Source organism: Streptomyces sp. NBC_00376 (genome assembly GCF_036077095.1).
Lineage (GTDB): Bacteria > Actinomycetota > Actinomycetes > Streptomycetales > Streptomycetaceae > Streptomyces.
This window is the reverse complement of the sequence record NZ_CP107960.1, coordinates 3,787,111-3,843,610: the sequence shown is the minus strand read 5'-3', so window position 1 is coordinate 3,843,610 and position 56,500 is coordinate 3,787,111. Positions and strand designations below refer to the sequence as shown.

Genomic DNA, 56,500 nt, shown 5'->3' with positions numbered 1-56,500 from the left:
CCGGCGCGGCAGCTGCTGGCGGGGTTCGCCGCCGCGGAGTACCGCCACGAGGTGGTGCTGCGGGTCCGGGCGACGGTCGCGCAGGTCCGCGCCCACCTGCCCGCGACCGTCGCCCGAGTGACGGAGCTCGCGCCCACGGCCGACGAGGGTGAGCAGTGGCTGCGGGTCGAGCTGCGGGCCGAGCGCCTCGACTGGCTGCCCCCGGTGCTCGCCGCGCTCGACCGGCCGTTCGTCATCGAGCGCCCGAGCGAACTCCGCGCCCTCGTCACCGCCTTCGCCGACCGCCTCGCCTCCCACGCCCTGCGAACCCGACGCACGCCGACTACCTGACGCACGCGCTGACCGCCGGGCTCCCCGCGTCCGTCGACTCGCCCTTCGGCTTCGTCCGCCGCCGCCTCCGCGACAAGCTCCCGCCCCGAATGCGGCGCCCCGGGCAGGCCCGAAGCGTTCCGCGACGGCCTCTGCCGCCCCTGCCGCGAACCCGACCCGGCCTGAGCGGCTGCTGCGGCACTACCCACCGAGCGGCGTGTCGAACACCCACCAAAGTGTCACGTTCGCAACGCAGGTAGGGGTGCCGCCGGGCCCTCGGGGGGGCGAAGACGTACGACATCCCCGGCGCGACCGGGCCCGGCATCGCGATCCGCGTCCACGAGCGTCCGTGCGCGCTGCCCGCGTCGGCGCGGCCGACACCGTACCCGCACGACCGGCAGCACTGAACTCCCGCTCGCGGCAGCGACAGCGCCCGCTGGGCGGGTGCCGGACAGCCCGTCCGCCACGCGGGCGGGGCTCAGTCGTCGGTGGTGTCCTGTCGCAGGATCTCGTGGACGAGGGCGGTGAGTGCCGGCAGCGCGGGATGCCCCGGGACGTCCCGCCGGGCGAGCAGGACGGGTACGGACGGGGCGTCGACCAGCGGGCGGTAGGCGACCCCGGAGTGCGGATGCATGCCGGCGGTGGACGCGGCGGAGACCCCGACCCCGCGCCCCGCCGCGATGGCGGTCAGCCAGTCGTCGGTGTTGGCGACGGTGAGAGTGGCGGTGGGCCGGCCGCCAGGCGGCCACAGGTCGACGGTGGTGGTGCCGGAGACGGTGTTGAGGACGACGGTCTCGTCCGCCAGATCGGCGAGCCGGAGCGTGGCGCGGTCCGCGAGCGGGCCGTCCGCCGCCACCGCCGCCACCCGGTCCTCGTCGAACAGCACCTCGGTGACGAGGCCGGGAGCCTCGACGGGCCCCCGCAGCAGCGCGGCATCGACCTCGCCCCGGGTCAGCCCGGCGGTGCGGTCGTCGATCCGCAGCAGTTCGAGCGAGGTCTGCGGGTACAGCTCCTGCCAGCGGCGCAGCAGCGGTGTGGTGTACGGGCCGAACGCCGACCAGGCGTGCCCGAGCCGCAGCGGCCAGTGGCGCAGCCCGCCGGGGTCGAGCGCCTCGTCGAAGGCGGCGACCGCGGCGGCGGCCTTGTCCCGGAAGGCGACGCCTTCGGGGGTGAGGACGAGATGGTGGGTGGACCGGTCGACGAGGCGGATGCCGAGATGCCGCTCAAGGGCGGCGAGGGTGCGGGAGACCGCGGGCTGTGTGAGGCGGAGCCTGTCGGCGGCGCGAGTGACGTTGCCCTCGTCGGCCACGGCCAGAAAGGCACGCAGATGCCGCACTTCGATGCCGCGACCAGCGCTTTGTCCGGAACGCCCCATGCTCATGCGCGGGGAGCATAACCGGAGCTCGGTCGACATTTCACGTGCCACGCGGAGGTACCTACCGTAAGAGGACGTACCGCACGGGCATTGCACACGGGCGCGGTGCAGTATCTTAGATCGAACGGTTCATTGTATTGAACTGTCGGATTCGGGAGGAACACCGCAGGTGAACGACCAGCGCAGTGCAGCAGGGGCCGCTGCGGCCATGGAGCGGGCCGCAGCCGTCGCCGTACCCGAGGCGGCCTCCGCCCTGGGCGACGCGGCGGGCCCCGCACGCCCCAAGGGCCGGGGCGCGGCGCTCGCCCCGGTCGCGCTGGTGGTCGGCGGCTGTCTCTCCGTCCAGTTCGGCTCCGCGGTCGCGGTGCTGCTGATGCCCCGGGCCGGCGCGCTCGGCGTCGTCACCCTGCGCCTGGCCGTGGCCGCGATCGTCCTCATGGCTGTCTGCCGCCCGAAGCTGCGCGGCCACTCGCGCGCGGACTGGGGCACGGTCCTCACCTTCGGGCTGGCCATGGGCGGCATGAACACGCTCTTCTACCAGGCTGCCGACCGCATCCCGCTTGGCGCGGCCGTCACCCTGGAGGTGCTGGGGCCGCTCGCCCTCTCGGTGTTCGCCTCCCGCCGCCTGATCAACTTGGTCTGGGCCGGGCTCGCGCTGGGCGGCGTCGTGCTGCTGAGCGGCGGAGGGCTCGACCGCCTCGACCCGGTCGGCGCCGCCTACGCCCTGGGCGCCGGTGCCATGTGGGCGACGTACATCGTCTTCAGCGCCCGCACCGGCCGCCGCTTCCCCCAGGCGGACGGGCTGGCCCTGGCCATGGTCGTCGCGGCGGTGCTCTCGCTGCCCCTCGGCATCATGGAGTCGGGCTCGAAACTGCTGGTCCCGTCCACGATCGGGCTGGGCGCGGCGGTGGCGCTGCTGAGCTCGGTGCTTCCGTACACCCTCGAACTCATGGCGCTGCGCCGCCTGCCCGCGCCCACCTTCGCGATCCTGATGAGCCTGGAACCGGCGATCGCGGCCGCGGCCGGCTTCCTGATCCTGGACCAGGCCCTGACGACCACCGACGCGCTGGCGATCGCCCTCGTCATCGGGGCGAGCATGGGGGCGGTACGAAGCCAGGTCCGGGGCGTGAAGAGCCGCAACCACACCTGACGGTCCCGCCAGGACGGATCACCGGTTCCCGGAGGGCTCCCCGGCCGGGCCGGCCGGGGCCGCGTACGCATGCATGCGGGCCGGACGCCCATCGGCCGTGGTCCAGTCGTCGGTGCGGCTGCCGACGTAACGCCACCCGGCGCGTTCGTAGAGGGCGATGGCGGCCGTCCCGCCGTCCTCGACCTCCAGGACGAGCCGCACGCCGTCGGCTGCTGCCGCCGCCGTCACCGCGTCGAGCAACGCGCCGGCCACCCCGCGCCGGCGGGCCCCGGCGCGCGCGAAGAGCCGGGCGACCGATGCCAGTTCTACCGCGGGCAGACCGGCCTTCTTCGCCAGGACATCCTCCGTACGTGTGAGCGCCACATGCCCCAGCACCGTCGGGCCGTCCACGGCCACCCAGGCATCGAGCAGCCCGTGCGGGGTGAGCCAGCTCCCCGGGTCGGCCGGCCACGCGGCCGGGTAACGGTCCGCCTCGTGCACGGTGGCCAGTGCGTCGATGCACGCCTTCATGTCGGCGCCGCGACGGCGGCGGATCTCTATCGCGTCCATTGCTCGATCCTCACACGACGCCGTGCCCGTCTCGCCGCTCCAAAAATAATGCAAGCATGCTTGCTTGTTTAAGGGGCCGCTGCCATGCTCCTGGGCACACCGCCTTGCCCCGAGGGGAGCGAACCGTGCCCGATGTCGCAGCCGTGATCGACGACTTGCGCGATGAGAGCCAGGAACTCGACGCACTCGTACGGGGGTTGAGCGCCGGGCAGTGGGCCGCTCCGACCCCCGCCCCCGGCTGGAGCATCGCGCATCAGATCGCCCATCTCACCTGGACCGACGAGGTCGCGCTGCTGGCCGCCACCGATGCCGAGGCCTTCGCGGGGGAGGTGGCCAGGGCCATGGAGGCGCCCGAGTCCTTCGTCGACCGGGGCGCCGAGGAGATCGCCGCCGCCCTGGCCCCGGAGGCATTGCTCGCGCGGTGGCGGACCGGGCGGGAGCGGCTGGAGGCGGTGTTGCGCAAGGCCCCGGCGGGCACCCGCATCCCCTGGTACGGGCCGCCGATGAGCGTCGCGTCCATGGCGACCGCCCGGATCATGGAGACCTGGGCGCACGGCCAGGACATCGCCGACGCCCTCGGGGTCACCAGGACCCCCACCGCCCGGCTGCGGCACGTCGCCCGGATCGGGGTGCGGGCCCGCGACTACGCCTATCTGGTACGGGGGATCAAGGCGCCCGAGGAGGAGTTCCGGGTAGAGCTCGAAGCCCCGGGCCACGGACCGGTCGTCTTCGGGCCCGAGGACGCGCCGCAGCGGGTCACCGGCCCGCTCGTCGACTTCTGCCTGCTCGTCACCCAGCGCGCGCACCGCGACGACCTCGCAGTCCGGGCGGTCGGCCCCGACGCCGACCAGTGGCTCGACATCGCCCAGGCGTTCGCCGGGCCCGCCGGACCGGGCCGCGCACCCCGGGGAGAAGGCAAGTGACCGCACCACTGCGGATAGGCAACGCCTCCGGCTTCTACGGCGACCGCTTCGACGCCATGCGCGAGATGCTCACCGGCGGCCCCCTCGACGTCCTCACCGGGGACTACCTTGCCGAGCTGACCATGCTCATCCTCGGCCGGAGCAGGCTCAAGGACCCCACGCGCGGCTACGCCACCACCTTCCTGCGCCAGCTCGAAGAGGGCCTCGGGCTCGCCCACGAACGCGGGGTGAAGATCGTCGCCAACGCGGGCGGACTCAACCCGGCCGGACTGGCCGACGCCGTACGGGAGTTGGCCCAGAAGGTCGGCGTCCCCGTGCGCGTCGCCCATGTGGAGGGCGACAGCCTCACCGTGCCCGAGGGGTTCCTCACCGCCAATGCCTACCTCGGCGGCGCCGGGATCGCCGCCTGCCTCGCCGCGGGCGCGGACATCGTCGTCACCGGGCGGGTCACCGACGCGGCCCTCGTCACCGGCCCCGCCGCCGCCCGCTTCGGCTGGGGCCCCGGCGACCTGGACGCGCTCGCCGGGGCCGTCGTCGCCGGGCACGTCCTGGAGTGCGGCACCCAGGCCACCGGGGGCAACTACTCGTTCTTCCGGGGCCACGACCTGCGCCGGCCCGGCTTCCCCGTCGCCGAGATCCACGCCGACGGCTCGTCCGTCATCACCAAGCACGACGGCACCGGCGGCGTCGTCGACCTCGGCACCGTCACCGCCCAACTGCTGTACGAGACCGGCGGCGCCCGGTACGCCGGACCGGACGTCACCGCCCGGCTCGACACCGTACGGCTGACCCAGGACGGACCCGACCGGGTCAGGATCTCCGGCGTACGCGGCGAGGCCCCGCCACCCACACTCAAGGTCGGGCTGAACCGGCTCGGCGGCTGGCGCAACGAGGTCGTCTTCGTGCTCACCGGCCTCGACATCGAGGCCAAGGCCCAGCTGGTACGCGAACAGTTCGCGGACTCGCTCGCCCGCTCCGGCGCCGAACCCGACGAGGTGCGGTGGGAGCTGTCCCGGACCGACCGGGCCGACGCCGCCACCGAGGAGACCGCGAGCGCCCTGCTCCGGCTCGTCGTCCGCGACCAGGACCAGGAGACCGTCGGGCGCGCGGTCTCCGGTGCCGCGATCGAGCTGGCGCTCGGCAGCTACCCCGGCTTCCACGTCACCGCCCCGCCCGGCAAGGGCGCACCGTACGGGGTGTTCGAGGCCCGGTACGTACCGGCAGGCGAGGTCCCGCACATCGCGGTGCTCCCCGACGGACGGCGGGAGAGCCTGGCACCTCCCGCGACGACACAGCCGCTCCGGGACGCCGCGGAACCGCCGCTGCCCGCACCCCTGCCGGACCCCGGGCCCACCCGGCCCGCCCCGCTCGGCCGGATCGCGGGCGCCCGCAGCGGCGACAAGGGCGGGGACGCCAACGTGGGCGTGTGGGCCGTCGACGACGACGCCTGGCGGTGGCTGGCCCACGAGCTGACCGTCGAGCGGTTCCGGGAACTGCTGCCGGATACCGCCGGACTCACCGTCGTACGCCACCTCCTGCCGAACCTGCGCGCCCTGAACTTCACCGTCCACGGGCTGCTCGGCGAGGGCGTCGCCGCCCAGCACCGGTTCGACCCGCAGGCCAAGGCGGTGGGGGAGTGGCTGCGCTCCCGGCACCTGCCCATCCCCGTATCGCTGCTGGAGACCGTCCACGCACCGGAGGCGCACGCATGACCGTCCACGTACCGGAGGCGCACGAATGACCGTCCACGTACCGGAGGCGCACGCATGACCGTCCTGCCCACCGCGCTCGACGCCGCGAGCCCCGAATACGCCGCCAACCGCACGGCCATGCTCGCCAAGCTCGACGAACTGGCCGGCGAGCACACCAAGGCGCAGGCGGGTGGCGGCGAGAAGTACGTGGCGCGGCACCGCTCGCGCGGCAAGCTGCCGGCCCGCGAGCGGATCGAGCTGCTGATCGACGAGGACACCCCGTTCCTGGAGCTGTCGCCGCTCGCGGCCTGGGGCAGTGATTATGCGGTCGGCGCCTCGCTCATCACCGGGATCGGGGTGATCGAGGGCGTGGAGTGCCTGATCACCGCCAACGACCCGACCGTACGCGGCGGCGCCTCCAACCCCTGGACACTGAAGAAGGCCCTGCGGGCCAACGAGATCGCCTTCGCCAACCGGCTGCCCTGCGTCAGCCTCGTCGAGTCGGGCGGTGCCGACCTTCCCTCGCAGAAGGAGATCTTCATCCCCGGCGGGGCGCTGTTCCGCGACATCACCCGGCTCTCCGCGGCCGGCATCCCGACCGTCGCCGTCGTCTTCGGCAACTCGACCGCGGGCGGGGCGTACGTCCCCGGCATGTCCGACCACACCGTCATGATCAAGGAACGGTCCAAGGTCTTCCTCGGCGGACCGCCCCTGGTGAAGATGGCGACCGGCGAGGAGAGCGACGACGAATCGCTCGGCGGCGCCGAGATGCACGCCCGCACCTCCGGGCTCGCCGACCACTTCGCCGTCGACGAACAGGACGCGCTGCGCCAGGCCCGCCGGATCGTCGCCCGCCTCAACTGGCGCAAGGCACACGCCGATCCGGGCCCCGCCGAGCCGCCCAAGTACGACGAGGACGAGCTGATCGGCATCGTGCCCGGCGACCTGAAGGTGCCCTTCGACCCCCGCGAGGTCATCGCCCGGCTCGTCGACGGCTCCGACTTCGACGCGTTCAAACCGCTGTACGGGACCAGCCTGGTCACCGGCTGGGCGAGGCTCCACGGCTACCCCGTCGGCATCCTTGCCAACGCGCAGGGCGTGCTGTTCAGCGAGGAGTCGCAGAAGGCCGCCCAGTTCATCCAGCTCGCCAACCAGCGCGACATCCCGCTGCTCTTCCTCCACAACACCACCGGCTACATGGTCGGCAAGGAGTACGAGCAGGGCGGCATCATCAAGCACGGCGCGATGATGATCAACGCGGTGTCGAACTCGAAGGTCCCGCACCTGTCCGTGCTGATGGGCGCCTCGTACGGGGCCGGGCACTACGGCATGTGCGGCAGGGCCTACGACCCGCGCTTCCTCTTCGCCTGGCCCAGCAGCAAGTCCGCCGTCATGGGCCCCCAGCAGCTCGCCGGGGTGCTCTCCATCGTCGCCCGCGCCTCCGCCGCCGCCAAGGGACAGCCATACGACGACAAGGCTGCCGAGGCCGACGCCGGACTGCGCGCCATGGTCGAGCAGCAGATCGAGTCCGAGTCACTGCCCATGTTCCTCTCCGGGCGGCTGTACGACGACGGCGTCATCGACCCGCGCGACACCAGGACCGTCCTCGGAATGTGCCTGTCCGCGATCCACACCGCCCCGGTCGAAGGCGCCCGCGGCGGCTTCGGCATCTTCCGGATGTGAGGAAGACATGATCAGCACCCTCCTCGTCGCCAACCGGGGCGAGATCGCCTGCCGGATCTTCCGCACCTGCCGGGCGCTCGGCATCGCCACCGTCGCGGTGTACTCCGACGCGGACGCCGACGCGCTCCACGTACGGGAGGCCGACACCGCCGTACGGCTGCCCGGCGCCGCCCCGGCCGACACCTACCTCCGCGGCGACCTCGTGGTGCGCGCCGCGCTCGCGGCCGGTGCCGACGCCGTCCACCCCGGCTACGGATTCCTCTCCGAGAACGCCGGATTCGCCCGCGCCGTGCAGGACGCCGGACTGCTCTGGGTGGGCCCGCCGGCCAAGGCCATCGAGCTGATGGCGTCCAAGACCCGGGCCAAGGGCCTGATGGCCGCCGCCGGGGTGCCGCTCCTCGCCCCCGTCGACCCGGAACGGGCCACCGCCGACGACCTGCCGCTGCTGCTCAAGGCGGCGGCGGGCGGCGGCGGACGCGGGATGCGGATCGTACGCGAACTCGCCGAACTGCCCGCTGAGTTGACGGCGGCAGCCGCGGAGGCGGCAGCCGCTTTCGGGGACGGCGAGGTCTTCGCCGAGCCGTACGTGGAACGCGGCCGGCACGTCGAGGTCCAGGTCATGGCCGACGGGCACGGCGGGGTCTGGGCGCTCGGCACCCGCGACTGCTCGCTCCAGCGACGCCACCAGAAGGTCATCGAGGAGGCCCCCGCCCCCGGACTCGACGACGCGCTGCAGGACCGGCTGCACGACGCCGCCGTGGCCGCCGCGCACGCCGTCGGCTACCAGGGAGCGGGCACCGTCGAGTTCCTGCTCGCCGCCGACGGACGCCCGTACTTCCTGGAGATGAACACCCGCCTCCAGGTCGAGCACCCCGTCACCGAAGAGGTCTTCGGCCTCGACCTCGTCGCCCTCCAGCTCCGCATCGCCGAAGGCGAACCACTGCCCACCACCGCACCCCCCGCACCGCACGGCCACGCCGTCGAGGCCCGCCTCTACGCCGAGGACCCCGCCCGCGACTGGCAGCCGCAGACCGGAGCACTGCACACCTTCCACGTACCCGACGAGCCAGGCCTCCGCCTCGACACCGGGTACACCGACGGCGACACCATCGGCGTCCACTACGACCCGATGCTCGCCAAGGTCGTCGCCCACGCCCCCACCCGCACCGAGGCCGTGCGCCTGCTCGCCCGCGCCCTGGAACGCGCCCGCATCCACGGCCCGGTCACCAACCGCGAGCTGCTCGTACGGTCCCTGCGCCACCCCGACTTCCTCGCCGCCCGCCTCGACACCGGGTTCTACGACCGCCACCTGGACGCCCTCGCCCCGGCCCCCGCCCCGGCCGATCCCGGACCCCGCCTCGCCGCCCTGGCCGCCGCCCTCGCCGACGCCGCCGCCCGGCAGCACGCAGCCGGCCCCGGACCGGCCCGCTTCGGCGCCTGGCGCAACATCTCCTCCCAGCCCCGGACCAAGCGCTACCGCGCCGAACCCGACGGCACCGAACACGAGGCCGCCTACCGCACCACCCGCACCGGCCCCGCCCCCGAGACCGGCGAACGCGTCGTCGCCACCGCCCCCGACCGCGTCACCCTCGAAACCGGCGACGGCCTCACCCGCCACTACGACATCGCCGTCCACGGCGACAAGGCGTACGTGGACACCGCCACCGGCTCGTACACCCTCACCGCCCTGCCCCGCTTCACCGACCCCACCGACCGCACCGAACCCGGCTCGCTGCTCGCCCCCATGCCCGGCACCGTCGTCCGCGTCGCGGACGGGCTCGCCGAAGGGGCGGCGGTCACGGCCGGACAGCCACTGATCTGGCTGGAGGCGATGAAGATGGAACACCGCATCCTCGCCCCCGCCTCCGGCACCCTCACCGCACTCCACGCCGCACCCGGCCTCCAGGTGGAGGTCGGCACCCTGCTCGCCGTCGTGCAAGACGTACAGGAGGAACCGAAGCGATGAGCACCGTCCTCGAAACCGAAGAGCACCAGGCGCTGCGCGCCGCCGTCGCCGCACTCGGAAAGCGCTACGGACGCGACTACATGACCTCCGTCGTACGCGACGGCGCCCACCCGCACGAACTGTGGACCGAAGCCGCCAAGCTCGGCTACCTCGGCGTGAACCTTCCCGAGGAGTACGGCGGCGGAGGCGGCGGCATGGCCGAACTCTCCATCGTCCTGGAGGAGTTGGGCGCGGCCGGCAGCCCGCTGCTGATGATGGTGGTCTCCCCGGCGATCTGCGGCACCGTCATCGCCCGCTTCGGCACCGAGGCCCAGAAGCAGCAGTGGCTCCCCGGCCTCGCCGACGGCAGCCTCACCATGGCCTTCGGCATCACCGAACCCGACGCCGGATCCAACTCCCACCGCATCACCACCACCGCCCGCAAGGACGGCGAGGACTGGCTGCTCACCGGCCGCAAGGTCTTCGTCTCCGGCGTCGACATCGCCGACGCCACCCTCATCGTCGGCCGCACCGAAGATGCCCGGTCCGGCCGGCTCAAGCCCTGCCTCTTCATCGTCCCCCGCGACGCCCCCGGCTTCGGGCGCTCACAGATCGACATGGAACTCCAGGCCCCGGAGAAGCAGTTCGAGCTGGTCCTCGACGACGTACGCCTCCCCGCCGACGCGCTCGTCGGCGACGAGGACGCCGGGCTCCTCCAGCTCTTCGCCGGGCTCAACCCCGAACGCGTCATGACCGCCGCGTTCGGCATCGGCATGGGCCGCTACGCACTCGCCCGCGCCGTCGACTACGCCAGGACCCGCCAGGTGTGGAAGGACCCCATCGGCTCCCACCAGGCCATCGCCCACCCGCTCGCCCAGGCCCACATCGAACTCGAACTGGCCCGGCTGATGATGCAGAAGGCCGCCCGGCTCTACGACGACGGCGACGACATCGGCGCCGGCGAGGCCGCCAACATGGCGAAGTACGCAGCGGGCGAAGCCTGCGTCAAGGCCGTCGACCAGGCCGTGCACACCCTCGGCGGCAACGGCCTCACCCGCGAATACGGCCTCGCGTCCCTGATCACGGCGGCCCGCGTCGCCCGGATCGCCCCCGTCAGCCGGGAAATGATCCTGAACTACGTCTCCCACCAGTCCCTGGGCCTGCCCAAGTCCTACTGAGCCACGGCAGTCCGTCCCCGACACCGCCGCTCCGGTCGCCCACACCGCCGCCCCGAAGGGACCCGCCATGGTGCACGTGTTCCACAGCGACTACCCCGCCGTACCGGTACTCGACCTGCCCATCCATGACGCGGTCCTGGGAGAGGCCACCGCCGCGTACGGCGACACCGTGGCCCTGATCGACGGGACGGACGACGGCTCCGCCCTCACCTACCGGCAACTCGACGCCTTCCACCGCAAGATCGCCGCGGCGCTCGCCGAGGCAGGGCTGCGCAAGGGCGACGTACTGGCCCTGCACAGCCCCAACACCATCGCCTACCCGGCCGTGTTCTTCGGCGCGACCCGGGCCGGCGCCACCGTCACCACCGTCCACCCGCTGGCCACGGCGGAGGAGTTCGCCAAACAGCTCCGCGACTCCTCCGCCCGCTGGATCGTCACCGTCTCCCCGCTCCTGGCGACGGCCCGCGAGGCCGCGGCACTCGTCGGCTCGATCGAGCAGATCCTCGTCTGCGACCGGGCCGAGGGACACACCTCCGTACTCGACATGCTCGCCACCACCGCCCCCGAACCCCGCGTCACCGTCGACCCCGGCGAGGACGTCGCCGCCCTGCCCTACTCCTCCGGCACCACCGGAACCCCCAAGGGCGTCATGCTCACCCACCGCTCCATGGGCACCAACCTGGAGCAGCTCCGCCCCTTCATCCCCATGGGCCCCGGCGCCCGCATCCTGGCCGTACTCCCCTTTTTCCACATATACGGGCTCACCGCCCTGATGAACGCCCCGCTGCGGATGGGCGCCACCGTCGTCGTACTGCCGCGCTTCGACCTGGACCAGTTCCTCGCCGCGATCGAGAAGCACCGGATCACCGGCCTGTACGTGGCCCCGCCGATCGTCCTCGCCCTCGCGAAACACCCCTCGGTCGAGCGGTACGACCTGTCCTCGCTGGAGTACGTCGTCAGCGCCGCCGCCCCGCTCGACGCCACGCTCGCCGCCGCCTGCTCCCAGCGCCTGGGACTGCCGCCCGTGCGCCAGGCGTACGGCATGACGGAACTCTCGCCCGGCACCCATGTCGTTCCGCTCGCCGCCGAGAACCCGCCCCCGGGGGCGGTCGGCAGGCTCCTGCCCAGCACCGAGATGCGGATCGCCCCGCTCGGCGGCGACGGCCCCGAGGACGCCCCGGCCGGCACCGACGGCGAGATCCTGATCCGCGGCCCGCAGGTGATGAAGGGCTACCTGGGCCGCCCCGAGGCCACCGCCGACATGATCGACGCCGACGGCTGGGTGCACACCGGCGACATAGGGCACGTCGACGCCGACGGCTGGCTGTTCGTCGTCGACCGGGTCAAGGAACTCATCAAGTACAAGGGCTACCAGGTCGCCCCCGCCGAACTCGAAGCACTGCTGCTCGGCCACGATTCGATCGCGGACGCCGCCGTCATCGGCGTGTACGGCACCGACGGCAACGAGGTCCCCAAGGCCTACGTCGTCCGCCGGCCGTCCGCACCGGACCTCACACCGGACGACGTCATGGCGTACATCGCCGAGCGCGTCACCCCGTACAAGAAGATCCGGCAGGCCGAATTCATCGACGCGATCCCGCGCGCCACCTCCGGCAAGATCCTCCGCCGCGAACTGCGCGACCGGGAGAAGTCCCGCAGGACCACCAACGGCCAGGGAGACCACCGACCATGACGGCGCTCGCCGACCCCACCCACGACCGGGGCATCACCACGCTCACCCTCGACTCGCCCGCCAACCGCAACGCACTCTCCGCGGCCCTGGTCGGCGAACTCACCGCCGCCCTGGACACCTGCGCGGCCGACGACGCCGTACGGGCCGTCGTCCTCACCCACACCGGCAACACCTTCTGCGCCGGTGCCGACCTGACCGCACCGCCCGGCCCGGCGGCCTTCGTCGCGCTGATGCGGCGGATCGTCGCCCTGCCCAAGCCCGTCGTCGCCCGGGTCACCGGCCACGTACGGGCGGGCGGCCTCGGCCTGCTCGGGGCCTGCGACATATCGGCGGCCGGCCCCGACGCCTCCTTCGCCCTCACCGAATCCCGCCTGGGCCTGGCCCCCGCCGTGATCTCGATGCCCCTGCTGCCCCGCGTCGACCCGCGCGCCGCCGCCCGCTACTACCTCACCGGCGAACGCTTCGACGCCACCGAAGCCGCCCGCATCGGCCTGATCACGCTGGCCACCGAAGAGGTGGACAAGGGCCTCGCCCCCGTCCTGGACGGCCTGCGCAAGGCGTCCCCCCAGGGGCTGGCGGCATCGAAGGAGCTGGTCACGGCTACTGTGCTGAGCAACTTCGACCAGCATGCCGAAGACCTCATCGCCCGCTCGGCGGCCCTCTTCGCCTCCGCCGAGGCCCGGGAAGGAATGACGGCCTTCCTCGAACGACGGGACCCCGAATGGGTGTTGTGACGCCTCCCACCGACCGGACCCCCAAGCAGGACCGCAGCCGGGCCACCCGCCGCCGGCTCCTCGAAGCCGCCGTCGCCTGCCTCGCCGAACACGGCTGGGCGGGCTCCACCGTCTCCGTCGTCGCCGAACGCGCGGGCGTCTCGCGCGGCGCCGCGCAGCACCACTTCCCCACCCGCGAGGACCTGTTCACCGCCGCCGTCGAGTACGTCGCCGAGGAACGCTCCGCCGCCCTGCGCGCCCTGCCCGTCCAGGGCCGCACGGACGTCGTCGCCGCCCTCGTCGACCTCTACACCGGCCCGCTCTTCCGCGCCGCGCTCCAACTCTGGGTGGCCGCCTCCAACGAGGCACAGCTCCGCCCCCGCGTCACCGAACTCGAAGCCCGCGTCGGCCGCGAGACCCACCGCATCGCCGTCGAACTCCTCGCCGCCGACGAGACGAAGCCCGGCGTACGCGAAACCGTCCAGGGCCTCCTCGACATGGCCCGCGGCCTGGGCCTGGCCAACGTACTCACCGACGACACGGCCCGGCGTCAGAGGGTCGTGGCACAGTGGGCACTGCTGCTGGACGACGTACTCGACTGACCGCGGGGGACCCGTGGGCGACTACTTCCAGACCATCGTCGACCTCGACGCCACCGAGCAGGACGCCGAACGGCTCGCCGCCGGGCTCCTGGACCGGCTGATCGCCGACGGGATCGTCGCGGCCGAGCGCACCGACTGCGTCCTCGGCGGGGACGGCCACGGCAACCCGCCCGGACCGCACTACGCCAGGGCCGTCGACGACCCGGAACCGGTCGAGCTCTGGAGCAACGGCCTCCACATCACGACCGGAAGAACCGTCTTCGACAGCGGCCAGGGCGAGCCCGGGGCCGCCACCTGCCCGCTGTGCGCCGCCGAGACCCGCCTGGTCGACGACACCTGGACCCCGGTCGACGGCGCCTGGGAACCCTTCGCGGGCCGGTTCGCGGACTGGGAGAAGGGCGGCGAAGGAGCCGTGGAATGCCCCTCCTGCCACCGGCCCTCCGGCATCGACCGATGGAGCTGGGAGGACGACTACTACGCCTGCGGGCAGCTCGGCCTCACCTTCTGGAACTGGGCCGAGCTGACCCACGACTTCGAGCAGGAGGTGCGGCGCCACCTCGGCGGACACCGCACCGTCACCCTCCGCGGCAAGCTGTAGGGTCCCCTCCGCCCGGAACCGGCGCTCAGTTCCCCAGATCCGCGAGCTGGTCGTACCCCTCGATCTCCCGCGGATCACGCGAGCCCGGACCCACGTAACGCGCCGAAGGACGTACCAGCCGGCCCGTCCGCTTCTGCTCCAGGATGTGCGCCGACCAGCCCGCCGTACGGGCACACGTGAACATCGACGTGAACATGTGCGCCGGAACCTCCGCGAAGTCCAGCATGATCGCCGCCCAGAACTCCACGTTCGTCGCCAGCACCCGGTCCGGGCGCCGCGCGTGCAGCTCCTCCAACGCGGCCTTCTCCAGCGCCTGCGCCACCTCGAAGCGCGGCGCGCCCAACTCCTCGGCCGTACGCCGCAGCACCCGCGCCCGCGGGTCCTCCGCCCGGTAGACCCGGTGCCCGAAGCCCATCAGCCGCTCGCCCTTGTCCAGGGCCTTCTTCACGTACGCGGTGGCATCGCCGGTCCGCTCGATCTCCTCGATCATGCCGAGCACCCGGGACGGCGCACCACCGTGCAGCGGACCCGACATGGCGCCCACCGCACCCGACAGCGCCGCCGCCACATCGGCGCCGGTCGACGCGATGACGCGGGCGGTGAACGTCGAGGCGTTCATGCCGTGCTCGGCGGCCGACGTCCAGTACGCGTCGACGGCCTTCACGTGCTTGGGGTCCGGCTCGCCCCGCCAGCGGATCATGAACCGCTCGACCACGGAGTTCGCCTTGTCGATCTCGCTCTGCGGGACCATCGGCAGCCCCTGCCCGCGCGCCGACTGGGCGACGTACGACAGCGCCATCACGGCGGCCCGCGCCAGATCGTTGCGGGCCGTCTGCTCGTCGATGTCGAGCAGCGGCTTCAGACCCCACACGGGGGCGAGCATCGCCAGCGCGGACTGCACATCGACCCGGATGTCCCCGGAGTGCACCGGGATCGGGAACGGCTCGGCCGGCGGCAGACCGGGGTTGAACGCCCCGTCGACCAACAGGCCCCAGACGTTGCCGAACGAGACATGGCCGACGAGATCCTCGATGTCGACACCCCGGTAACGGAGCGCACCGCCTTCCTTGTCCGGTTCGGCGATCTCCGTCTCGAACGCGACGACTCCCTCTAGTCCCGGTACGAAGTCGGACATGGCGGCTCCCTCGGTCGACGGCTCTGCGCGGGCCACAGCGGCCTGCCTCAGATACTGGCGGGTCACCCGGGACACGGGGAAGCGTGACATCCGGCACAGGACCTCGAATCGGCCCCGCTCCCGAGCCACCCTCCTTGCCGGGCCGGGCCCGCCGCTGCGGCAGGATGACCCCGTGCCCACCGCAGATTCACCCTCCGATTCCATCACCGATCCGGCCGCGATGCGCGAGCAGTACCGCTCCGAGGGCTTCACCGAGGACACGCTGGCCGCCGACCCGATGCAGCAGTTCGCCCACTGGTTCCGGCAGGTCGCCGTCGGCGGGCTGCTCCACGAGCCCAACGCCATGGTGGTCTCCACCGCCACCCCCGAGGGCCGGCCCTCCTCGCGCACCGTGCTGCTGAAGAAGTACGACGAGCGAGGCTTTGTCTTCTTCACCAACTACGAATCCCGCAAGGGCCGCGAGCTGACCGCCAACCCGTACGTCTCGCTGCTCTTCCCCTGGCACCCGATGGCCCGCCAGGTCGTCGTCACAGGCCGGGCGGACCGCGTCGGCCGCGACGAGACGGCCGCCTACTTCCGCACCCGCCCGCACGGCTCCCAGCTCGGCGCCTGGGCGAGCCCCCAGTCGACGGTGATCGGCTCCCGCGACGAGCTGCTCGCCCGCTACGAGGAGCTCGCGGCCCGCTACCCCGAGGGCGAGCAGATCCCCGCGCCCCCGAACTGGGGCGGTTTCCGCGTCGTCCCCGACACCATCGAGTTCTGGCAGGGCCACGAGAACCGGCTGCACGACCGGCTGCGGTACGTACGCGAGGAAGGCAGCGAGGACTGGCGCGTGGAGCGCCTCTGCCCCTAGGGCCCTTTGGACATGCAGAGACCCGCAGGCTCTGGTCCCTCCTTGCGGAGGAGCCGGCCGGACTTACCGGCGAGCCTGCGGGTCGGTGACTGCTTGGGATTGGCCGACGACCGGCCTGCACTGCAAAGAGCGCGACAACGGGCGTCAGCCCGCAGCCACCTCACGAGTCCGAGAAGAAATCACTTCCGGAACACCTCCTTTCTTCGCTGGCAGCAGCCTAGGAACGTCCCCGGCACCGCACAAGCGAATTAATGTGCCGGTCGATTTCCGGGAAGTCGGTGTGTGCTGGGTCACCTTCGAGTTCAATGGTCTGACGTGCGGAAATGCCGGATGCGTCCTGCGGGGGGTACGGGGTGAGTGCGTCGACAAGCAGTGGAACGGCCGAGGCGCTCGGGCCCGACGAGGGGCCGGGGGCGGGGCTCGGGGCCGAGTTGCTCGCGGCGTTGCTCGACGGGATGGACGCCGCGCTCTGCGCGTTCGACGCGGACGGCACGATCACCCACTGGAACCGCGAGGCCGAGCGGATCCTGGGCTGGTCCGCCCAGGAGGCCGTGGGGCGGCCCGGGTTCGCCGGATGGGCGGTGCGGCGGGCGGACGCGGTGGAGGTGCAGGGGCGGCTGATGGCGGCGATGGATGCGCCGGGGCGCCGGGTGCATGAGTTCGCGCTGCTGCGGAAGGACGGCGGGCGGGTGCTGGTGCGGACCCAGGCGGCCGGGGTCCGGGGCGCGGACGGCAGACCGGCCGGGGTGTACTGCGCGTTCAGCGAGGTGCATGCGCAGATCGATCTGGAGCGGTCGATCGCGCTGAGCGAGGCGCTGTTCGAGGACGCGTCCTGGGGTGTGGTGCTGGTCGACGCGGATCTGCGGCCGACGATCGTCAACGCGCACGCGGCGCGGGCGCTGGGCGGCGGCCGTACGACGCTGCTGGGGCGCCCGCTGGGCGAGCTGATCGCGCAGGGCGTCGAGGATCTGGAGGGCGCGTTGCAGCATGTGCTCGCCGAGGGCGCACCACCGGCGCCCGCCGAGCTGTGGGTGACGCTGCGGACGGCGGAGGGGCAGCGGCGGCGGTGCTGGCGCAGCGGTTTTCTGCGGCTGGCCTCGCCGCTCGCCGAGGAGCCGGTTCCGCTGGGGGTGGGCTGGCTGTTCCAGGACGTGACGGCGGAGAAGCTGGCGGGGCAGGAGGCGGACCGGATGCGGTTCCGGTCGAACCAGCTGCACCGGGCCTCGCGGTCGGCGTCCGAGTGCGAGGACCCGATGGAGGCGGCGACGTCGTACCTGGACTACGCGCTCGCGGGCTTCGCGGACCATGCGCTGGTCGATGTGGTGGCGGGGGAACGGCTGGTGCGGGTGGCGGCGACGCCTGCCGGTGAGCCCGGGCCGTGTCTGCCGGTGGCCGGCGGTTCCATACCGCTGCGGTACGCGGCGGGGCACCCGGCCCTCCAGGCGGTGGACCGTACGGGGTCGGTGCGGGCGAGCGCGGGTGCCGGGGCCGGGGCCGAGGTGTGGGCGGCGGAGCGGCAGTGGCCGGGCGACGCCGTGCACGCGCTGTGCGCGGTGCTGCGGAGCCGTGGGCGCACGCTGGGCGTGGTGACGTTCCTGCGCTCCGCCCACCGCGCCGCCTTCGAACGCCCCGACGCGGCGTACGCGGAGAGCGTGGCGGTGCGGGTGGCGGCGGCGGTGGACCTGGCGCAGGTGCTGGCGACGACGAGGTGAGGGGCGCTGCGGGGCCCGTTACCCGTCGCCGGTCACCGGTGCGCTTCTACTGGCGGTAGAAGATCCGGTCCCCGTACTCGGTCATGACCCGGCCGTTCCATTCGTGGCCGCCGTCGACGTTGCCCGAGCGCAGCAGGGGCGGTGTGATCCCCCGGGCCACCAGCTGCTCCGTCGCGGCGGCCATCATGGCCTGCATCAGCGCGCTGGTGACGACCGTCGACGCGGGGGCGAACGGTGCCTCGATCCCGTCGAGCGTCAGCTCCGCGTCGCCGATGGCGATCTTGCTGTCGAGCACGATGTCGCAGTGGTCCCGCAGGAAGCCGCCCGAGCTGTGCCGGGAGCGGGTGCCGTCCGCGTACGCCACCGATGTCACGCCGATGACCTTCAGGCCGAGCGCCCGCGCGTTCAGCGCCATCTCCACCGGGAGGGCGTTGCGTCCGGAGAGCGAGATGATCACGAGGACGTCGCCGGCCGCGGCGGGGCTGGAGTCCAGCACGGCGCCCGCCAGTCCGTCGACCCGTTCCAGCGCGGAGCCGAGTGTCGCGGGCATGACGTCGACGCCGACCGTCCCCGGTACGGCCATCAGGTTCATCAGGGCGAGGCCGCCCGCCCGGTAGACGACGTCCTGCGCGGCGAGCGAGGAGTGTCCGGCGCCGAAGGCGAAGAGCCTGCCGCCCGCCTCGACGGTGTCGGCGATCGCGGCACCGGCGGCCGCGATGTTGCCGGACTCCTCGTCGCGTACCCGCTCCAGCAGGCCGATCGCTGCGTCGAAGAACTGACCGGCCAGCTTGCTGTCGCTCATCGAGGAGCCCTTTCCGGCGGGGGAAGTGTTCATGGGTGTCCGTGCCGCGATCACGTTGCGGTCTGGACCAGTGACATGTCAATACCGCCTGCCCGGCTCCGCCGCACGGTGTTCGACCGGCCCGGCACGGTTGTCGGCGGTATGCGTCAGAATTGGGGGAGGGCCAGCGCGCAGCGCTTACGACGTTTTCCTGTCACAGCATCGAGGGGCACGAATGTCCGGACTGATCGACACCACGGAGATGTATCTCCGCACCATCCTCGAACTCGAAGAGGAAGGCGTGGTCCCCATGCGCGCCCGGATCGCGGAACGGCTGGACCAGAGCGGTCCGACGGTCAGCCAGACGGTGGCGCGGATGGAGCGTGACGGCTTGGTGCAGGTCGCGGGCGACCGGCATCTGGAGCTGACCGACGAGGGGCGCCGCCTGGCGACGCGTGTGATGCGCAAGCACCGGCTCGCCGAGTGCCTGCTCGTCGATGTGATCGGCCTGGAGTGGGAGCAGGTCCACGCCGAGGCGTGCCGCTGGGAGCATGTGATGAGCGAGGCGGTGGAGCGGCGGGTGCTGGAGCTGCTGCGCCACCCGACGGAGTCGCCGTACGGTAATCCGATCCCGGGCCTGGAGGAGCTGGGCGAGAAGGCCGAGGCCGACCCGTTCATCGACGAGGGCATGGTGAGCCTGTCGGAGCTCGATCCGGGGGCGGACGGCAAGACGGTGGTCGTGCGCCGGATCGGTGAGCCGATCCAGACGGACGCCCAGCTGATGTACACGCTGCGGCGGGCGGGTGTGCAGCCCGGCTCCGTGGTCAGCGTGACCCAGTCGCCCGGCGGTGTGCTGGTCGGCAGCAGCGGTGAGGCGGCGGAGCTGGACACCGAGGTCGCCTCGCACGTGTTCGTGGCCAAGCGCTGAGAGTCTCCCTGCGGGGAACCACTGCCGTCCGGCGCCGCTGAGGGGGCGCCGGCCGGCGGGATGCGGTCGAGCGGACGCCCGGCGGCCGGATCCCCGCTGTCGGGGCGCTGCTTGGCCGGATTTCGCGGCCGGGGCGCCGCCGGAGCATTGAGGCGGCTCGTCCGCCGCCTGTTTCCGTCCGGAATGGCAGCGCCCGGACGGATCCCGTGCCAGGCTGTGGCTGAGGCATACCTGAGAGTGTCGGCCACCTGGCCGCGCGGTCGGGGAGGGAGCAGGCGCATGCGCCCGTCGTACTGGCAGGTCCGGCAGGTCCGGCACGCGTACCGGAGGGTGGTCGCCGAGGTTCCGGCCGCCCGTGAGTCGTGCGCCGGTGCCCATGAATCGCACACTGCTGCCCCTGGAACCGGAATCAGCGCCGACGGCCGCCGATGCGCATCGCCGTCGGTGGCTTTCCCGGAAGCAGAGGGCCCCGGCGCCGCGCGGCGCCGGGGCCTGTCCTCCCCTGTTTCGACCTGGAGCCCCGAGCTCTCGAGGTCGATCCCCACGGGCCCTCATCCCCGAGTGGCCCGCCTCCCGGAGAAGGTCTCCCCTCCGCCACCGCGGTCAATCCTTGGGGCCGGTCACTCGAACGAGCGGTGTTGGGTGGCAGAAGCCAGTTTTCGAATACAAGTTCGATAGTCTGGCGTGACGCGGCCAGGCGGCGATCGAGCAGTGATCAAGCGGTGATCGAGGACCAGAAGGGGGTGCCAGGACATATGGTGCGGCGCATCGATGTGACCGGGACCGACGGCGTACGCCTCGCGGCCTGGGAGTTCGCCGACCCGCCCAAGGGGCGCACGGAGGGCGAGCGCGCCTCCGGGGTCTTATTGCTCCACGGCCTGATGGGCCGGGCCGCGCACTGGGCCTCGACCGCCCGCTGGCTCACGGAGCGGCACCGGGCGGTCGGCCTCGACCAGCGCGGGCACGGCCGCAGCGACAAGCCGGCCGAAGGCCCGTACACCCGGGATGCGTACGTCGCCGACGTCGAGGCCGCGATCGAACAGCTCGGCCTCGCCCCCGTCACCCTCGTCGGGCATTCGATGGGGGCGCTCACGGCCTGGCAGCTCGCCGCCAAACGCCCCGATCTCGTCCGGGCCCTGATCATCTGCGACATGCGGGCCTCCGCTCTGGGCGCGGCCTCGCAGCGCGAGTGGGAGGACTGGTTCAAGTCCTGGCCGGTGCCGTTCGCGACGCTCTCCGACGTACGGAAGTGGTTCGGCGAGGACGACCCCTGGGTGGAGCGGCCCAACCCGGCCCGCGGCGAGTTCTTCGCCGAGGTGATGGCCGAGCGGGCCGACGGCTGGCGCCCCGTCTTCTCCCGCCGCCAGATGCTCCGGTCCCGTGCGACCTGGGTGTTCGACGCGCACTGGGAGGAGCTGGCGCAGGTCCGCTGCCCGACCCTGGTGCTCCGCGGGCTCGACGGCGAGCTGGGCCGGGCGGAGGCCCAGGAGATGGTCCGCGTACTGCCGCGAGGGCAGTACGCGGAAGTGGCCGACGCCGGCCATCTCGTCCACTACGACCAGCCCGAGGGCTGGCGCGCGGCGGTCGAACCTTTCCTGGAGCAGTTCGCCGAAGACCCCCAGGAGGAGCGCGAGCCCGTCTTGCCGTGACGGGATGACGGGACGGGCCGCCGTGACGAGCGGTGCGGCCGCCGCCCGGGGGCGGCCGGGCGGCGGCCGCCCTCGACCCTCGCCCGCCTCGGCCCTCAGCCCTTGCTGACCGCCGCCAGGATCTCCGGGAGCCGGTCCGCCGTGCGCGGGGCGGCGGCCCGCAGCCCCGCCCAGGCGATCAGCGCCCCGTACCCGGCCCCCACCGGCAGCAGCAGCCACAGCCACTGCTCGTGGTCCGCGACGTGCAGCCAGATCGTCACCGCGATCAGCGGTGCGCAGAGCAGCCCCGCCGAGACCATGCCGCCGAAGATCGAGATCCAGGCGAGCCCGGCCTGCCCCGGCGCCACGTTCTTGAACGCGCCGTCCTGCGGGATCGAGTACGGGAAGTTCGCCGAGGCCACCGCGCCCGTCGCCAGCATCCCGCCCAGCAGGGCGAGCGACAGCCCCATGACCTCGGGCAACGCGGCCCAGTCGTCGAGCATCGCGGCGGTCACCACCGTCACCACGATCGTGTAGGGCAGCGTGATCAGCAGCAACGCCAGCGCCCGCGCCCGCAGTTCCAGATAGGCGTCCCGGGTCGAGGAGATCGTCAGCGCCACCATCCAGAACGCGGAGGTGTCCTGCCCGAACTGGTTGTACATCTGGATGCCGAGCATCCAGGCGGCGAAACAGGCGAAGTAGACCGAGCCGGTGCCCTGGAGCGCGTTGAGGACCGGCACGATCAGCCCGATCGCCAGCGCCGTGGTCCAGGCGGCCTTGGTCTTCGGATCGCGTGCGATGTACCGCAGACTGCGCTCCATCACCGTCCCGGTGCGCCCCTGGGGCAGCAGCGCGGCAAGCGCAGAGCGGCCCGCGCCGCCCTTGCCGGCCTTCTCGCGGCCCGGACCGGCGGCGGCCAGGGTCGAACCGTCCGGGGCCGTCATCAGCTTCACCAGACTCCGCTGCCACAGCCACAGCAGCGCGGCCAGCGCCGCGACGGAGAGCAGCAGCTGTACGGACGCCTGCCCGTACGAGCCCCGCGACGCCGAGTCCACCGCCCCGATCGCCGAGGCGGGCGGCAGCCAGCGCACCACGTCCGCGGCCGGGTCGAGGGCGGACAGCCCGCCGGCCCGGCCGAGCCGCTGCGCACCGAAGTTGACGACCTGGAAGCCCACCGCGATCACCAGCCCGCTGAGCACCGCGAGATCGCGGCCCTTGCGCGATGTCAGCAGCCGGGTGTTGGCCGTGGCCACGGCCCGTGCCAGCGCCACGCACACCAGCAGCGCGAGCGGCGCGGCCACCACGGCGAACACCGCGCCGGCCGCCCCCCGCGCCACCGCGAACACCGACCCGGCCGCCAGGCAGAGCGTGAACAGCGGACCGATCCCGACCAGTGAGGACGCCAGCAGCGCCGAGACCAGCGGGCGCGGCCGCAGCGGCAGCATCACCAGCCGGCTCGGGTCGAGGGTCTCGTCACCGCTGGGGAAGAACAGCGGCATCACGGCCCAGCCGACCGCCGCCACCCCCGCCAGCAGCACGACGAGGGACGCGACGTGGGCGTGCCCGTGCAGCGCGGTCAGCCCGAGCAGCAGGCCCGCGGCGCACAGCAGGGTGACGACGACGGAGGCGATGTACGCGGCCCGCCGGCCGGCCGACTGCCGCAGCCCGTTGCGCAGCAGGGTCAGCTTCAGCCGTACGAAGACGGGGACGAGGTTCTCGCCCGGGGGCCGGCCGGGGGCGGCCCCCACGGGGGCGTCGAGCACGCTCATCGCTTGCCGTCCAGCCAGTCGAGGGAGCCGTCGGTGGCGCGGGAGCCGGCGCCGACGAGTTCGAGGAAGGCGTTCTGCAGCGAGGGTGCGTCGCCGCGTACCTGGGCCAGGGTGCCCTGGGCCCGGATCGTGCCGGCCGCCATGACGGCCACCCAGTCGCAGAGCGACTCGACGAGCTCCATCACATGGCTGGAGAAGACGACGGTCGCCCCCGAGCGGGTGTACCGCTCCAGGACCTCGCGGATGGTCTGCGCCGAGACCGGGTCGACGCCCTCGAACGGCTCGTCCAGGAACAGCACTTCGGGGTTGTGCAGCAGCGCGGCCGCGAGCCCGATCTTCTTCCGCATGCCGGTCGAGTAGTCGACGACCAGTTTGTGCTGGGCGCCCGCCAGGTCGAGCACATCGAGGAGCTGGGTGGCCCGCTTGTCGACCTCGGCGCCCGGCAGCCCGCGCAAGCGGCCGGTGTACCCGAGGAGTTCGCGCCCCGAGAGCCGCTCGAAGAGCCGCAGCCCCTCCGGGAGCACGCCGATCCTGGACTTCACCTCGACCGGGTCGCGCCACACGTCGTGGCCGGCGACCTCGACCTTGCCCTGGTCGGGGCGGAGCAGTCCGGTGACCATCGACAACGTGGTGGTCTTGCCCGCGCCGTTGGGGCCGACCAGGCCGATGAACCTGCCCGCGGGCAGCTCCAGATCGATCCCGGCGACCGCGGTCTGTTCCCCGAACCGCTTCCACAGCCCCTGTACGCGAACGGCGGGCTTCGCCTCCCCGGCTCCGCCCGCCTCTTCCGCCCCGTCCGCCCGTACCGTTCTGTCGGTCTCTGCGCGGTCACGCATGATGCCTCTGCCTTTCGGTGGCCCCGTGTTCCGGGACCAGCCTACGAAAGGGCCTCCCTGAAGAGGCGGGCCCGCGCGGCGGCGGCTTCCCTGGCGCAGGCGTAGGCGAGCGGGCTGATGAGCTCCTCCGCGTCCGGCAGCCAGCGGTTGGCGGGGGTGGGGCGGCGGGCCCACTGCACCGCTCCACGGGCGCCGACCCGGGTCGGCGGACCCGTGACGTAGTGGCCCTCGCCGCGGCCGACCAGATCGATGGCGGCGGCCCGCCAGCCCAACTTCCGTACCAGCTCGTTCGACTTGGCCGCCGCGCCCGGCAGCACGAAGAAGAACATCCGACGGTCGGGGCTGCAGGTGACGGGGCCCAGCGGCAGGCCCATCCGTTCCATCCGGGCCAGCGCCAGGAAGCCGGCGGACTCCGGTACGTCGATCGCGTCGAAGCCGCGGCCGGTGGGCAGCAGGATCGACGCCTTGGGGTGCCTGGACCACATCCGGCGGGCCGCGGCCCCGCTCCCGGTCGCCTGGCCCGCCCAGTCGGGGCCGGTGGGGTGGGCGCCGGGGGCGGCGCAGCCGGCGTCGCCGCAGGAGCACCGCTCGGTCCCCTCCGCCGCCTCCAGCCAGGTGCCGGGGCACACGTCCCAGTGCCGCTCCTCCGTGTACCGCACCGCCGCGTCGAGCAGTTGCTCGCTCCGCTGTTGGGGGACCTTCGCGGCTTCCATGACTCCGACGGGCTCTTCGACTGCGATCGGCTCTTCCACGCACAGCACAACTACGGCCAACACCCGGGGTTACGGGGGTGGCGGCTGCGGTCGCGGCGTATCGATCCGGCACGCGGGGCGCATGGATGCATGGGCGGGGGCGCGCGTGAGGCGGTGTCGGGCAGGGCGGGTAGCCACATACGGGCAACCGCCGGATAGTCGTCGTGCGGGTCCGGAACGGTCGGCCTCAGTCATATGCCGACATGAATGGCAAGGAACACGACGCACGTGACGAACACGATGAATCTGTGCATTTTCCGCGTATTCGCCGGGCAGTGATCGGCTCAATGATCACTGCGGCCTCAGGGGGAAACATGGCAGCCAGGCCTCTCGTCGCCCGCCAGCCGAACGAACGGCTCCAGGCGCTCATTCAGGAAGCCGGAAGCTCCAACGCCGGCCTCGCCCGCCGCGTCAACATGGTCGGCGCCGAACGCGGGCTCGACCTGCGCTACGACAAGACGTCCGTGGCCCGTTGGCTGCGCGGACAGCAACCACGCGGCAGGGCACCGGGAATCATCGCCGAGGCCCTCGGCCGCAAGCTCGGCCGTACGGTCACGATCGACGAGATCGGCATGGCCAACGGCAAGAACCTGGCGTCCGGCGTCGGCCTCCAGTTCGCCCCGACCGTGATCGGCGCGATCGAGCAGGTCTGCGAGCTGTGGCGCAGCGATGTCGGCCGCCGCGACTTCCTGTCCGGTTCGGCGGTCGCCTCGTCCGCGCTCGTCGAACCCAGCCGTGACTGGCTGATCACCGGCGCCGACCCGCAGGTGGCACGAGCCGCCGGGGCCCGGGTCGGGATCTCGGACGTGGAGGCGGTGCGGGCGATGACGACCGCGCTGGTCGACCTCGACCACCGGTTCGGCAGCGGACATGTACGGCCGGTCCTGGTGCACTACCTGAACAGCGTGGTCTCCGGGCTGCTCTCCGGGGCGTACCGCGAATCGGTCGGCCGGCAGCTCTTCGCGGCGGTCGCCCGGCTCACCGAACTCGCCGGGTACATGGCGGTCGACACCGGCCAGCCGGGGCTCGCCCAGCGCTACTACATCCAGGCGCTCCGCCTGGCCCAGGCGGCGGGCGACCGGGCGTACGGCGGTTATGTGCTGGCCGCCTCGATGAGCCATCTCGCCGCGCAGCTCGGCAACCCCCGGGAGATCGCCCAGCTGGCGCGGGCGGCGCAGGAGGGCGCGCGCGGGCGCGTCACCCCGAGGGCGGAGGCGATGTTCTACGCGGCGGAGGCACGCGGTCACGCCCTGCTCGGCGACGCCCGCACCTGCCAGGCGGTGACGGGCCGGGCACTGGCCGCCATGGAGCGGGCCGAGCCGGGCACGGGCGACGACCCCGACTGGATCGCCCACTTCGACCGCGCCTACCTCGCGGACGAGCTGGCGCACTGCCACCGCGACCTCGGCCAGGCGGAGGCCGCCGCGCGCCGCGCGAAGGAGTCCCTGGCCGGCCACCCGGAGTCCCGGACCCGCCGCCGGGGCATCGGCCTGGTGCTGCTGGCCACGGCCCAGGTCCAGATGCGCGAGGTGGAGCAGGCCTGCCACACGGGCACGCGGGCGATGGAGCTGCTGGGGTCGGTGCGCTCCAGCCGGGGAGCGGAGTATCTGGACGATCTGCAGCAGCGGCTGATCCCGTACGGGGACGAGTCGGCGGTGCGCGAATTCGGTGCCCGGCTGGAGCTCCAGGCGGCCTGACCGGGGCCGGGGACCGGGGACCCGGCCGGTGGACGTGTCCGGGTGCCCCTTAACTGCGTCTTGAGAGCGCTGAGCGTTACAGCGCTTGTGAAGGGCTGGTGAGTGACAGCACACGCTTGGCGGACGGCGGCAACCACCCGATAGCGTGAGCCGACGATTCCGTAGGTTTACACGTAGGAGTCCCGGTGACGCAGAGCGGACAGGGTGACGAGCAGCAGCTCCCTGCTGTACGGCCCACGCACGAGGGTGTCGTGCTGCCCGCAGGTGGCGGCGAGCCCTGGATACCAGGGGGGCCCGCGGATCAGGCCGCTCCGGCGGGCGGCCAGCCGTGGGGGCAGCCCTGGGGGCCGCAGTCGGCGCACCAGGACCCCTCGCAGCAGCACCACCAGCCCCAGGGGCAGGGGTCGTACGGGCAGGGGCAGTACGGCCAGGCGCAGCCGGGGCAGGGGTACGGGCAGCCGTCCGCCCCGCAGCACCCCCAGATGCCGCAGGCCCAGCCGCTGCCGCCCGTCCAGCCGCAGCACATGCCGCAGCACATGCAACAGCCGCCGCACCAGCCCCAGCCGATGCAGCAGCAGATGCAACAGCCGCAGCACCAGGGGCAGCAGCCGCAGCAGATGCAGCAACAGCCCCAGCCGCCGCAGTCGTTCGCGCAGCCGCTGCCGCCCGAGGCCGTGCCCGGGATGAGCATGGGCGGGGACGCGGAGGCCACGCAGTACATCGCGCCGGTGCCCGGTGGGCCCGTGCCGGGCGGGCTGCCGCCGGAGAACCCCGCGGAGTCGACGACGTTCCTCGGCCACGGGGGGCCGCAGCAGCAGGCGTACCAGCAGCAGCCCGGCAACGGCGGTGACGCCGAGGCGACCCAGTACATCCCGCCGGTCCCCGGCGGCACCCCTTACGGCATCAGGCCCGGAGCCCCGGGCGACCGGCAGCCGCCCGCCGAGTTCGACAACCTGTTCCGCAGCGACGAACCGGCCGGCGCCACCCAGCAGATGCCCCAGCTCGACCCCCGGCAGCAGCATCAGGGCGCCCCGCCGCAGTACCAGGGCGCCCCGCAGGCCCAGCACTCCGCGCAGGCCCCGTACCAGCCGATGGGCGAGGAGCCGCAGCAGCCGCGCAAGAGGCGGGCCCACGTCACGCTCATCGCGGCGGTCGTGGCCGGCTGCGCAGTCGTCGGGCTCGGTGCGGGTGCGCTGCTGAGCGGCGGCGACGACGAGAAGGGCAAGGACGACAAGCAGGCGGTCGCCGCGGCGAGTTCACCCGCCGGGGAGCCCTCCACGCAGGCCGCCGCCGATCCGGCGAAGCCGCAGGCCGAGGCGCTCGACAAGCTCCTCGCGGACAGCAACAACAGCCGTGCCGCGGTCATCGGGGCCGTCGAGAAGACCAAGAGCTGCACGGATCTGGACCAGGCCGTGACCGATCTGAAGGGCGCCGCCCAGCAGCGCCGCGATCTGGTGACCCGGCTGGAAGAGCTGTCCGTCGACAAGCTGCCGGACCACGCCCGGCTGACCACCTCCCTCACCAAGGCGTGGCGGGCCTCCGCCGCCGCCGACGAGCACTACGCCGCCTGGGCCGAGCAGGCCAAGAACGGCAAGAAGGTGTGCAAGCACGGAAGGGCGCGTACGACCTCCGAGACGCAGGCGGCCACCCAGCAGAGCGAAGAGGCGAGCAAGCAGAAGCAGCAGGCGTCCGGGCTGTGGAACTCGATCGCGGCGAAGTACGGACTGACCCGGCGGGCGGCCACGCAGCTCTGACGGCACGTCCCGGCGGCGCCCGTCCCGCGCATCCATCAGGGTGCTGCGAATCGGGACGGGCGCCGTGAATCCGGGCAGGTGTCGCGAATCCGGGCGGGTGGTGCGGGTCAGCGCGTCGCGCTGGCGTCCGACAAGGTCTTCGAGACGTCCATGAAGCCCTTCCGGTCCGCGACGAGCCGGCCGTTCCGCACCACCTGATACGTCACCCTGGTGTTGACGATCCGGGGGTACGAGGACGAGCCCAGCACGTCCGTGAAGCCCCAGCGCAGCACCGGGGTGAGCCCGCCGGTCCCGGCCGCGGTCCCCTTGTTGAGGGCGGAGGTGAGCTTCCAGGGGGTGATCTTCGGGGAGTCGATCGACTTCACGAGCTCCTTCAGCACGGTGTACGCGATCCAGGTGGTCTGCACGCCCGTGTCGTCCGGGTCGATCCGGTTGTCGCCGAAGGCGTGCTCGCGGATCACTTCGCGCATCGGGTCCCAGCGGGCGTCGCCCGCGTCCGGGTACCAGCCGGTGATGTACGCCCCCTCGAACGGGCTGTTCCGGCCGCCGGTGCTGTCGATCAGCGGCTGGTCGACGCTGCCCAGCACGGAGGAGATCCGGACGCTCCCGTACGACGGTTCGAGCCGCCGGAAGGAGTCGAAGAAGGTCTCCGTGCGCTTCCCGAGCACGGCCGTCACACAGCCGTGGGAGGCCCCCGCCGCCCGGAGCGCGGGCGCGGCGGCCCCGTCGTACGAAGTGGCCGACTCCGGGGCCCGGATGTCGGCGGGCGCGGGGCGGCCGGCCTCGGTGAGGCCGGTCCTGAGGAGCCAGGCCTGGCCGTCGCCGCTCAGGGTGTCGGGCCGGACAACGGACACCCGCTCGCAACTCCGGGCCAGCTGCCGGGCGTTGCCCGCGAGCAGGGCGGGCTGACCGCCGTTGACCGGGAAGGAGTTGTAGCTGCTGAGCTCTTCTTCGGAAGCGCCGTAACCGCCGATGTAGGGGATTCCGGCGGCCTCCAGCGGCGACATGAACGCCGTCCCGTGCCGGCTGTACGAGCCGACGACCGCCACCGCCTTCTCCTTGACGGCCAGCCGGGCGCAGTTCGCCGCCCCGATCGAGGTGTCCTGCTCGTCGCAGGTGACGACGCGCAGCTTGTGACCGTCCAGCCCGCCGTCGGCGTTGGCCCAGCGGGCATAGGTGCGGGCCATGGCGGTCATGCCCGCCATGTTCACCGTGTCCGGCCCCGCGACCCCGCTGGGGGCCCAGGTCAGTACGGTGACGGGCTCCCTGGAGCCCCCCGTGGCCCCAGGGAGTGCGCCGCAACCGGTCATCAGCAATGCCCCGGCCGCCGCCGTACTTGTGAGGAGCTTGTAGGGGCGGGAGGAGGTGGGGCGTCGCCATCCGGTCATGGGCATGAACATTTCCGGCCGCGGGGTAACGCCGCAGTGTGCTCCGCTCAACGCTCGGTGACATCCGGGTGAATTGCAGGGGGCGATGCGGGCGGCGGAAAAGGGAACGTACGATCGATGACCGTGCAGCAAGGTTCGGAGAACTCTTCCCGTCGCGGCCGTCGCTCCTCCACCATGGGCGGCATGCCGCTGAATGACATGCCTTGGTGGCGCTGGCGCAGCAACGTGCGCTCGGCGCTGCACATGCTCTCCGACCCCGTCTTCCACCACGAGTGCTGGCTGACCGGCCTGGAGGGGTACGGCGACGTCACCGACGCCGTGTACCGCCTGGTCGAGGACACCTGGCTGGACAACTGGTCCGCCGAGAAGTACATCGGAACGATCTTCCGCGACACCGACGAGGCCGCTCTCGTCGACGTCGCCGTGCTCCGGGTGCTGCGCATCATGCACCAGGTCGGCGCCGACGCCCCCGTCTCCGCGTATCTGGAGCACCACGGCTGGCAGGAGGCCGTCCGGGCCGCCCGCGAGGCCCATGTGCTGCTCGCCGGCAACGACGGCGAGGACCCCGACACGCCGCCGCGCTCCCTCGACGTGCTCCGCATCATGACCAGGTCGGCCTGATTCCGGGCCGGTGTGGCACGCTACGGGGATGACCGCGCCGCAGCCTGCCGACACCGCCCCCGAGCAGTACGTCCTCACTCTCTCCTGCCCCGACAAAAAGGGCATCGTGCATGCCGTGTCGAGCTATCTGTTCATGACCGGCTGCAACATCGAGGACAGTCAGCAGTTCGGCGACCACGACACGGGTCTGTTCTTCATGCGGGTCCACTTCTCGGCGGACGCCCCGGTGACCGTGGAGAAGCTGCGGGCCAGTTTCGCGGCGGTCGGCGACTCCTTCCGGATGGACTGGCAGATCCACCGCTCCGCGGAGCGGATGCGGGTCGTGCTGATGGTCAGCAAGTTCGGGCACTGCCTCAACGATCTGCTGTTCCGTTCCCGGATCGGGGCGCTGCCGGTCGAGATCGCCGCCGTGGTCTCCAACCACACGGACTTCGCCGAGCTCGTCGCCTCGTACAACGTTCCCTTCCGGCACATCCCGGTGACCAAGGAGACCAAGGCCGCCGCGGAGGAGGAGCTGCTGGAGCTGGTCCGTGCGGAGAACGTCGAGCTGGTCGTCCTCGCCCGCTACATGCAGGTCCTCTCGGACGACCTCTGCAAGCAGCTGAGCGGCCGGATCATCAACATCCACCACTCCTTCCTGCCGAGCTTCAAGGGCGCGAAGCCGTACCACCAGGCGCACGCCCGTGGTGTGAAGCTGATCGGTGCGACGGCGCACTACGTGACCGCGGACCTCGACGAGGGGCCGATCATCGAGCAGGAGGTCGAGCGGGTGGGCCACGGCGTCACGCCGGACCAGCTGGTCGCCATCGGCCGCGACGTGGAGTGCCAGGCGCTGGCGCGGGCCGTGAAGTGGCACGCGGAGCGCCGCATCCTGCTCAACGGCCGCCGCACGGTGATCTTCGCGTAGGACCCCACCGGGAGAGGTGTCACAGGCGGCTCAGCGAGGCCGCGGCGCACAGCACGTCGTGGATGGCCTCGCGGTCGCCCTCCTGACCGGCCGCCGCCTCGACCGGCGGCACGTGCCCGGCCACCAGCTGGCAGAACTCCACCCCGTCCAGCGCGACCTGCGCCACGGTGTGCGCGGGGGAGCCGAGCGCGGCCGGGGAGTCCAGCGGGATGTACCAGTCGCCGCCGCCCGAGCCCTCGACCTCCAGATGCAGCGAACGGCCCGGTGCCCCGGCCGTCACCAGCTGCCGGGCGGGCCCGGCGAGACCGGTCCTGCGGCGTTCGGCGAGGACGGCGGGCAGCAGCCGGGCCGCCAGGTCGATCATCCGGTTGAGGTGGGCGGCGGACGGCGCCTCGTACGGATAGTCCACCGCCTTCGCGATGTCGCCGCCGTGCACCCAGCACTCGAAGGCCCGGTCCAGCAGGGCGTCGTGCATCGGCAGGGCGAAGTCCCCGTACGAGACGGAGAGCTCACGGACCCCGCGGCCGGCGAAGGACACCGTACGGATGAGGGTGTGGCTCTGCGCGCGCCACGGCTCGTGGACCGCGCGGGTGGGCGGCCGCCGCGCGGCGGACCAGTACTTCTCGGTGCGTGCGGCGGGGGAGAGCGGCCAGTCGGCGCCCCGGCCGAGGGCTCCGTCGCCGAGCGGCACTTCGAGGTCGAGGGCGGCGCCGATCAGTCCGTCGACGGCCATGAGATGACCGATGACGCCCGCGACCGTGGTCTTGCGGCCGGCCTCCTGCTCACCCTCGAACCACTTCAGGCGCACCGGCGCGTGCCACTCCGAGCTGCCGATGTCACGGAGCAGCGCGTCGAGCCGCGCGGTCTCCGCGTCGTACGGGGAAGCCCAGTCCGGCACCGGGATGTCGGCCGGGCGGCGGCTCAGGCAGGCGTCGATCACCCGGGTGCGCAGCGTCGGGTCGAGGTCCAGGCTGCGGTCGGTGTGCAGCAGCCCGACCGCGTCGCGCAGCCGCAGGGCCTCGTCCGCGCAGGCGGCGCACTCGGTCAGATGCGCCTCGACGGCCTCGGTCTCCTCCGCCGAGCAGGCCGCCAGGGCCCACGCGCCGAGGAGCGCCTTGAGGACGCGGTGTGCCGGCACCGGCGGGTCCGATGGGTCCGGCGGGTCCGACGGGTCCGATCGGTCCGGTGGTGCCACGGCGGTTTCCGGTTCCGGTGTCGTCGGCGGTGAGGCCGGTCGCGGCTCCTCGGGCGGGGTCGCGGGGACGGGCGGCGGCAGGGGTACGGCGGAGAGGTCGAAGTCGTCCGCGGCGGCACGGGGGCCCGGTATGCGCGGCGCGCCCCGCACCTCGTCGTCGCGTCCGTCCCCGCGTCCGTCGTCGCCGGTCACAGGGGCCGTCCGTATCCGGGCGGCGACGTCCCTTCGAGCGGGCGGGTGTGTGCGGTGGAGAGCAGTTGCAGACCGAGCCGGAGCCGGCGGCGGGCCTCGTCCTCGGTGACCCCGAGGTCGGCCGCGGTCTGCCGGTAGTCCCGGCGCTGGATGTACGCGAGCTCCAGCGCGGCCCGCAGCGGGGCCGGCATGGCCGCGACGATGTAGTCGGCGCGGGCCGCGACCGTGGCCCGGTGCACCCGCTCCTCCAGGCCGCCCCCGTCCTCGTCCGGGCCATCGAGGTGGCCGTGCTCCTCGCGCAGCCGCCGCACGGACTGGCGGTGCGTGAGCCGGGCCACCCAGGAGCGCATCGAGCCCTGCTTGGGGTCGTACGCGTCCGGGTTCTCCCACACGTAGCCGAAGACCTCGCGGGTCACCAGGTCGGCGGCGGTCTCGTCGTCCAGCATCCGGTGTGCCTGACTGTGCACCAGCGAGGCGAACCGGTCGTAGAGCTCACCGAGAGCCGCCGCCTCACCGCGTGCCAGCCGCTGCTGCATCTTGCGGTCCCAGCGGGGCGGTGCGTTCCTGGTCATGCGACCCCCGACCTGTTTCCTCTGCTCTGTTCCCCTCGTCACATCGAATGTAGTCGGCGGTGTCGGCCGTGCACGTCCCTTTACGGCAAGTACGCCCCTGAAAAGGCCCGGGATGATAGTGAAGTGACCATTTCTGTCTGAATCCGCCTGTGTCCTGACAGGCCGTTCGGTGTTTCATGAGGGTGCGGCCGGGGCAGCCGCGAGAAGGAACGGAAACTTCCGGATCGTCGGAATCCCCGGAACGAGAGGTCGGTCGCGTGACTTTGAGGGTGGCCGAGACCGTGCAGGGCGAATGGACCGTACTGCACATACGCGGCGAGCTGGATCTGCTGACGTCGCCCGTGGTGCGCCAGTCCGTCCATGACGCGGTCGCCGTCGGCCGCCACGACGTGGTGCTCGACCTCTCCGAGGTCCTGTTCTGCGATTCCAGCGGGGTCGGCGTGCTGATCGCCGCCCGGCGGCTGATGCGTTCCTGCGGGGGCCGGCTGCGGCTGATCCTGCCGGCCCGGGGCGCGGAGGAGGGCTCGCACGTCAACCGGGTGCTCGCCGCCCTCGGTGTACGCCGGCTCTTCGACGTCTACCCCGACTGGGACACGGCCGTCGACGACCGGGCCCGGCCGCTCTCCGCGTGAAGCCGCTCCGCGACGCCGCACGTTCCGGTGCCGGGCGCTCCAAAGTGACACGTGACGCCTTCCGGCGTCGTACGCTCCCCGCATGGACAGCGCAGAGTACGAGCGCAAGATCGCCCACCGCTTCGCCGCCTTCGACCAGGACGGCAACGGATACATCGATCGCGCGGATTTCAACGCCGCCGCGGCCCGTCTGCTCGCCGAGTTCGGCACGACGGCGCGCTGCGACAAGGGCCAGGCGCTCTACACCGGGGCCGAGGCGTTCTGGCAGGGCATGGCGGGCATCGCCGATGTCGACGGGGACCAGCGCGTCACCCGTGAGGAGTTCGTGGGCGGGGCCGTGAAACGGCTGCGCGACAGCCCGGAGCGCTTCGCGGAGATCGCCCGCCCCTTCCTGCGCGCGGCGATCGCCGTGGCGGACGGGGACGGCCTGGGCGCGGCGGCCGTACCCGCCGTGGAGCGGGTGCTGCGGGTGCTGGGTGCCGATGCCGGGACGGCTCAGCTCGCGGCGCGGAGCCTGGACGCGGACGGAGACGGCAGGATCACCGAGGGCCAGGCGGTGTCGGCGCTCGCCGACTACTTCACGGTGATCGCCCCGGACGCGTAGGACGTACGGGGGTGCGGGGCGGCGCCCCGCGCCCCCGTCGGGCGAGCCGCCCCCGCACCCCCGTCAGGTGAACTGCTCCCGCAGCCGGTACTTCAGCACCTTGCGCAGGGTGTCGTTGCGCGGAAGCGCCGACACCACCTCCAGCCGTTCCGGCAGCTTGTGCACGGAGAGTCCCTCGGCCCGCAGGTAATCCGTTACCTGAGTCAGCGTCAGCGGGGCGGCGCCCGCCGGCTGTTCCACGACCGCGCAGACCAGCTCGCCCCGCTCCGGGTCCGGCAGCCCGATCACCGCCGCGTCCCCGACGTCCGGGTGCCGGTGCAGCAGGTCCTCTATCTCCTTCGCGGAGATGTTCTCGCCCTTGCGGATGATGATGTCCTTCAGCCGCCCGGTGAGCACCAGATGCCCGCCGGCCCTGACGTGGCCGACGTCGCCGGTGATCAGGAACCCGTCCGCGTCGAAGGCCGACGCGGACGCCGCCGGGTCCAGATAGCCCTTGCAGACGGCCTCCCCGCGCAGTCGCACCTCGCCGTCCGTGCCGTGCGGCAGCGGCTTGCCTTCCTCGTCGGTGATCCGGATCTCCATGCCCGCGGGCGGCCGGCCCTCCGTCTCGGCGAGGTGTTCCACCGTGTCGTCGGGGGCGCCCATCGTGATCATGGGCACCTCGGTCATGCCGTACCCGTGGGTGAGCTGGACGCCCATCTCCCGGACCACCGCGTGATAGATCTCCGGCGGCTTCGGGGCCCCGCCGCCCGCCAGCAGCCGCAGGCTGGGGATCAGTTTCCGGTCCGGCGCCTTGCGCTGCTCGGTCAGGAACATCGAGTAGAACGCCGTGGACCCGCCCGCGACCGTCACCCCGTGGCGCCGGTAGTCCGCCACCGCGTCCGGCATCGCGAAGTGTTCGAAGAGGACCGCCGGGAAGCCGTACAGGAGCAGCATCACCGAGTAGTCGGGCCCGGCGACATGGGCGAAGGGGAAGGCCATCGAGCCGATGTCGTCGGCCGACAGATGCAGCGCGTGGGCCAGGCAGGAGCCGCCGGCGATCAGGCTGCGGTCGGTGTGCAGGACCCCCTTCGGGTCGGAGGTGGTGCCCGAGGTCCAGTAGATCCAGCGCACCGCCGTGCCGTCACCGGGCGGCGGCGGGAGCACCGACGGATCGCCGTCCGGCAGTGACGCGTACGCCTCGAACACCGTCACCGGCCGGTCCGCCGTCACCCGTCCGGCCATCGCCGTGTGGTCGAAGCCGCGCCAGGTGCCCGGTACGGCGAAGAACTCCGCCTTCGACTCGCGCAGCGCGAACCCCACCTCGCGGTCCCGGTAGAACGGGATGACGGGCGACTGCACGGCGCCGATCCGGGTCAGCGCGAACGACAGCAGCACCGTTTCGATCCGGGTCGGAAGCTGCCAGGCGACGACGGTGCCCGGACGTACGCCCATCTCCCACAGCCCGGCCGCGACCCGCTCGCCGCGGCCGCGCAGCTCGCCGAAGGTCAGGGTGCGGTCGTCCTGGATCAGGAACGGGCGGTCCGGGGTCAGGCCGGCCCGGCGTTCGACGAGTTCCCAGAAGGTGCCCGATGCACCCAGGGCGTGCGCGGTCTCGGTCACGGCGAACCCCTTAAAGCTGACGGACAGTCAGATGGTGCGGAGAGCGTAGAGCGATGTGCCTTGTCGGTCCAGGGGTGCGGGGCTAGCCTGATGGCGACATAAATCTGACGGGTCATCAGAAAATCGCGCGCCGGAGGGGACACCATGACGGAACTGCCTCGGATCGTCAGCGTCGACGACCATGTGATCGAGCCGCCGCACCTCTTCTCGACCTGGCTGCCCGCCAAGTACCGCGAGCGCGGCCCGCAGCCGCTCACCGCGGGCATCGGCGAGCTGGCCTACACGGGCGGCAAGTACGTCATCACCATGGATCCGGACGGCCCGCCCACCGACTGGTGGATCTACGAGGACCTGAAGTTCCCGTACAAGCGCAACATCGCCGCCGTCGGCTTCGACCGCGACGACATGACGCTGGAGGGCATCACCCGGGCGGAGATGCGGCCCGGCTGCTGGGACCCGGCCGAGCGGCTCAAGGACATGGACCTCAACCACGTCGAGGCCAGCCTCTGCTTCCCGACCTTCCCGCGCTTCTGCGGCCAGACCTTCGCCGAGGCCCAGGACAAAGAAGTGGCGGTCGCGTGTGTCCGCGCCTACAACGACTGGATGGTCGAGGAGTGGTGCGGCGACAGCGGCGGCCGGCTCATCCCGCTCTGCATCATCCCGCTCTGGGACATCGGCCTCGCGGTCGCCGAGATCCACCGCAACGCGGCCCGCGGGGTGCGCGCGGTGACCTTCTCCGAGATCCCCACCCACCTCGGCCTGCCGTCGATCCACACCGGGTACTGGGACCCGTTCTTCGCGGCCTGCCAGGAGACCGGCACGGTCGTCAACATGCACATCGGGTCCAGCTCGCAGATGCCCGCCGCCTCGCCGGACGCCCCGCCCGCCGTACAGGCCAGCCTCTCCTTCAACAACGCCATGGCCTCGATGATGGACTTCCTGTTCAGCGGGGTCCTGGTGCGGTTCCCGCAGCTCAAGCTCGCCTACAGCGAGGGCCAGATGGGCTGGATCCCGTACGCCCTGGAGCGCGCCGACGACGTCTGGGAGGAGCACCGGGCCTGGGGCGGGGTGCGCGATCTGATCCCCGAGCCGCCGTCCACGTACTACTACCGGCAGATCTTCTGCTGCTTCTTCCGCGACAAGCACGGCGTCGCCTCGCTCGACGTCGTCGGGCGGGACAACGCCACCTTCGAGACCGACTACCCGCACGTCGACTCGACCTTCCCGCACACCAAGGAGGTCGCCCTCGACCACGTCAAGGGACTGGACGACGAGACCGTCTACAAACTGATGCGCGGAAACGCGATCCGCATGCTCGGCCTGGACCTCGACAAGTAGGCCCGCGATGGACCTCGCGTACACCCAGGAGGAACAGGAGTTCCGGGCGCGGCTGCGCGAGTGGCTGGCCGTCGTGCTGCCCGGACTGCCTCCGAAGCCCCGCCCCGACGACTGGCCGGGCCGCCGCGCGTACGACACGGCCTGGCAGCGGATGCTGTACGACGCCGGCTACGCCGGTCTGCACTGGCCCGTCGACGCGGGCGGCCGGGGCGCGACCCCGACCCAGCACCTGATCTTCCTGGAGGAGACGGAGAAGGCCGGAGCCCCGTACGTCGGCGCGAACTTCGTCGGGCTGCTGCACGCCGGCCCGACGATCGCGGCCGAGGGCACCTCGGAGCAGCGGGCGCGCTGGCTGCCCCCGGTGCTCAGCGGCGACGAGATCTGGTGCCAGGGGTTCAGCGAGCCCGACGCCGGCTCGGACCTCGCCGCGCTGCGGACCAGGGCGGTGCGCGACGGCGACCACTACGTGGTGAGCGGCAGCAAGATCTGGACCTCGCACGCCGAGGTCGCCGACTGGTGCGAGCTCCTGGTGCGTACGGACCCGGCGGCGCCCAAGCACCGCGGGATCACCTGGCTCGCGATGGAGATGGACGCGCCGGGGGTCACCGTCCGCCCGCTGCGCACCCTCGCCGGGTCCACCGAGTTCGCCGAGATGTTCCTCGACGAGGTGCGGGTGCCCGTCTCCCACCGGGTCGGCGCGGAGAACGACGGCTGGCGGGTCACCATGGTCACCCTCTCCTTCGAGCGCGGTACGGCCTTTGTCGGCGAGGTAGTCGCCTGCCGCCGCACCCTGGACGCGCTGGCGGCCGAGGCCCGGCGCGGCGGACGCTGGGACGATCCGGTGCTGCGCCGCAGGCTGGGCAGGCTGAACGCCGAATTCCGGGCGCTGTGGCGGCTCACCCAGTGGAACGTCAGCGAGGCGCAGCGGGCCGGGGCCGGCGGCGTGCCCGGAACCGGCGGTTCGGTCTTCAAGCTGCGCTACTCGCACGCCCGCCAGGAGCTGTACGAGGCGGCCGCCGAGGTGCTCGGCGCCGACAGCGCGGACCTGGACCGGGAGTGGGTCCTGGACCGGCTCTCCTCGCTCTCGTACACCATCGCCGCGGGCACCTCGCAGATCCAGCGGAACATCGTCGCCGAACGCATACTCGGCCTGCCGAAGGGGCGCTGACGCACTCATGGACTTCCAGCTCTCGGACGACCAGCGGGCCCTGCGGGCGGGGGTGCGGGAACTCCTCGCCGGGCGTTTCGGCAGGGACCGGATGCGGGTGGCGCTCGACGACGGCACGGGCGTCGACCGGGCGCTGTGGCGGGAGCTCGGCGAGGCCGGGTTCTTCGCGCTGCGGCTCCCGGAGGCGGAGGGCGGCGTCGGTCTCGGGCTGCCCGAAGCGGTCCTGCTCTTCGAGGAGGCGGGGCGCTCGCTGCTGCCCGGACCGCTGATCGCCACCCACCTCGCGGCCGGCCCGGTCAAGGGCGCGGCGCAGGGCGAGACGGTGGTCGCCGTGCTCGACCCGGGGCAGCCGGTGGCACACCTGGGCGAGGCGGACGCGCTGCTGGTGCTCGGTCCCGGGAACGGACCGCGGGAATCCGGTGCCGCCCCGGCGGACGTCACCCCGGTACGGGACGCCGCCACCCCCGTACGTTCGATGGACCCGTTCACGCCCCTGTGGCGGGTCGCGGACCCGGTGGAGGCGGGCGAGCCGCTGCCCGGGGGCGGGCGGCTGCGCGACGAGGGCGCCCTGCTCGCCGCCGCCGAACAGCTCGGCAGCGCCGCCCGGACGACCGAGATGGCCGTCCAACACGCCGGTGAGCGCGAGCAGTTCGGATCGCCGATCGGCTCCTTCCAGGCGGTCAAACACCTGTGCGCCGGAATGCTGGTCCGCGCCGAGCTGGCCCGCTGCGCCGTGTACGCGGCGGCCGTGACCGCGGACCCGGTGGAGATCGCGGGCGCCAAACTGCTCGCCGACGACGCGGCGGTCCGCAACGCGCGCGACTGCCTCCAGGTGCACGGCGGCATGGGCTTCACCTGGGAGGCGGACGTCCACCTGCACCTCAAGCGGGCCTGGCTGCGGTCCGGGCAGTGGCTGACGGCGGCGGCGGCCGAGGAGGTGCTCGCGGGGGACCTGTGCTGAAACCGGGCGGGTTCCGTGCAGGCCTCGGGTGCCCGGTGGCGGGTGAATGCGCGGTGCACGCAGATGACAGGCAGAGCCGCAAGCCTCACGCTGCGGAGTTACGCAGTGCAGTTGACGGGCACCGGCTCCGGCCTGCGGCCTTCACGTCATCCGTCACGGGGTGGAGTCGGCGCCGGGCTCGGGTACGCTCCGTTGGATGCGACAGGAACTGGAACCGGGCGGTCCGGGTGTTGCCCCTGCGGTGACTCCGGCTCCGGAACGGTGCCCTGCTCGCGTTCCAGGCAGAAGCGCCGGGCATGCCCCGGGGGCGGTTCGTACGGCCTCGACGCGCCTCTGTTCGACTCCCCGCAACGTGCGTCGCACAGTATGCATCACACGTACTCCTTCGCGCTGGAATATGCCCGAAGCGCTTGTTGCGGTGACTGTACGTCAACCATGCTGTCTCGCAGGGGAATCACGTTCCGTGACCCCGAGGAGGCGCGAGGCGATGTGTCCGCCGGTTCGGATGGTGTGAGCGGTGCAGGTGCTTCAGGTTCAGCTGGAAGTCGGGCCGGATCCCGCAGAGGTCGGGCGGGCCCGTAGATGGGCCCGGTCGAGACTGGTCGGGTCCGGGATAAGGGACGACGAGCCACTGGCCGAGACGCTCATCCTGCTGATCTCGGAGCTGGTCACCAACGCGGTGGTGCACACCGGGTGCCCGGCGGTGCTCCGCATGCTGTTCGGCCTGACCGGCTCGGCCGGTGCGGCCGGGACCGTCCGGGTCGAGGTGGCCGACACCAGCTGTCGCCCGCCGCAGCAGCGCCACGCGGCGGGCGAGGACACCAACGGCCGGGGCCTGGAGCTGGTCGACGGCCTCGCCGACCGCTGGGGCTGGCAGCCGGAGGGCGCGGGCAAGCGCATCTGGTGCGAGGTCGACCGGGGTGCGCCGCTGATCCAGCTGCCGCTGCACTCCGGCGCGCAGGGCGTCGCGCCCTGCGCGGGGGATGCGGACCGTGATGCGCACCAGGTGTCACAAGCCGTCAAGTACTTTGCATAAAGGTTAAAGCAGTTCGCTGAGGACTCTCCCGTCACAGGACGGCGACCGGTGCCACCGGGGTGCCGGTCGCGCCGGTGAACGGCTCCGGCATGGCGGAGAGCAGGAAGGCGTACCGCTTCTCCTGCGCACAGGCTGTGGACAGCGCCTCCAGATTCCAGTTCTGGCCCTGCAGCATGCCCATCTCGACCAGGTCCAGCGCGTGCACCCCCAGCCACAGGTCCTCGATCTCCGGCGGGAAGATCTCGAAGGTCAGGGTGTCGTTGGCGACCGCCGCCACATCGCGCGCGCGGAACCACTCGGGCGTCCGGACCGACAGTCCGGGCGACGGATAGCCGTACGCGTGCTTGTCGCCCGCCAGATACACCTGCACCTGTCCGGTCCGTACGAGCACGATGTCGCCGGACCGGACCCGTACCCCGGCCAGATCCTCGGCCGCGTCCAGGTCCTCGGGCGTGACGGCGTGACCGCCCTCCAGCCGGTCCACGCCGTGGGCCCGCGCCACGTCGAGCAGCACCCCGCGCGAGACGATGTGCGGCGCCTTGTCTATCCCGCTGAACTGCGCGCCGCCGTGTGCGGTGATCGTCGAGGCCGGGCGGCCGTTGTAGATCTTCCCCGAGTGCGAGGCATGGGTCAGGGCGTCCCAGTGGGTGGCCGTCTGCAGGCTCAGGACCGCCGTGTCGTCGCTGGTGGCGACGGTGCCGGGGCCGAAGAGCTCCTGGTTGATCTGGATCATGGTGTGCAGCGGATTGACCCGCCCGGGGATCAGTCCGTTCTGCACCCCGTCCTGCTGGAGGGGGAGCGCGAGCGGGATCCGCAGACCGGTGCGGACGGTGGCCGCCGCCTCGCGCACGACGGCGTCGGTGATCAGGTTGAGCGTCCCGATCTCGTCGTCGGCCCCCCAGCGGCCCCAGTTGTTGACCCGCTTCGCGATGTCGTGGAACTCGGCCGGCAGTGACATGGCGCCTCCTGGGGCTTGTGCTCGTGGACCTGATGGCCCATAAAATCTAACGGTCCGTCAGAAACCGCGGGAAGGGGCCGGGCATGGGGAACTTCTTGGCAGGCAAGGTGGTGGCCGTCACGGGTGCCGGGCGCGGCATCGGGCGGGCGGTCGCGCTCGCGGCCGCGGCCGAGGGGGCGCGGGTCGTCGTCAACGACTACGGCGTCTCCATCGAGGGCGGCGAACCGAGCAGCGAGGTGGCCGAGTCGGTCGTCAAGGAGATCGAGGCGGCGGGCGGCGAGGCGGTGGCGGTCGCCGACGACATCGCCACGATGGCGGGCGGCCAGCGGATCGTGGACACGGCGCTCGCCCGCTTCGGCCGGATCGACGGGGTCGTCTGCGTGGCCGGCATCCTGCGGGAACGGATGCTGTTCAACATGTCCGAGGAGGAGTGGGACCCGGTGGTCGCCACCCACCTCAAGGGCACCTTCACCGTCTTCCGGGCCGCGTCGGCGGTGATGCGCAAGCAGGAGGGCGGCGGCACCCTGATCGGCTTCACCAGCGGCAACCACCAGGGCAGCGTCGCCCAGGCCAACTACAGCGCCGCGAAGGGCGGGATCATCTCGCTGGTCCGGAGCGCGGCGCTCGGCCTGCACAAGTACGGAGTCACGGCCAACGCCGTCGCCCCGGTCGCCCGCACCCGGATGTCCGCCAACGTCCCCATGGAGCTCAAGGAGATCGGCGAGCCGGAGGACGTGGCGGCGCTCGTCGTCTACCTGCTCAGCGAACGGGCCCGCCAGGAGAAGATCACCGGCCAGGTGTACACGGTCGCGGGGCCGAAGATCGCGGTCTGGGCCCAGCCCAGGGAACTGCGGGCCGGGTACGTCGAGGGGGCGTGGACCCCGGAGCGGATCGCGGACTTCCTGCCGGGGACGGTGGGCACCGACCCGATGCCGATGCTGGCACGGCTGGAGGAGATGGCCGCGGCGGCAGCGGCGAAGGCGCGCCCGAACGCGTGAGGCCCTGGACGGCGAGCGGCAACAGCAGGAGGCACCCGTGGACTTCAGCTTCGGCCCCGACGACACCGCCTTCCGCGCGGAGGCACGCGGCTGGCTGGCAGAGCACCTCGTGGGCGAGTACGCGGCGGCCGCCGGCACCGGCGGCCCCGGCAGCGAGCACGAGGGCGTCGCGGTCCGCCGCGCCTGGGAGCGCGAACTCGGCCGCGACGGCTGGATCGGCCTCGGCTGGGACGACCACGGCACCGGCCACGGCAACCGCCGCGCCAGCCTCGTCCAGCAGGTCGTCTGGGCCGAGGAGTACGCCCGCGCCGACGCCCCCGCCCGGGTCGGCCACATCGGCGAGAACCTCCTCGCCCCGACCCTGATCGCCTACGGCAGCCAGGAGCAGCAGCGCCGCTTCCTGCCCGCCGTGGCGCGCGGCGACGCGCTCTGGTGCCAGGGCTACAGCGAGCCGGGCGCCGGATCGGACCTGGCCGCGGTGCGCACGGCCGCGGTGCGCGACCCGGGCAGCGGCGGCCACCGGGTGACCGGGCAGAAGATCTGGACGTCGCTCGCGAAGGAGGCCGACTGGTGCTTCGTGCTGGCCCGCACGGAGCCCGGCTCCCGCCGCCACCACGGCCTGTCGTTCCTGCTCGTGCCGATGGACCAGCCCGGCAGGATCGAGGTGCGGCCGATCCGCCAGATGTCCGGGACCAGCGAGTTCAACGAGGTCTTCTTCGACGGGGCGCACGCCGAGGAGTGCGTCGGCGGCGAGGGCAACGGCTGGACGGTCGCCATGGGGCTGCTGGCCCTGGAGCGCGGCGTCTCCACGCTCGTCCAGCAGATCGGCTTCGCCGCCGAACTGGGCCGGGTGGTCGAGGCGGCCGTCGACAGCGGCGCCGTCATGGACCCGGTCCTGCGCGAACGCCTCGTACGGCAGTGGGCCCAGCTGCGGACCATGCGCTGGAACGCCCTGCGCACCCTCGGCTCCACCGGCGACCCGGGCGCGCCCAGCGTGGCGAAACTGCTCTGGGGCGGCTGGCACCAGCGCCTGGGCGAGCTGGCCGTGCAGATCAGGGGCACGGCGGCGGCCGTCGGCCCGGAGGACTGGTCGGCGAAACAACCGTACGGACTCGACGAGGCACAGCGCCTGTTCCTGTTCACCCGGTCCGACACCATCTACGGCGGCTCGGACGAGATCCAGCGGAACATCATCGCCGAGCGGGTGCTCGGCCTACCGAAGGAGCCGAGATGAGAGGCGTCGTCTTCGACGGCAAGCGGACCGAGGTCGTCGACGATCTGGAGATACGCGATCCGGGCCCCGGCGAGGTGCTGGTGGCGGTGGCCGCGGCCGGGCTGTGCCACAGCGACCTCTCGGTGATCGACGGGACGATTCCGTTCCCGTCACCGGTGGTGCTCGGGCACGAGGGCGCGGGTGTGGTCGAGGCGGTCGGCGCCGGCGTCCGGCATGTGGCGCCCGGCGACCACGTGTCGCTGTCCACGCTGGCCAACTGCGGGGCGTGCGCCCAGTGCGACCGGGGGCGCCCGACGATGTGCCGCAAGGCGATCGGGATGCCGGGGCAGCCGTTCACGCGGCGCGGGAAGCCGCTGTACCAGTTCGCCTCCAACTCGGCCTTCGCCGAACGGACCCTGGTCAAGGCCGTGCAGGCGGTGAAGATCCCGGACGATCTGCCGCTCACCTCGGCGGCCCTGATCGGCTGCGGGGTGCTGACGGGGGTGGGCGCCGTGCTCAACCGGGCGAAGGTCGACCGGGGCGACACGGTCGTGGTGATCGGCACCGGCGGCGTCGGGCTCAACGTGATCCAGGGCGCCCGGATCGCGGGCGCGCTGACGATCGTCGCCGTGGACGCCAACCCGGCGAAGGAGGCGGCGGCCCGGCAGTTCGGCGCGACACACTTCGTGACCTCGGCGGACGAGGTGCGGGACATCCTGCCGAACGGCGCCGACCACGCCTTCGAGTGCGTCGGCCGTACGGAGCTGATCCGTACCGCGATCGACCTGCTGGACCGGCACGGCCAGGCGATCCTGCTGGGCGTCCCGGCGGCCACGGCGGAGGCGTCGTTCCTCGTCTCGTCGATGTTCCTGGACAAGTCGATCCTGGGCTGCCGGTACGGCTCCTCGCGCCCGCAGCGGGACATTGCGCTCTACGCCGAGCTGTACCGGGAGGGCCGGCTGCTCCTGGACGAACTCGTCACCACCACCTACCCGGTGGAGGACTTCGCCAAGGCGGCGGACGACGCGCACCACGGCCGGGTGGCCCGGGGCGTGCTGGTGTTCTGACCCCCCGAGTGTTCTGACCCTCCGCGCCGGGCGCCTCTCAGGCACTCCCGGCGCGGAAGGTGCGCCGGTACACCGTCGGGGACACCCCCAGCGCCGCCTGGAGATGCTGCCGCAGTGACGTGGGCGTCCCGAAGCCCGCGTCCCGCGCCACCTGGTCGATCGACAGGTCCGTCGACTCCAGCAGGTGCCGGGCCCGTTCGACCCGCTGCCGGGTCAGCCACTGGACGGGGCTGACCCCGACCTCCTCCCGGAACCGCCGGGTGAAGGTGCGTACGCTCATCGACTCCTGCTGCGCCATGTCGCGCAGCAGGATCGGGCGCTCCAGCCGACCGAGCGCCCAACTGCGCGCGGTGGTCGTGGTCGCGAACCGGGCCTCGGGCAGGGGGCGTTGGATGTACTGCGCCTGTCCGCCGTCCCGGTGCGGAGGCACGACCGTGCGCCGGGCGACGTCATTGGCGACGGCGGTGCCGTGGTCCCGGCGCACGATGTGCAGACACAGATCGATCCCGGCGGCGACCCCGGCGGAGGTCAGGACGTCCCCGTCGTCGATGAACAGGACGTCCGGGTCGACCCGGACCTCGGGGAAGAGCTGCTGGAAGTGGTCGGCGTGCGACCAGTGGGTGGTGGCGGGGCGCCCGTCGAGATACCCGGCGGCGGCCAGCACGTAGCTGCCCGTGCAGATCGAGACCATCCGGGTTCCCGGCCTGATGCGGGTGAACGCGGCGGCCAGTTCGTCGGTGAGCCTGCCCTCGTCGAAGACGGGGCCGAGTTCGTAGCTGGCGGGAATCACCACCGTGTCGGCGGTGGCCAGGGCCTCGGGACCGCGTTCGACGGTGATCGTGAAGTCCGCGTCGGTACGGACCGGGCCCGGCGGGCGGACGGAACAGGTCACGACTTCGTAGAGGCCGCGGCCCTTCTCGTGCGGCTCGATGCCGAACGCGCGGCCGAATATCCGCTGAGGGATGCCCAGTTCGAAGGGCAGCAGCCCGTCGAGGGCCAGGACGGCGATTCGGTGCGGCATTGGCGGACTCCCTTCACCCCTAGTGGTATAGACCTCAACCCTGATACATGTCACTCCTGTGAAGGAAAAGTCAGCGGAACATCCGCACATTCCCGCCGTCGAACGCGACGGTGCGCAGCCCCTTTTGGTCGGTTCGTCCGGTGTGCGCGCGATGGGTGAGGGCCTGGGGAGCGGCCGGTCGGAAGGGCTCTGGAACCGTAACTTCCGGCTCTTCTTCGTCGCCCGCACCGCCGCGCTCTTCGGTGACGGCATGATCCCGGTGGCGCTCACCGCCGGGCTGCTGGGCGCCGGCCGCCCGCACTCCTCCGTGGGGTTCGCGCTCGCCGCCTGGATGGGTCCGCTGGCGGTCTTCGTGCTCTTCGGCGGCGTACTGGCGGACCGGTTCACCCCCCGCCGGATGATGATCATCGCGGACGCGCTGCGGCTGGTCGGGGCCTCGGTGCTGGCGTTCTCCTTCGCCACCGGCAACCCGCCGCTGTGGGCGGTGTACACGCTCAGCGCGGTGGCCGGGGTGGGCGCCGCGCTCTTCCAGCCCGGCGTCGCCTCGACCGTGCCCCGGGTCGCCTCGGACGTGCAGCGGGCCAACGCGGTACTGAGGGTCTCCGAGGCGCTGATGACCATGGCGGGCCCGGCCTTCGCGGGCATGCTCGTCGGGCTGGCCAGCGCCGGGGCGGTCTACGCGGCGAACGCCTCGACGTTCCTGGTCTCCGGCATCTGCCTGTTCCTGCTCCGGCTCGCCCCGGCCCCCTCGGACGAGGCGCAGCGCGGCGGTTTCGTCGCCGAACTGGCCGACGGGTGGCGGGAGTTCCGGGCGCGCAGCTGGCTGTGGGGGGTGATCGCGATCTGGACGGTGTACGGCTTCACGGTGCTCGGCCCGATGCTCCCGCTCACCGCGGTCGAGGTCACCGAGGCGCACGGCTCGGGCACGTACGGCGTGATGATGGCGGTGAACGGCGCGGGCAGCGTCGTCGGCGGGCTGCTGGCCCTGCGCCTGAGACCCCGCCGCCCGCTCGCGGCGGGCGCCGTCGCGCTGACCGGGGTCTGCGTGAACCTGCTGGTGCTGGGGCTCGGGCTGCCGGTGCCCGCGCTCGGGGCGGGGCAGTTCGCGGCGGGCGCGGCGTTCGCGTTCTGGCTGGTGATGTGGTCGACGACGGTCCAGACCCATGTGCCGCCCGAGGCGCTGAACCGCCTGCACGCGTACGACGTGGCGGGCTCGCTGCTGATGCTGGCGGCGGGCCGGGCCCTGGCAGGGCCGGTCGCGGACCGGGTGGGCACGCCCGAGGTGCTGCTGGCCGGCGCGGTGATCAACCTGATGGTGGTGGCGGTGCTGCTGGTGGCCCGGCCGATCAGCCGGCTGGAGCGGATCGCGTGACCGGGGGAGGGGACGGGGTCGGGGCCGAGGGTGAGGTCGGGGTCGAGGAAGTCTGGACGGCCCGGCGCACCCGTGCGGTCGCGGCCGTCGCCGCGGCGCTGACCGTGCTCGCCGGGCTCGGGGTCAGGGCCTTCATGGACGGCGACCTCGCCAAGTACGCCGGGGACGCGCTCTACACCGTGCTGATCTGCGCCCTGGCCGCCGTGATCGCGCCCGGCGCGCGGCCGGTCGTCACGGCCGGGGCGGGGCTGGCGTTCAGCTGGGCGGTGGAACTGCTGCAACTGACCGGGGTGCCCGCGGAGCTCTCCCGGCACAGCACGGCGGCGCGGCTGGTGCTCGGCTCGACCTTCAACGCGCCCGATCTGCTCTGGTACGCGGTGGGCGCGGGCTTCGCCTGGGCGGTGGCGGCCCTGGCTACTTCTCCCGGCTCCGCTCCTCGGACTTCTGCATCTCGATGACCTCGAAGACATGGGCGCTGGTCTGCCTGCGCACACTGCCGGCGACCAGCAGCCCCGCACCGAGGACGGACAGGGGCGCGGAGATCCCCAGGACGGTGAGCCCCTTCGGTACGTCGCTCTCCACCTCGCACACCGACGACCTGCCGACGTAGCAGTGCATGCCGTCCTGGTCCGCCAGCAGGAAGCCCAGCCAGACCCACAGGGCACAGGCGATGAGCAGCATCACGGAGCCCCAGGCCTGCATCAGCGCGGAGCGGTGGTGGAAGTGCTGGCGTGCTGCCCACTGCATGGAAATCCCCCGGATCGGTGTGCTGTGCGACGGGGCCGGCGCGCCCGGCCCGTCGGCCGACTGGCGATCGTACGCGCACCCGGGCCCGTCCGTCCGGCCCGGCCGGGAAGCGGCGATCCCGATGGCCCGATTCCTGCGAAGGGTGTCCCTCCGGCCACTCGTGGGGAGGTGCGCCGCGACCCGATGCTGAGTGACGTGACCCAGACAACCGACAGCGCCGCCCGGTACGACGACCGGCCGGCCACCACCCCGGCAGCCCCCGGGCGTCCCCCGCGCCGACGTGTTCACCGCGCCTGGATCGTCGCCGCCGTCACCTTCGTGACGATCATCGGCGGCGCCGCGTTCAACTCCCTCCCCGGCCTCCTCATCGAGCCGCTCAACGCGTGGTTCGGCTGGTCGCGCGGGGAGATCGGACTCGCCGTCTCCATCGACATGGCGCTGTACGGGCTCACCGCACCGTTCGCCGCCGCGCTGATGGACCGCTTCGGTATCCGCCGGGTGGTCGTCGTCGCCCTCACCACCGTGGCCACCGGGGCGCTGGCCAGCGTATGGATGACGGCCTCCTGGCAGCTGATGCTCTACTGGGGCGTGCTCGTCGGCCTGGGCACCGGCTCCATGGCGATGGCGTTCTCCGCCACGGTCACCAACCGCTGGTTCGTGGCCCGGCGCGGCCTGGTCACCGGCATCCTCACCGCGGCCGGCGCCTCCGGCCAGCTGGTCTTCCTGCCGCTGTGCGCCTGGATCGTCGAGCACCACGGCTGGCGCCCCGCCTCGGTGACGGTGGCGCTCGCGGCCCTGGTCGTCGTCCCGTTCGTCTGGTTCCTGCTCCGCGACCACCCGGCCGACGTGGGCCTCGCCCCGTACGGCGGCAGCTACGTGGAGAAGTCGGCGCCCGCGCGCGGGGCGGCGCGGCGGACCCTGCGCGTACTGACCGACGCGGCGCGCACCGGGCCGTTCTGGCTGCTGGCCGGTTCGTTCGCGATCTGCGGGGCCTCGACCAACGGCCTGATCCGTACGCACTTCGTGCCCTCGGCCCACGACCACCACATGCCCGTCACCGCCGCGGCGTCACTGCTCGCCGTCATCGGGATCTTCGACATCATCGGCACCGTCTTCTCCGGCTGGCTCACCGACCGCTTCGACGCCCGGCGGCTCCTCGCCGTCTACTACGCGCTGCGCGGCGTCTCGCTGCTCTTCCTGCCGATACTGATGGCGCCGACGGTGCAGCCCCCGATGGTGTTCTTCATCGTCTTCTACGGCCTGGACTGGGTCGCCACCGTCCCGCCGACGCTCGCCCTGTGCCGCGAGCAGTACGGGGAGGACAGCGCCATAGTCTTCGGCTGGGTGCTGGCGTCCCATCAGGTCGGCGCGGCGCTGGTGGCGTTCCTGGGCGGGGTGGCGCGCGACGTGTTCGGCTCGTACGACGTGGTCTGGTACGCGTCCGGGGCGCTGTGCGCGGTGGCGGCGCTGATGGCGCTGGTGATCCGCCGGGTGAAGGAGCCTTCGGGCGCCGTGGTCCGACTCGGCTGACGGCGCCGGGAGCCCGGCGCCTCAGGCCGACGAACTTTCGGTGCAAAGGTGCTGGGCGACGGCCAGGAAGACGTGCAGGTTCGCGATGTCGCTGACCGCGGCGCTGCAACGGCGCCCGGGGCCGCCGGTCCCCATGGCGTTCACCCGGCCCGCTGACACGTGGATCTCCTGGACGCCGGACCAGGGGAGGTGGCCCTTCCCCCGGGCGGTCAGGCCGGTGCGGGAGAGCGAGAATTCCCCGAAGTCGGCCGTCCCGCCCGCCAGGACCGATTCCAGGACCGCCGGGCCCTGGGCCCGCAGGACGGCCTGCTGCATATGGGGCCCCCAGGTCTCGGGGCCCTCGTAGAAGTGGGTGATTCTCGCGTGGTCCCGGCCCGGGCCCACCGCGGAGTAGACGTACTCGGTGGTCGACGGGATGCCGTTGATGATCTTCTGGGTGATGTCCTGGTAGAGCCGTACGGAGTCCCAGCGGATGACGGCCCTGCCGTCGCCGGACTCCGGGTGCACGATCAGTCCGTTCTCGAACAGGTGAAGACGCTTGGCGGCCTGTCTCCGGCTGAAGTCCGGGTACCGGCGCAGCCACCAGAAGAACAGCAGGCCGGGTATCACGAGCATCGCCAAGAGGTGGAGCGTCGTGAAGACGTAGAGGACGAAGATCGCCTTGTTCAGGCGCTTGGGGGTGAACGTGCCCTGCAGGGCGCCGAGTCGGTGGGTGGCGGCCAGTTCGGCGGCCTCGGGCGACAGGGTGTTCGGTGCTGCTGCCATGGATGTGTCCCTCGTCTCGAAGCTCGCGAACTCCTGTCGAAGCTAGGACCGGACGAGCCATTCCACCAGCGACTAGATTGCATGTGAGCCATGCGAGGGGGGAATGTGTTCGAGATCGACGCGCTGCGTCTGCTGGTGACGGTGGCCGAAACCGGATCGTTCACGAAGGCCGCGGTCCGGCTCGACTACACGCAGTCGGCGGTGTCCCGGCGGATCGCCTCGTTGGAGAAGGAGGCGGGCGGACCGCTCTTCGAACGGCTCGCCCGGGGCGTACGGCTGAATCCGGCCGGCCACGCGCTGCACCGGCACGCCGTGGAGGTGCTCGCGCGCCTGGCGGGTGCGGAGCACGAGATGGCCGCGATCCGGGCCGGGCGGGGCGGGCGGCTTCGGGTGGGGGCGTTCGCCACGGCCAATGTCTCGCTGGTGCCCGCCGCGCTGCGGGCGTTCGCCAGGTCCAGGCCGGATGTCGAGGTCGTCGCGGTCGAGGGCCGGACCGGTGAGTCGATGCGGCGCCTGGCGGACGGGGCGCTCGACCTGGCCGTGGTCAGCGACTACCCGTCGGGTCTGCCGTCGGCCGACGGCGTCACGACCGAGGCCCTGCTGGAGGACGAGTTGTTCGTCGTGCTCCCCCGCGACCACCGCCTGGCCGGAACCGGGACGGTGGATCTGCGCGAACTGCGCGACGAGACCTGGCTCCAGGACGTCTCCGCCGACCGGCCCATGATGCTCGCCGAGGTCTGCGGCCGGGCCGGCTTCCGGCCGAAGCGGATCGTCCGGATCGCCGAGTGGACCGGCAAGTTCGGTTACGCGGCCGCCGGGCTGGGGGTCGCGCTGGTCCCCTCGCTGGCCGCCTGGGCGGTCCCCGACGAACTCGCCGTCTGCCGCCTCGGCGACCTCGCCCCGCGCCGGACCGTACATGTCGCACTGCCCGCCGCCCCGCTTCCGGCGGCGCTGAAGCTGCGGGATCTGCTGCGCGACGCGGCCGGCTGAAGGCGTACGCGTACCGGCGTGCCGAGGCACCGGCGTACCGGCCGACCCGCCGATCCGCCTGTGGCGCGTGCTCACCCGTCGAGCGGCCCGAACCGTCCGAACGTCCCCCGGTGGAACAGCAGCGGATCGGCCCCGTCCGTCGCTCCCATCGCCGCCACCCGGCCGACGACGATCAGATGGTCGCCCCCGGTGTGGACCGCCTGGATGCGGCAGTCGATCCAGGCCGGTACGGAGTCCAGCAGCGGCGACCCGGTCGCCGGGGCGGCCTCGTACGCCACTCCCGCGAACTTGTCCGCTCCGCTCACCGCGAAGCTCCGGCACAGTTCGCCCTGGCCCGCGCCGAGGATGTTGACGCAGAAGGCCCCGGCGCGCGCGATGCGCGGCCAGGTCGTCGACGTACGGGCGACCATGAACGTGACCAGCGGCGGATCGAGGGAGAGCGAGGCGAACGACTGGCAGGCGAAGCCCGCCGGGCCCTCCTCGTCGTCCGGGTCGTGCGCGGTGACGATGGTGACGCCGCTGGCGAAGTGCCCCAGTACGCGGCGGAATTCGCCCGGGTCGACGGGCGGCCGCTCCCCGTCGGCCACGGCTCGCAGGTGCGGGCGCGGCAGTGCGTCGACCGGTACCGGCCCTGCGGTGGTGGCGGCGCCGACGGACCTGAGGTACCGGACGGCGATGGCGGCCATGCCTGCGTGTCCCATCACCCTTCGATTAGAACTGACACTCCATCAGATGGGAAGGCCCGAGGACCGGCAGCTTGGACCTGCCGGTGCGGCAGGCCCCACCCCTGACGATCGTCGGGGGTGGTCCCTGCCGTTCGGCCCGGGTCCGCGGCCCCGCCGCTTTCTAGGTTCACGTCCATGTTCATGTTCAAGAGACGAGAAACCGGAAGCGGAACCCGGACCGGGGCGGGTACCGGGTCGGGTACCGGGCGGCCCCTGCTCGCCTGCGTCGTGCTGGCCTCGGGGGCGGCGGCCGTCATGGCGCTCGCCCCGGGCGGCCTGGGCACGGCCCGTGCCGTGGAGGTGACGGAGGGCGCCTCGGCGTCCGTCTACCGGTCGGTGACCCGGGCGGTGGCCGACGCGCCCTCCTGGGCGGGACCACTGCTGGAGGCGGCCACCGACGGCACCCTGGTGGTCCTCGGCCTGCTGCTGGCGTGGGTCTGGTGGAGCGCCGTACGGCGCGGGGACACCCGGGTCTCCGCGGGCACGGTGCTCACCGGCATCGGCACCGTGGCGGCGTACGCGGTCAGCGAGGCGGCGAAACTGGTGGTGGACGAGGAACGCCCCTGCCGGGCCCTGCGCTCCATCGCGGAGACGGCCGCCGAGTGCCCGCCGCCCGGCGACTGGTCCTTCCCGAGCAACCACGCCACCCTCGCCGTCGGCCTCGCCGTGGGCCTCGCCGTGCTGCGCCCGCGCCTCGCTGCCGTCACCCTGCCGGTGGGCGCGGCGGCGGCGCTGCTGCGGGTCGCGGTGGGGGCGCACTACCCGCACGACGTGCTGGCCGGCGCGGTCCTCGGGGCCTCGGTGGTGGCGGCCGTACTCCTTGCGTTCCTGCCGCTCGCCCGGCGTGCGGCGTCAGCGGTCGAGCGGCGGCTGCGCGGGCGCGACGATTCCGGCCTCGTGGGCGACGACGGCCGCGGCGGCCCGGTTGTCCACGCCCAGCCGGGCCAGGATGGAGCTCACGTGCGCCTTGACCGTCCCTTCCACCAGGTGGAGCCGCCGGGCGATCTGCCCGTTGGACAGCCCGCTGCCGAGGAAGGCCAGTACGTCGCGTTCCCGGCCGGTGAGCGCGCCGACCCGTTCCCGGGCGGCGGCGCGGCGGCCGGCCAGGGCGCCCGCGCCCGTCGCCGAGAGATGGGCGACGACCCGCGCCGCGACCTTCGGTGACAGGTAGGCGGCCCCGTCGGCCACCGCGCGGACCCCCGCGATCAGCTCCTCGGGCTCGCCCGACTTGATCAGGAAACCGGTGGCGCCGCCTCCCAGCGCCTGGAGGATGTAGTCGTCCTCGCCGAAGGTCGTGAGCATCACGACCCCCGTCTCCGGCACGGTGCGCCGGATCTCGGCCGCCGCCTCGATGCCGTTCGTCCCGGGCATCCGGATGTCGAGCACGGCGACGGCCGGGCGGTGGCGGCGTACCAGCTCCACGGCGTCGCGCCCGTCGGCGGCCTCGGCGACGACGTCGATGTCCGGATCGGTGGACAGCACGGAGCGCACCCCCGCGCGGATCATCGGCTCGTCGTCCGCGATCAGCACCCGGATCACCGCCCGCTCACCCCTGTGGTGTGTGGCGCGCTCATGGCGTCAGTGCTTCCCGGGGCATCAGCCGGAATCATGGCGTCAGCGCCTGCTTGCACATCACCCGGAATCATGGCGTCAGCGCCTGCTCGCACATCACCCGGAATCATGGCGTCAGCGCCTCCTTGGACATCAGCCGGCCGTCCCGGAAGCAGAGCCGGTAGGCGTCCCCGGACCGGTCGTCGAAGCGGTCCGCCGTCATCGCGTAGTACCGGCATGTGATGCCCTCTCCCTTCGGTTCCCCGGCCACCGGCCGCTGCGTGGTCTCGCGGTCGGGCAGCAGCCGCCCGACGCTCTCCCGATCCTGTCCCACCCGCAGCCGGGCGTAGTCGCCCGGGTCCAGCACGGACAGCCGGGCCGAGCGGATGTCCCAGGCCATCAGCGCCGCACTCAGCACCGCCCACGCCACCAGGGGCAGCACGACCGCGACGGCCAGCGCCCGGCGGGCGCGGCTGCGGGCGTGCCGGTGTTCCGGGGGCAGGGCCGGGGGCGCGGCCCGGGGAGCCGCAGGTGCTCGATGGGCGGGTGCGGCGAGTGCGGCGGGCGTGGCGTGCGGTATCCGTGCGGTGACCGCGAAGCCGCCCCCGTACGGTCCGTACGCGAACTCGCCGCCCGTCAGCCGTACCCGTTCGTCGAGCCCGATCAGTCCCCGCCCGGTGCCCGGGAGGTCCTCGGTGCGGGCCGGTGCGGGCGCGGGCCCGTTCTCCACCCGGACCGTCGTCTCCCCGGCCGCGTGCGTCACCCGCACGTCCACCCGTGCCCGCGGCGCGTGCTTGGCCGCGTTGGTCAGGGCCTCCTGGACCACCCGGTGGGCGGCCCGCCCGGCCGCCGGGGACATGGCGCCGGCCTCCCCCTCGACCCGCAGGCCGACCGCGAGCCCGGCGGCCGCGGCCTCCTCGACCAGCCGGGGAATGCCGCCGCCGGGCTGCTGCGGGGACTCCTCGCCCGCCTCCTCGCGCAGCAGGCCGATCACCTCGCCGAGCCGCTCCACCGACGCGGCCGCGCGGGCCCGGATCTCCCCGGCCGCCGCCCGGTGCGCCTCGTCGAGACCGGGGGCCAGCTTCAGGGCGCCGGCCGACAGGGCGATGAGGCTGAGGTCGTGCCCGAGGACGTCGTGCATGTCCTGGGCGATCCTGGCCCGTTCGCGGGACCGTGCCTGCTCGGCGACGAGCCGCTGTTCGCGCTCCAGCCGGCCCGCCCGCTCCCAGCCCGCCCGGACGAGCTCCTGGTACTGACGCCAGAACCGCCCCGCGAACCACGGCAGCATCGCGGCCACCGCCACCACCGCGGAGAACCGCCCCGCCATCAGCAGCCAGGAGGGCACCAGGGCCACCGCCACCACACCACCGGCCAGCACCGCCACCAGCACCAGGACCGTGGGCCCGGTCCTCCCCGGCTCCCGCCCCGCGAAGAACGCCGCCACGGCTGCGGGCAGCGCCCACCACATACTGACCGTGCTCAGCCCGACACAGAACGCCGCCGCGACGGCGAGCAGACTCCCCGGGGCGACGAGGGCCCGCCGGACCGCGCCGATCGACATCACTCTCTCCACCCGCACGACCGTACGCAGTCGCGGAGCGCCCCGACACTGCCGAAAGTCACCGTTGCCGACCGCCCGGCGCCGGACAAGCGGGGAACGGCGCCGGGGCGGCCGCACTCCGGGCGACGACGGCAGTTCGACGACAGTCCCTAGATCCCCCGGTACTTCGGCGCTCTCCGCTCCACGAAGCTCGCCACGCCCTCGTTGGCGTCCTGCGTCGTCATGTTGATCTCCTGGGCCATGGCCTCGGCGGCGAACGCCGTCGACCGGTCGGCGTCCAGCGACGCGTTGACGAGCTGCTTGGTGAGGGCGATCGACCGGGTCGGTCCCTCGGCCAGCCGCTGCGCCCACTCCCGCGCCGTCGCCGCCAGCTCCTCGTCCGGCACGACCCGGTTGACCAGCCCCAGGCGTTCCGCCTCTGCTGCCGGGAGCGAGTCGCCGAAGAACATCAGCTCCTTGGCGCGCTGCGGGCCGATCAGCCGCGGCAGCAGATACGCGCCGCCGCCGTCGGGTACGAGGCCGCGCCGTACGAACACCTCGATGAACTTCGCCGATCCGGCGGCCAGCACCAGATCGCAGGCGAACGCGAGATGGGCGCCGATGCCGGCCGCCGTGCCGTTGACGGCCGCGATGACGGGTTTCTCGCAGTCCAGGACCGCGGCGATCAGCCGCTGCGCACCGAGCCGGATCGTACGGGCCACATCGCCCGGCACCCGCTCGCCGGTCGCCGGGGCGCCGCGCAGGTCGGCGCCCGCGCAGAAACCGCGGCCGGTGGCGGTGAGGACGACGGTCCGGACCGCCGGATCGGCGGAGGCCTCGGCGAGCAGGCCGATGACGCGTTCCCGCTGCTCCCAGGTGACGGCGTTCATCGCTTCGGGGCGGTTGAGCGTGATCCACGAGACGCCGTTGTCAGTGGCGTGGAGTACCAATGAATGGAGCGGGTCGGCGGATTCGGCGGACTCGGTGATGTCTTCGGGGGAGGACGGCATGGGGCAGCTCCTGGGTGGTCGTGGTGGCGGTCGGGAAGGCGGTCGGTTCGGGCGATGGTGCCTGCGGCGGCGGGGCCGCCGGGGGAAGGCCCGGTCAGCGGCAGACGGCGAGCGCGTCCAGCGCCACCGCGCCCTGCCCCCGCCCGAGCACCATCAGCGGGTTGATGTCCAGTTCGGCGAGGTCGTCGCCCAGTTCCAGCGCCATCCGCTGCACCCGCAGCACGACCTCGACGAGCGCGTCCACATCCACCGGCGGACCACCGCGCACACCCTCCAGCAGGGCCCGGCCGCGCAGTTCGGCCAGCATCGACCGTGCCTGGTCCTCGCCGAACGGCGGCACCCGTACCGCCGCGTCGTGCAGCACCTCGACGAGTACGCCCCCGAGCCCGACCGTCACCGTCGGCCCGAACAGCGCGTCCTGGGTGACGCCGACCATCATCTCGACGCCCCGCTCGACCATCTGGCAGACCAGGATCCCGTCCAGCTCGATGCCCTCGAACCGTGCGATGTCGGTCAGTTCGCGATAGGCGTCCCGCACCTGGC

Annotated in this window: 52 protein-coding genes and 1 pseudogene (2 of these 53 running past the window's edge); 33 read left to right on the top strand and 20 right to left on the bottom strand. The window is 72.7% G+C overall.

The genetic code is table 11. The features are described 5' to 3' along the window. A protein-coding gene (locus OG842_RS17230) for a helix-turn-helix transcriptional regulator (protein ID WP_266730654.1) crosses the window boundary here: on the top strand, positions 1-330 show its 3' portion. The gene continues 699 nt to the left of window position 1, outside the view; the window shows 330 of its 1,029 coding nt (coding positions 700-1,029); its start codon lies off the left edge, out of view; it ends in the stop codon at positions 328-330. Positions 331-787: 457 nt separating this feature from the next. Here OG842_RS17230 and OG842_RS17225 read toward each other — a convergent pair whose 3' ends face one another. Then, positions 788-1,690, bottom strand: coding sequence for a LysR family transcriptional regulator (locus OG842_RS17225; RefSeq protein WP_266730653.1), 903 nt, complete (start codon positions 1,688-1,690; stop codon positions 788-790). 163 nt (positions 1,691-1,853) lie between these two features. Between OG842_RS17225 and OG842_RS17220 the strand changes: the two genes are divergently transcribed. Beyond that, positions 1,854-2,834: an EamA family transporter gene (locus tag OG842_RS17220; protein WP_266730650.1), complete on the top strand. Its 981-nt coding sequence runs from the start codon at positions 1,854-1,856 to the stop codon at positions 2,832-2,834. 18 nt (positions 2,835-2,852) lie between these two features. Here the strand turns inward: OG842_RS17220 and OG842_RS17215 are convergent, their stop codons facing one another. After that, positions 2,853-3,383: a GNAT family N-acetyltransferase gene (locus OG842_RS17215; RefSeq protein WP_266730648.1), complete on the bottom strand. Its 531-nt coding sequence runs from the start codon at positions 3,381-3,383 to the stop codon at positions 2,853-2,855. Between the two features lie 125 nt (positions 3,384-3,508). On the opposite strand from OG842_RS17215, the gene OG842_RS17210 reads away from it, so the two are divergent. The 9 genes from OG842_RS17210 to OG842_RS17170 all read left to right on the top strand — a co-directional run bounded on the left by OG842_RS17210 (position 3,509) and on the right by OG842_RS17170 (position 14,409). Then, a complete protein-coding gene (locus OG842_RS17210; protein WP_266730646.1) occupies positions 3,509-4,306 on the top strand; it encodes a TIGR03084 family metal-binding protein in 798 nt (265 codons plus the stop codon). After that, positions 4,303-6,018, top strand: a complete 1,716-nt coding sequence (locus OG842_RS17205; protein ID WP_266730645.1) for an acyclic terpene utilization AtuA family protein — start codon at positions 4,303-4,305, stop codon at positions 6,016-6,018. Before OG842_RS17210 ends, OG842_RS17205 begins: the two co-directional genes overlap by 4 nt. 54 nt (positions 6,019-6,072) lie before the next feature. Further along, positions 6,073-7,680 (top strand): acyl-CoA carboxylase subunit beta, encoded by a 1,608-nt coding sequence (locus OG842_RS17200; protein ID WP_266730644.1) that lies wholly within the window; start codon positions 6,073-6,075, stop codon positions 7,678-7,680. Positions 7,681-7,687: 7 nt separating this feature from the next. Then, a complete protein-coding gene (locus OG842_RS17195) occupies positions 7,688-9,646 on the top strand; it encodes an ATP-binding protein (protein ID WP_266730642.1) in 1,959 nt (652 codons plus the stop codon). Continuing rightward, positions 9,643-10,803 carry an acyl-CoA dehydrogenase family protein gene (locus OG842_RS17190; protein WP_266730641.1) on the top strand — a complete coding sequence of 387 codons (1,161 nt, stop codon included), beginning with the start codon at positions 9,643-9,645 and terminating at the stop codon, positions 10,801-10,803. Before OG842_RS17195 ends, OG842_RS17190 begins: the two co-directional genes overlap by 4 nt. A gap of 67 nt (positions 10,804-10,870) precedes the next feature. Next, entirely contained in the window at positions 10,871-12,496 is a 1,626-nt protein-coding gene (locus tag OG842_RS17185) for a 4-coumarate--CoA ligase family protein (RefSeq protein ID WP_266730640.1), read from the top strand. Beyond that, positions 12,493-13,230, top strand: coding sequence for an enoyl-CoA hydratase family protein (locus OG842_RS17180; protein ID WP_266730639.1), 738 nt, complete (start codon positions 12,493-12,495; stop codon positions 13,228-13,230). Before OG842_RS17185 ends, OG842_RS17180 begins: the two co-directional genes overlap by 4 nt. Beyond that, positions 13,218-13,811 (top strand): TetR/AcrR family transcriptional regulator, encoded by a 594-nt coding sequence (locus OG842_RS17175; protein WP_266730638.1) that lies wholly within the window; start codon positions 13,218-13,220, stop codon positions 13,809-13,811. The genes OG842_RS17180 and OG842_RS17175 overlap by 13 nt, the downstream gene beginning before the upstream one ends. 13 nt (positions 13,812-13,824) lie before the next feature. Continuing rightward, positions 13,825-14,409 (top strand): hypothetical protein, encoded by a 585-nt coding sequence (locus OG842_RS17170; RefSeq protein WP_266730636.1) that lies wholly within the window; start codon positions 13,825-13,827, stop codon positions 14,407-14,409. Positions 14,410-14,434: 25 nt separating this feature from the next. Here the strand turns inward: OG842_RS17170 and OG842_RS17165 are convergent, their stop codons facing one another. Beyond that, on the bottom strand, positions 14,435-15,544 hold the full coding sequence (locus tag OG842_RS17165) for a citrate synthase 2 (RefSeq protein WP_266730634.1): 1,110 nt from the start codon (positions 15,542-15,544) through the stop codon (positions 14,435-14,437). A gap of 220 nt (positions 15,545-15,764) precedes the next feature. Between OG842_RS17165 and pdxH the strand changes: the two genes are divergently transcribed. Further along, a complete protein-coding gene (pdxH, locus tag OG842_RS17160; protein WP_266733643.1) occupies positions 15,765-16,397 on the top strand; it encodes a pyridoxamine 5'-phosphate oxidase in 633 nt (210 codons plus the stop codon). A gap of 353 nt (positions 16,398-16,750) precedes the next feature. Continuing rightward, positions 16,751-18,109, top strand: coding sequence for a PAS domain-containing protein (locus OG842_RS17155; protein WP_266730632.1), 1,359 nt, complete (start codon positions 16,751-16,753; stop codon positions 18,107-18,109). Positions 18,110-18,155: 46 nt separating this feature from the next. On the opposite strand, the gene OG842_RS17150 is transcribed toward OG842_RS17155, so the two are convergent. Beyond that, a complete protein-coding gene (locus tag OG842_RS17150; RefSeq protein ID WP_266733642.1) occupies positions 18,156-18,911 on the bottom strand; it encodes an SIS domain-containing protein in 756 nt (251 codons plus the stop codon). A 214-nt stretch (positions 18,912-19,125) separates the two neighbouring features. On the opposite strand from OG842_RS17150, the gene OG842_RS17145 reads away from it, so the two are divergent. Beyond that, positions 19,126-19,818, top strand: coding sequence for a metal-dependent transcriptional regulator (locus OG842_RS17145; RefSeq protein WP_266730631.1), 693 nt, complete (start codon positions 19,126-19,128; stop codon positions 19,816-19,818). Positions 19,819-20,573: 755 nt separating this feature from the next. Then, a complete protein-coding gene (locus OG842_RS17140) occupies positions 20,574-21,467 on the top strand; it encodes an alpha/beta fold hydrolase (protein ID WP_266733641.1) in 894 nt (297 codons plus the stop codon). Positions 21,468-21,562: 95 nt separating this feature from the next. On the opposite strand, the gene OG842_RS17135 is transcribed toward OG842_RS17140, so the two are convergent. The 3 genes from OG842_RS17135 to OG842_RS17125 are packed head-to-tail and all read right to left on the bottom strand — an operon-like array spanning position 21,563 to position 24,764. Then, on the bottom strand, positions 21,563-23,215 hold the full coding sequence (locus tag OG842_RS17135) for a transporter (protein WP_266730630.1): 1,653 nt from the start codon (positions 23,213-23,215) through the stop codon (positions 21,563-21,565). Continuing rightward, positions 23,212-24,051 carry an ABC transporter ATP-binding protein gene (locus OG842_RS17130; protein WP_266730629.1) on the bottom strand — a complete coding sequence of 280 codons (840 nt, stop codon included), beginning with the start codon at positions 24,049-24,051 and terminating at the stop codon, positions 23,212-23,214. The genes OG842_RS17135 and OG842_RS17130 overlap by 4 nt, the downstream gene beginning before the upstream one ends. 41 nt (positions 24,052-24,092) lie before the next feature. Then, positions 24,093-24,764: a bifunctional DNA primase/polymerase gene (locus OG842_RS17125; RefSeq protein WP_266730627.1), complete on the bottom strand. Its 672-nt coding sequence runs from the start codon at positions 24,762-24,764 to the stop codon at positions 24,093-24,095. 353 nt (positions 24,765-25,117) lie between these two features. Between OG842_RS17125 and OG842_RS17120 the strand changes: the two genes are divergently transcribed. Together OG842_RS17120 and OG842_RS17115 are read left to right on the top strand one after the other, a co-directional pair. Continuing rightward, positions 25,118-26,500, top strand: coding sequence for a transcriptional regulator (locus OG842_RS17120; RefSeq protein ID WP_266730625.1), 1,383 nt, complete (start codon positions 25,118-25,120; stop codon positions 26,498-26,500). Positions 26,501-26,685: 185 nt separating this feature from the next. Beyond that, positions 26,686-28,254 carry a hypothetical protein gene (locus OG842_RS17115; protein ID WP_266730624.1) on the top strand — a complete coding sequence of 523 codons (1,569 nt, stop codon included), beginning with the start codon at positions 26,686-26,688 and terminating at the stop codon, positions 28,252-28,254. A gap of 107 nt (positions 28,255-28,361) precedes the next feature. Here the strand turns inward: OG842_RS17115 and OG842_RS17110 are convergent, their stop codons facing one another. After that, positions 28,362-29,642 carry an ABC transporter substrate-binding protein gene (locus tag OG842_RS17110; RefSeq protein WP_266730622.1) on the bottom strand — a complete coding sequence of 427 codons (1,281 nt, stop codon included), beginning with the start codon at positions 29,640-29,642 and terminating at the stop codon, positions 28,362-28,364. A 174-nt stretch (positions 29,643-29,816) separates the two neighbouring features. On the opposite strand from OG842_RS17110, the gene OG842_RS17105 reads away from it, so the two are divergent. Beyond that, positions 29,817-30,263 (top strand): SCO4402 family protein, encoded by a 447-nt coding sequence (locus tag OG842_RS17105; RefSeq protein ID WP_443064064.1) that lies wholly within the window; start codon positions 29,817-29,819, stop codon positions 30,261-30,263. 28 nt (positions 30,264-30,291) lie between these two features. Continuing rightward, the gene (gene purU / locus OG842_RS17100; RefSeq protein WP_266730618.1) at positions 30,292-31,170 is read left to right on the top strand and encodes a formyltetrahydrofolate deformylase; all 879 of its coding nucleotides are present in this window, start codon (positions 30,292-30,294) and stop codon (positions 31,168-31,170) included. 19 nt (positions 31,171-31,189) lie between these two features. On the opposite strand, the gene OG842_RS17095 is transcribed toward purU, so the two are convergent. Together OG842_RS17095 and OG842_RS17090 are read right to left on the bottom strand one after the other, a co-directional pair. Next, on the bottom strand, positions 31,190-32,557 hold the full coding sequence (locus tag OG842_RS17095; protein WP_266730616.1) for a zf-HC2 domain-containing protein: 1,368 nt from the start codon (positions 32,555-32,557) through the stop codon (positions 31,190-31,192). Next, entirely contained in the window at positions 32,554-33,129 is a 576-nt protein-coding gene (locus OG842_RS17090; protein ID WP_266730615.1) for an RNA polymerase sigma factor, read from the bottom strand. Before OG842_RS17090 ends, OG842_RS17095 begins: the two co-directional genes overlap by 4 nt. A 257-nt stretch (positions 33,130-33,386) precedes the next feature. Between OG842_RS17090 and OG842_RS17085 the strand changes: the two genes are divergently transcribed. Further along, a complete protein-coding gene (locus OG842_RS17085) occupies positions 33,387-33,761 on the top strand; it encodes an STAS domain-containing protein (protein ID WP_266730613.1) in 375 nt (124 codons plus the stop codon). An 82-nt stretch (positions 33,762-33,843) separates the two neighbouring features. Beyond that, a complete protein-coding gene (locus tag OG842_RS17080; RefSeq protein ID WP_266730612.1) occupies positions 33,844-34,365 on the top strand; it encodes an EF-hand domain-containing protein in 522 nt (173 codons plus the stop codon). Positions 34,366-34,428: 63 nt separating this feature from the next. Here OG842_RS17080 and OG842_RS17075 read toward each other — a convergent pair whose 3' ends face one another. After that, positions 34,429-35,967 (bottom strand): class I adenylate-forming enzyme family protein, encoded by a 1,539-nt coding sequence (locus tag OG842_RS17075; protein ID WP_266730611.1) that lies wholly within the window; start codon positions 35,965-35,967, stop codon positions 34,429-34,431. A 144-nt stretch (positions 35,968-36,111) separates the two neighbouring features. Between OG842_RS17075 and OG842_RS17070 the strand changes: the two genes are divergently transcribed. The 4 genes from OG842_RS17070 to OG842_RS17055 all read left to right on the top strand — a co-directional run bounded on the left by OG842_RS17070 (position 36,112) and on the right by OG842_RS17055 (position 40,470). Further along, positions 36,112-37,305, top strand: coding sequence for an amidohydrolase family protein (locus OG842_RS17070; RefSeq protein ID WP_266730610.1), 1,194 nt, complete (start codon positions 36,112-36,114; stop codon positions 37,303-37,305). A 7-nt stretch (positions 37,306-37,312) separates the two neighbouring features. After that, positions 37,313-38,473, top strand: a complete 1,161-nt coding sequence (locus OG842_RS17065) for an acyl-CoA dehydrogenase (protein ID WP_266730608.1) — start codon at positions 37,313-37,315, stop codon at positions 38,471-38,473. 7 nt (positions 38,474-38,480) lie between these two features. Further along, a complete protein-coding gene (locus tag OG842_RS17060; protein WP_266730607.1) occupies positions 38,481-39,434 on the top strand; it encodes an acyl-CoA dehydrogenase family protein in 954 nt (317 codons plus the stop codon). Positions 39,435-39,951: 517 nt separating this feature from the next. Further along, entirely contained in the window at positions 39,952-40,470 is a 519-nt protein-coding gene (locus OG842_RS17055) for an ATP-binding protein (protein WP_266730605.1), read from the top strand. 31 nt (positions 40,471-40,501) lie between these two features. Here the strand turns inward: OG842_RS17055 and OG842_RS17050 are convergent, their stop codons facing one another. Next, positions 40,502-41,428, bottom strand: coding sequence for a cyclase family protein (locus tag OG842_RS17050; protein ID WP_266730604.1), 927 nt, complete (start codon positions 41,426-41,428; stop codon positions 40,502-40,504). An 83-nt stretch (positions 41,429-41,511) separates the two neighbouring features. Between OG842_RS17050 and OG842_RS17045 the strand changes: the two genes are divergently transcribed. Genes OG842_RS17045 through OG842_RS17035 form a run of 3 tightly spaced genes read left to right on the top strand, consistent with a single transcriptional unit; the run spans position 41,512 to position 44,706 of the window. Further along, positions 41,512-42,426: an SDR family oxidoreductase gene (locus tag OG842_RS17045; RefSeq protein ID WP_266730603.1), complete on the top strand. Its 915-nt coding sequence runs from the start codon at positions 41,512-41,514 to the stop codon at positions 42,424-42,426. 37 nt (positions 42,427-42,463) lie between these two features. After that, positions 42,464-43,660, top strand: coding sequence for an acyl-CoA dehydrogenase family protein (locus OG842_RS17040; protein WP_266730601.1), 1,197 nt, complete (start codon positions 42,464-42,466; stop codon positions 43,658-43,660). Continuing rightward, positions 43,657-44,706 (top strand): Zn-dependent alcohol dehydrogenase, encoded by a 1,050-nt coding sequence (locus OG842_RS17035; RefSeq protein WP_266730600.1) that lies wholly within the window; start codon positions 43,657-43,659, stop codon positions 44,704-44,706. Before OG842_RS17040 ends, OG842_RS17035 begins: the two co-directional genes overlap by 4 nt. A 37-nt stretch (positions 44,707-44,743) precedes the next feature. Here OG842_RS17035 and OG842_RS17030 read toward each other — a convergent pair whose 3' ends face one another. Beyond that, positions 44,744-45,727: a GlxA family transcriptional regulator gene (locus OG842_RS17030; RefSeq protein ID WP_266730599.1), complete on the bottom strand. Its 984-nt coding sequence runs from the start codon at positions 45,725-45,727 to the stop codon at positions 44,744-44,746. Positions 45,728-45,878: 151 nt separating this feature from the next. Here OG842_RS17030 and OG842_RS17025 point away from each other — a divergent pair, with 151 nt between their 5' ends. Next, positions 45,879-47,099, top strand: coding sequence for an MFS transporter (locus OG842_RS17025; protein WP_266730597.1), 1,221 nt, complete (start codon positions 45,879-45,881; stop codon positions 47,097-47,099). Next, positions 47,096-47,557: a ribosomal maturation YjgA family protein gene (locus OG842_RS17020; protein ID WP_443063988.1), complete on the top strand. Its 462-nt coding sequence runs from the start codon at positions 47,096-47,098 to the stop codon at positions 47,555-47,557. Before OG842_RS17025 ends, OG842_RS17020 begins: the two co-directional genes overlap by 4 nt. Here OG842_RS17020 and OG842_RS17015 read toward each other — a convergent pair. Further along, a complete protein-coding gene (locus OG842_RS17015) occupies positions 47,514-47,846 on the bottom strand; it encodes a hypothetical protein (RefSeq protein WP_266730595.1) in 333 nt (110 codons plus the stop codon). The two genes, OG842_RS17020 and OG842_RS17015, sit on opposite strands and share 44 nt — an antisense overlap. A 195-nt stretch (positions 47,847-48,041) precedes the next feature. On the opposite strand from OG842_RS17015, the gene OG842_RS17010 reads away from it, so the two are divergent. Next, a complete protein-coding gene (locus OG842_RS17010; RefSeq protein ID WP_266730593.1) occupies positions 48,042-49,376 on the top strand; it encodes an MFS transporter in 1,335 nt (444 codons plus the stop codon). 21 nt (positions 49,377-49,397) lie between these two features. Here the strand turns inward: OG842_RS17010 and OG842_RS17005 are convergent, their stop codons facing one another. After that, entirely contained in the window at positions 49,398-50,141 is a 744-nt protein-coding gene (locus OG842_RS17005) for a DUF6585 family protein (RefSeq protein WP_266730591.1), read from the bottom strand. 105 nt (positions 50,142-50,246) lie between these two features. Between OG842_RS17005 and OG842_RS17000 the strand changes: the two genes are divergently transcribed. Continuing rightward, the gene (locus OG842_RS17000; protein ID WP_266730589.1) at positions 50,247-51,131 is read left to right on the top strand and encodes a LysR family transcriptional regulator; all 885 of its coding nucleotides are present in this window, start codon (positions 50,247-50,249) and stop codon (positions 51,129-51,131) included. A gap of 71 nt (positions 51,132-51,202) precedes the next feature. On the opposite strand, the gene OG842_RS16995 is transcribed toward OG842_RS17000, so the two are convergent. Continuing rightward, on the bottom strand, positions 51,203-51,817 hold the full coding sequence (locus tag OG842_RS16995) for a flavin reductase family protein (protein ID WP_266733638.1): 615 nt from the start codon (positions 51,815-51,817) through the stop codon (positions 51,203-51,205). A gap of 180 nt (positions 51,818-51,997) precedes the next feature. On the opposite strand from OG842_RS16995, the pseudogene OG842_RS16990 reads away from it, so the two are divergent. Next, a pseudogene (locus tag OG842_RS16990) lies at positions 51,998-52,738 on the top strand (phosphatase PAP2 family protein); the annotation flags it as partial. Here OG842_RS16990 and OG842_RS16985 read toward each other — a convergent pair. The 4 genes from OG842_RS16985 to OG842_RS16970 form a co-directional block, all read right to left on the bottom strand. Beyond that, positions 52,709-53,395, bottom strand: coding sequence for a response regulator transcription factor (locus tag OG842_RS16985; protein WP_266730588.1), 687 nt, complete (start codon positions 53,393-53,395; stop codon positions 52,709-52,711). The pseudogene OG842_RS16990 and the gene OG842_RS16985 overlap by 30 nt on opposite strands. 139 nt (positions 53,396-53,534) lie before the next feature. Then, positions 53,535-54,980 carry a sensor histidine kinase gene (locus tag OG842_RS16980; RefSeq protein WP_443063987.1) on the bottom strand — a complete coding sequence of 482 codons (1,446 nt, stop codon included), beginning with the start codon at positions 54,978-54,980 and terminating at the stop codon, positions 53,535-53,537. 137 nt (positions 54,981-55,117) lie between these two features. Beyond that, positions 55,118-55,957, bottom strand: a complete 840-nt coding sequence (locus OG842_RS16975) for an enoyl-CoA hydratase/isomerase family protein (RefSeq protein WP_266730586.1) — start codon at positions 55,955-55,957, stop codon at positions 55,118-55,120. A 94-nt stretch (positions 55,958-56,051) separates the two neighbouring features. After that, positions 56,052-56,500: the final stretch of an acetate--CoA ligase family protein gene (locus OG842_RS16970; RefSeq protein WP_266730585.1), read on the bottom strand. The gene runs 1,783 nt beyond the window's last position; only the last 449 of its 2,232 coding nucleotides appear in the window; its start codon lies beyond the right edge, outside the window; its stop codon occupies positions 56,052-56,054.

Coding starts and splice junctions, on each gene's coding strand:
- OG842_RS17225 (WP_266730653.1), bottom strand. CDS start 1,690: ATGAGCATGGGGCGTTCCGGACAAAGCGCTGGTCGCGGCATCGAAGTG.
- OG842_RS17215 (WP_266730648.1), bottom strand. CDS start 3,383: ATGGACGCGATAGAGATCCGCCGCCGTCGCGGCGCCGACATGAAGGCG.
- OG842_RS17200 (WP_266730644.1), top strand. CDS start 6,073: ATGACCGTCCTGCCCACCGCGCTCGACGCCGCGAGCCCCGAATACGCC.
- OG842_RS17195 (WP_266730642.1), top strand. CDS start 7,688: ATGATCAGCACCCTCCTCGTCGCCAACCGGGGCGAGATCGCCTGCCGG.
- OG842_RS17190 (WP_266730641.1), top strand. CDS start 9,643: ATGAGCACCGTCCTCGAAACCGAAGAGCACCAGGCGCTGCGCGCCGCC.
- OG842_RS17185 (WP_266730640.1), top strand. CDS start 10,871: ATGGTGCACGTGTTCCACAGCGACTACCCCGCCGTACCGGTACTCGAC.
- OG842_RS17180 (WP_266730639.1), top strand. CDS start 12,493: ATGACGGCGCTCGCCGACCCCACCCACGACCGGGGCATCACCACGCTC.
- OG842_RS17175 (WP_266730638.1), top strand. CDS start 13,218: ATGGGTGTTGTGACGCCTCCCACCGACCGGACCCCCAAGCAGGACCGC.
- OG842_RS17165 (WP_266730634.1), bottom strand. CDS start 15,544: ATGTCCGACTTCGTACCGGGACTAGAGGGAGTCGTCGCGTTCGAGACG.
- pdxH (WP_266733643.1), top strand. CDS start 15,765: ATGCGCGAGCAGTACCGCTCCGAGGGCTTCACCGAGGACACGCTGGCC.
- OG842_RS17150 (WP_266733642.1), bottom strand. CDS start 18,911: ATGAGCGACAGCAAGCTGGCCGGTCAGTTCTTCGACGCAGCGATCGGC.
- OG842_RS17145 (WP_266730631.1), top strand. CDS start 19,126: ATGTCCGGACTGATCGACACCACGGAGATGTATCTCCGCACCATCCTC.
- OG842_RS17140 (WP_266733641.1), top strand. CDS start 20,574: ATGGTGCGGCGCATCGATGTGACCGGGACCGACGGCGTACGCCTCGCG.
- OG842_RS17135 (WP_266730630.1), bottom strand. CDS start 23,215: ATGAGCGTGCTCGACGCCCCCGTGGGGGCCGCCCCCGGCCGGCCCCCG.
- OG842_RS17130 (WP_266730629.1), bottom strand. CDS start 24,051: ATGCGTGACCGCGCAGAGACCGACAGAACGGTACGGGCGGACGGGGCG.
- OG842_RS17125 (WP_266730627.1), bottom strand. CDS start 24,764: ATGGAAGCCGCGAAGGTCCCCCAACAGCGGAGCGAGCAACTGCTCGAC.
- OG842_RS17120 (WP_266730625.1), top strand. CDS start 25,118: ATGGCAGCCAGGCCTCTCGTCGCCCGCCAGCCGAACGAACGGCTCCAG.
- OG842_RS17110 (WP_266730622.1), bottom strand. CDS start 29,642: ATGACCGGATGGCGACGCCCCACCTCCTCCCGCCCCTACAAGCTCCTC.
- OG842_RS17105 (WP_443064064.1), top strand. CDS start 29,817: ATGGGCGGCATGCCGCTGAATGACATGCCTTGGTGGCGCTGGCGCAGC.
- purU (WP_266730618.1), top strand. CDS start 30,292: ATGACCGCGCCGCAGCCTGCCGACACCGCCCCCGAGCAGTACGTCCTC.
- OG842_RS17090 (WP_266730615.1), bottom strand. CDS start 33,129: ATGACCAGGAACGCACCGCCCCGCTGGGACCGCAAGATGCAGCAGCGG.
- OG842_RS17080 (WP_266730612.1), top strand. CDS start 33,844: ATGGACAGCGCAGAGTACGAGCGCAAGATCGCCCACCGCTTCGCCGCC.
- OG842_RS17070 (WP_266730610.1), top strand. CDS start 36,112: ATGACGGAACTGCCTCGGATCGTCAGCGTCGACGACCATGTGATCGAG.
- OG842_RS17065 (WP_266730608.1), top strand. CDS start 37,313: ATGGACCTCGCGTACACCCAGGAGGAACAGGAGTTCCGGGCGCGGCTG.
- OG842_RS17060 (WP_266730607.1), top strand. CDS start 38,481: ATGGACTTCCAGCTCTCGGACGACCAGCGGGCCCTGCGGGCGGGGGTG.
- OG842_RS17050 (WP_266730604.1), bottom strand. CDS start 41,428: ATGTCACTGCCGGCCGAGTTCCACGACATCGCGAAGCGGGTCAACAAC.
- OG842_RS17045 (WP_266730603.1), top strand. CDS start 41,512: ATGGGGAACTTCTTGGCAGGCAAGGTGGTGGCCGTCACGGGTGCCGGG.
- OG842_RS17035 (WP_266730600.1), top strand. CDS start 43,657: ATGAGAGGCGTCGTCTTCGACGGCAAGCGGACCGAGGTCGTCGACGAT.
- OG842_RS17030 (WP_266730599.1), bottom strand. CDS start 45,727: ATGCCGCACCGAATCGCCGTCCTGGCCCTCGACGGGCTGCTGCCCTTC.
- OG842_RS17025 (WP_266730597.1), top strand. CDS start 45,879: ATGGGTGAGGGCCTGGGGAGCGGCCGGTCGGAAGGGCTCTGGAACCGT.
- OG842_RS17015 (WP_266730595.1), bottom strand. CDS start 47,846: ATGCAGTGGGCAGCACGCCAGCACTTCCACCACCGCTCCGCGCTGATG.
- OG842_RS17005 (WP_266730591.1), bottom strand. CDS start 50,141: ATGGCAGCAGCACCGAACACCCTGTCGCCCGAGGCCGCCGAACTGGCC.
- OG842_RS16995 (WP_266733638.1), bottom strand. CDS start 51,817: ATGGCCGCCATCGCCGTCCGGTACCTCAGGTCCGTCGGCGCCGCCACC.
- OG842_RS16975 (WP_266730586.1), bottom strand. CDS start 55,957: ATGCCGTCCTCCCCCGAAGACATCACCGAGTCCGCCGAATCCGCCGAC.